The sequence below is a fragment of the Azospirillum sp. 11R-A genome (assembly GCF_049472615.1).
In the GTDB taxonomy this organism is placed as follows: Bacteria; Pseudomonadota; Alphaproteobacteria; order Azospirillales; family Azospirillaceae; genus Azospirillum; species Azospirillum palustre.
This window is the reverse complement of record NZ_JBCEBL010000039.1, coordinates 1-56229: the sequence shown is the minus strand read 5'-3', so window position 1 is coordinate 56229 and position 56229 is coordinate 1. Positions and strand designations below refer to the sequence as shown.

At 70.7% G+C, this 56229-nt stretch carries 54 protein-coding genes, 1 tRNA gene and 1 riboswitch (1 of these 56 only partly in view); of the genes, 27 read left to right on the top strand and 28 right to left on the bottom strand.

Annotated features, from left to right (window positions below; all coding sequences use genetic code 11):
- From qhpR to VH569_RS32390, 3 genes are all read left to right on the top strand, one after another.
- Positions 1 to 761 carry the 3' portion of an AraC-like transcriptional regulator QhpR gene (qhpR, locus tag VH569_RS32400; RefSeq protein WP_423321046.1) on the top strand. Its footprint begins 235 nt before the window's first position, so 761 of the gene's 996 nt are visible here — the last part of the coding sequence; its start codon lies off the left edge, out of view; its stop codon occupies positions 759 to 761.
- 390 nt (positions 762 to 1151) lie between these two features.
- Positions 1152 to 2729 carry a methyl-accepting chemotaxis protein gene (locus VH569_RS32395; protein ID WP_423321044.1) on the top strand — a complete coding sequence of 526 codons (1578 nt, stop codon included), beginning with the start codon at positions 1152 to 1154 and terminating at the stop codon, positions 2727 to 2729.
- Between the two features lie 103 nt (positions 2730 to 2832).
- Positions 2833 to 3231: a DUF6157 family protein gene (locus VH569_RS32390; protein ID WP_423321042.1), complete on the top strand. Its 399-nt coding sequence runs from the start codon at positions 2833 to 2835 to the stop codon at positions 3229 to 3231.
- Positions 3232 to 3254: 23 nt separating this feature from the next.
- Here VH569_RS32390 and VH569_RS32385 read toward each other — a convergent pair whose 3' ends face one another.
- A complete protein-coding gene (locus VH569_RS32385) occupies positions 3255 to 3611 on the bottom strand; it encodes a Lin0512 family protein (RefSeq protein ID WP_423321040.1) in 357 nt (118 codons plus the stop codon).
- A gap of 112 nt (positions 3612 to 3723) precedes the next feature.
- Positions 3724 to 4923 (bottom strand): 4-hydroxybenzoate 3-monooxygenase, encoded by a 1200-nt coding sequence (gene pobA / locus VH569_RS32380; protein WP_423321038.1) that lies wholly within the window; start codon positions 4921 to 4923, stop codon positions 3724 to 3726.
- A 160-nt stretch (positions 4924 to 5083) separates the two neighbouring features.
- On the opposite strand from pobA, the gene VH569_RS32375 reads away from it, so the two are divergent.
- The 3 genes from VH569_RS32375 (at position 5084) to VH569_RS32365 (ending at position 7857) form a co-directional block, all read left to right on the top strand.
- Positions 5084 to 6064: a helix-turn-helix domain-containing protein gene (locus VH569_RS32375; protein ID WP_423321037.1), complete on the top strand. Its 981-nt coding sequence runs from the start codon at positions 5084 to 5086 to the stop codon at positions 6062 to 6064.
- A gap of 74 nt (positions 6065 to 6138) precedes the next feature.
- Positions 6139 to 6975 carry a serine O-acetyltransferase gene (gene cysE / locus VH569_RS32370; protein WP_423321071.1) on the top strand — a complete coding sequence of 279 codons (837 nt, stop codon included), beginning with the start codon at positions 6139 to 6141 and terminating at the stop codon, positions 6973 to 6975.
- A gap of 132 nt (positions 6976 to 7107) precedes the next feature.
- Positions 7108 to 7857, top strand: a complete 750-nt coding sequence (locus VH569_RS32365; protein WP_423321035.1) for a DUF3750 domain-containing protein — start codon at positions 7108 to 7110, stop codon at positions 7855 to 7857.
- Between the two features lie 93 nt (positions 7858 to 7950).
- On the opposite strand, the gene VH569_RS32360 is transcribed toward VH569_RS32365, so the two are convergent.
- From VH569_RS32360 to VH569_RS32330, 7 genes are all read right to left on the bottom strand, one after another.
- Positions 7951 to 8026 (bottom strand) — tRNA-Phe (locus VH569_RS32360).
- Between the two features lie 118 nt (positions 8027 to 8144).
- Entirely contained in the window at positions 8145 to 8384 is a 240-nt protein-coding gene (locus VH569_RS32355; RefSeq protein WP_423321033.1) for a DNA gyrase inhibitor YacG, read from the bottom strand.
- Between the two features lie 30 nt (positions 8385 to 8414).
- Positions 8415 to 9650 (bottom strand): ribonuclease E/G, encoded by a 1236-nt coding sequence (locus VH569_RS32350; protein WP_423321031.1) that lies wholly within the window; start codon positions 9648 to 9650, stop codon positions 8415 to 8417.
- Positions 9637 to 10269: a Maf family protein gene (locus VH569_RS32345; RefSeq protein WP_423321029.1), complete on the bottom strand. Its 633-nt coding sequence runs from the start codon at positions 10267 to 10269 to the stop codon at positions 9637 to 9639. The genes VH569_RS32350 and VH569_RS32345 overlap by 14 nt, the downstream gene beginning before the upstream one ends.
- A gap of 25 nt (positions 10270 to 10294) precedes the next feature.
- The gene (gene infA, locus VH569_RS32340; RefSeq protein WP_012977999.1) at positions 10295 to 10513 is read right to left on the bottom strand and encodes a translation initiation factor IF-1; all 219 of its coding nucleotides are present in this window, start codon (positions 10511 to 10513) and stop codon (positions 10295 to 10297) included.
- Positions 10514 to 10670: 157 nt separating this feature from the next.
- Entirely contained in the window at positions 10671 to 11849 is a 1179-nt protein-coding gene (locus VH569_RS32335; RefSeq protein WP_423321027.1) for a lytic transglycosylase domain-containing protein, read from the bottom strand.
- A gap of 111 nt (positions 11850 to 11960) precedes the next feature.
- A complete protein-coding gene (locus VH569_RS32330; RefSeq protein WP_423321025.1) occupies positions 11961 to 14312 on the bottom strand; it encodes an ATP-binding protein in 2352 nt (783 codons plus the stop codon).
- A 284-nt stretch (positions 14313 to 14596) separates the two neighbouring features.
- On the opposite strand from VH569_RS32330, the gene VH569_RS32325 reads away from it, so the two are divergent.
- On the top strand, positions 14597 to 15829 hold the full coding sequence (locus VH569_RS32325; RefSeq protein ID WP_423321024.1) for a PepSY-associated TM helix domain-containing protein: 1233 nt from the start codon (positions 14597 to 14599) through the stop codon (positions 15827 to 15829).
- 22 nt (positions 15830 to 15851) lie between these two features.
- Here the strand turns inward: VH569_RS32325 and VH569_RS32320 are convergent, their stop codons facing one another.
- From VH569_RS32320 to hisG, 4 genes are read right to left on the bottom strand one after another with little or no spacing between them, the layout of a single operon-like run.
- Complete coding sequence (locus VH569_RS32320) at positions 15852 to 16319, bottom strand: low molecular weight phosphatase family protein (RefSeq protein ID WP_109450592.1); 468 nt, start codon at positions 16317 to 16319, stop codon at positions 15852 to 15854.
- A gap of 16 nt (positions 16320 to 16335) precedes the next feature.
- Entirely contained in the window at positions 16336 to 16821 is a 486-nt protein-coding gene (locus VH569_RS32315) for a UPF0262 family protein (protein WP_098736075.1), read from the bottom strand.
- Positions 16822 to 16867: 46 nt separating this feature from the next.
- On the bottom strand, positions 16868 to 18172 hold the full coding sequence (gene hisD, locus VH569_RS32310; RefSeq protein WP_423321021.1) for a histidinol dehydrogenase: 1305 nt from the start codon (positions 18170 to 18172) through the stop codon (positions 16868 to 16870).
- Positions 18156 to 18866, bottom strand: a complete 711-nt coding sequence (hisG, locus tag VH569_RS32305; protein WP_423321019.1) for an ATP phosphoribosyltransferase — start codon at positions 18864 to 18866, stop codon at positions 18156 to 18158. The genes hisD and hisG overlap by 17 nt, the downstream gene beginning before the upstream one ends.
- A 545-nt stretch (positions 18867 to 19411) precedes the next feature.
- Here hisG and VH569_RS32300 point away from each other — a divergent pair.
- The 5 genes from VH569_RS32300 (at position 19412) to VH569_RS32280 (ending at position 23041) form a co-directional block, all read left to right on the top strand.
- Positions 19412 to 19612 carry a hypothetical protein gene (locus VH569_RS32300; RefSeq protein ID WP_045583820.1) on the top strand — a complete coding sequence of 67 codons (201 nt, stop codon included), beginning with the start codon at positions 19412 to 19414 and terminating at the stop codon, positions 19610 to 19612.
- A 72-nt stretch (positions 19613 to 19684) separates the two neighbouring features.
- Positions 19685 to 20464: a MetQ/NlpA family ABC transporter substrate-binding protein gene (locus VH569_RS32295; protein ID WP_423321018.1), complete on the top strand. Its 780-nt coding sequence runs from the start codon at positions 19685 to 19687 to the stop codon at positions 20462 to 20464.
- 44 nt (positions 20465 to 20508) lie between these two features.
- Positions 20509 to 21561 (top strand): methionine ABC transporter ATP-binding protein, encoded by a 1053-nt coding sequence (locus VH569_RS32290; RefSeq protein WP_423321017.1) that lies wholly within the window; start codon positions 20509 to 20511, stop codon positions 21559 to 21561.
- Complete coding sequence (locus tag VH569_RS32285) at positions 21539 to 22207, top strand: methionine ABC transporter permease (protein ID WP_098736071.1); 669 nt, start codon at positions 21539 to 21541, stop codon at positions 22205 to 22207. The genes VH569_RS32290 and VH569_RS32285 overlap by 23 nt, the downstream gene beginning before the upstream one ends.
- A 42-nt stretch (positions 22208 to 22249) precedes the next feature.
- The gene (locus tag VH569_RS32280; protein ID WP_423321015.1) at positions 22250 to 23041 is read left to right on the top strand and encodes a MetQ/NlpA family ABC transporter substrate-binding protein; all 792 of its coding nucleotides are present in this window, start codon (positions 22250 to 22252) and stop codon (positions 23039 to 23041) included.
- Here VH569_RS32280 and VH569_RS32275 read toward each other — a convergent pair.
- Positions 23038 to 26778: a tetratricopeptide repeat protein gene (locus VH569_RS32275; protein WP_423321013.1), complete on the bottom strand. Its 3741-nt coding sequence runs from the start codon at positions 26776 to 26778 to the stop codon at positions 23038 to 23040. The genes VH569_RS32280 and VH569_RS32275 overlap by 4 nt on opposite strands.
- A gap of 183 nt (positions 26779 to 26961) precedes the next feature.
- On the opposite strand from VH569_RS32275, the gene VH569_RS32270 reads away from it, so the two are divergent.
- Genes VH569_RS32270 through VH569_RS32225 form a run of 10 tightly spaced genes read left to right on the top strand, consistent with a single transcriptional unit; the run spans position 26962 to position 37254 of the window.
- Positions 26962 to 27357, top strand: coding sequence for a response regulator (locus tag VH569_RS32270; RefSeq protein WP_423321011.1), 396 nt, complete (start codon positions 26962 to 26964; stop codon positions 27355 to 27357).
- Between the two features lie 10 nt (positions 27358 to 27367).
- Complete coding sequence (locus VH569_RS32265) at positions 27368 to 28000, top strand: chemotaxis protein CheC (protein WP_395457651.1); 633 nt, start codon at positions 27368 to 27370, stop codon at positions 27998 to 28000.
- Positions 28001 to 28040: 40 nt separating this feature from the next.
- On the top strand, positions 28041 to 30017 hold the full coding sequence (locus VH569_RS32260) for a methyl-accepting chemotaxis protein (protein WP_423321008.1): 1977 nt from the start codon (positions 28041 to 28043) through the stop codon (positions 30015 to 30017).
- Between the two features lie 5 nt (positions 30018 to 30022).
- The gene (locus tag VH569_RS32255; RefSeq protein WP_423321007.1) at positions 30023 to 31699 is read left to right on the top strand and encodes a chemotaxis protein CheW; all 1677 of its coding nucleotides are present in this window, start codon (positions 30023 to 30025) and stop codon (positions 31697 to 31699) included.
- 19 nt (positions 31700 to 31718) lie between these two features.
- Positions 31719 to 32843 (top strand): chemotaxis-specific protein-glutamate methyltransferase CheB, encoded by a 1125-nt coding sequence (cheB, locus tag VH569_RS32250; RefSeq protein WP_423321069.1) that lies wholly within the window; start codon positions 31719 to 31721, stop codon positions 32841 to 32843.
- Between the two features lie 11 nt (positions 32844 to 32854).
- Positions 32855 to 33478 carry a HEAT repeat domain-containing protein gene (locus VH569_RS32245; RefSeq protein WP_423321005.1) on the top strand — a complete coding sequence of 208 codons (624 nt, stop codon included), beginning with the start codon at positions 32855 to 32857 and terminating at the stop codon, positions 33476 to 33478.
- Positions 33479 to 33483: 5 nt separating this feature from the next.
- Complete coding sequence (locus tag VH569_RS32240) at positions 33484 to 34362, top strand: CheR family methyltransferase (protein WP_423321004.1); 879 nt, start codon at positions 33484 to 33486, stop codon at positions 34360 to 34362.
- A complete protein-coding gene (locus VH569_RS32235; protein WP_423321003.1) occupies positions 34359 to 34784 on the top strand; it encodes a response regulator in 426 nt (141 codons plus the stop codon). The genes VH569_RS32240 and VH569_RS32235 overlap by 4 nt, the downstream gene beginning before the upstream one ends.
- Positions 34781 to 37015 (top strand): chemotaxis protein CheA, encoded by a 2235-nt coding sequence (locus tag VH569_RS32230; RefSeq protein WP_423321002.1) that lies wholly within the window; start codon positions 34781 to 34783, stop codon positions 37013 to 37015. Before VH569_RS32235 ends, VH569_RS32230 begins: the two co-directional genes overlap by 4 nt.
- Positions 37015 to 37254 carry a hypothetical protein gene (locus tag VH569_RS32225; protein WP_423321000.1) on the top strand — a complete coding sequence of 80 codons (240 nt, stop codon included), beginning with the start codon at positions 37015 to 37017 and terminating at the stop codon, positions 37252 to 37254. The genes VH569_RS32230 and VH569_RS32225 overlap by 1 nt, the downstream gene beginning before the upstream one ends.
- Here the strand turns inward: VH569_RS32225 and bluB are convergent.
- Genes bluB through cobA form a run of 3 tightly spaced genes read right to left on the bottom strand, consistent with a single transcriptional unit; the run spans position 37226 to position 40006 of the window.
- Positions 37226 to 37882, bottom strand: coding sequence for a 5,6-dimethylbenzimidazole synthase (bluB, locus tag VH569_RS32220; protein WP_423320998.1), 657 nt, complete (start codon positions 37880 to 37882; stop codon positions 37226 to 37228). The genes VH569_RS32225 and bluB overlap by 29 nt on opposite strands.
- A gap of 2 nt (positions 37883 to 37884) precedes the next feature.
- Positions 37885 to 39198 (bottom strand): cobyrinate a,c-diamide synthase, encoded by a 1314-nt coding sequence (locus tag VH569_RS32215; RefSeq protein WP_423320996.1) that lies wholly within the window; start codon positions 39196 to 39198, stop codon positions 37885 to 37887.
- Positions 39191 to 40006 carry a uroporphyrinogen-III C-methyltransferase gene (gene cobA, locus VH569_RS32210; protein ID WP_423320994.1) on the bottom strand — a complete coding sequence of 272 codons (816 nt, stop codon included), beginning with the start codon at positions 40004 to 40006 and terminating at the stop codon, positions 39191 to 39193. Before cobA ends, VH569_RS32215 begins: the two co-directional genes overlap by 8 nt.
- Here cobA and VH569_RS32205 point away from each other — a divergent pair.
- Positions 40005 to 41174 (top strand): cobalt-precorrin-5B (C(1))-methyltransferase, encoded by a 1170-nt coding sequence (locus VH569_RS32205; RefSeq protein WP_423320993.1) that lies wholly within the window; start codon positions 40005 to 40007, stop codon positions 41172 to 41174. The genes cobA and VH569_RS32205 overlap by 2 nt on opposite strands.
- On the opposite strand, the gene cobM is transcribed toward VH569_RS32205, so the two are convergent.
- From cobM to cbiE, 3 genes are read right to left on the bottom strand one after another with little or no spacing between them, the layout of a single operon-like run.
- Positions 41153 to 41914 (bottom strand): precorrin-4 C(11)-methyltransferase, encoded by a 762-nt coding sequence (cobM, locus tag VH569_RS32200; RefSeq protein WP_423320992.1) that lies wholly within the window; start codon positions 41912 to 41914, stop codon positions 41153 to 41155. The two genes, VH569_RS32205 and cobM, sit on opposite strands and share 22 nt — an antisense overlap.
- On the bottom strand, positions 41911 to 42354 hold the full coding sequence (locus VH569_RS32195; RefSeq protein ID WP_377811910.1) for a cobalamin biosynthesis protein: 444 nt from the start codon (positions 42352 to 42354) through the stop codon (positions 41911 to 41913). Before VH569_RS32195 ends, cobM begins: the two co-directional genes overlap by 4 nt.
- Complete coding sequence (gene cbiE, locus VH569_RS32190; protein WP_423321067.1) at positions 42342 to 43595, bottom strand: precorrin-6y C5,15-methyltransferase (decarboxylating) subunit CbiE; 1254 nt, start codon at positions 43593 to 43595, stop codon at positions 42342 to 42344. Before cbiE ends, VH569_RS32195 begins: the two co-directional genes overlap by 13 nt.
- Positions 43596 to 43602: 7 nt before the next feature.
- On the opposite strand from cbiE, the gene VH569_RS32185 reads away from it, so the two are divergent.
- Positions 43603 to 44388 (top strand): cobalt-precorrin-6A reductase, encoded by a 786-nt coding sequence (locus VH569_RS32185; protein ID WP_423321065.1) that lies wholly within the window; start codon positions 43603 to 43605, stop codon positions 44386 to 44388.
- Positions 44389 to 44507: 119 nt separating this feature from the next.
- Here VH569_RS32185 and cobJ read toward each other — a convergent pair whose 3' ends face one another.
- From cobJ to VH569_RS32145, 8 genes are all read right to left on the bottom strand, one after another.
- Positions 44508 to 45281, bottom strand: coding sequence for a precorrin-3B C(17)-methyltransferase (gene cobJ / locus VH569_RS32180; RefSeq protein WP_423320990.1), 774 nt, complete (start codon positions 45279 to 45281; stop codon positions 44508 to 44510).
- Positions 45278 to 46033: a precorrin-2 C(20)-methyltransferase gene (locus VH569_RS32175; RefSeq protein ID WP_423320988.1), complete on the bottom strand. Its 756-nt coding sequence runs from the start codon at positions 46031 to 46033 to the stop codon at positions 45278 to 45280. The genes cobJ and VH569_RS32175 overlap by 4 nt, the downstream gene beginning before the upstream one ends.
- Positions 46030 to 46668, bottom strand: coding sequence for a precorrin-8X methylmutase (locus VH569_RS32170; RefSeq protein ID WP_423320986.1), 639 nt, complete (start codon positions 46666 to 46668; stop codon positions 46030 to 46032). Before VH569_RS32170 ends, VH569_RS32175 begins: the two co-directional genes overlap by 4 nt.
- Complete coding sequence (gene cobG / locus VH569_RS32165) at positions 46661 to 48001, bottom strand: precorrin-3B synthase (protein WP_423320984.1); 1341 nt, start codon at positions 47999 to 48001, stop codon at positions 46661 to 46663. The genes VH569_RS32170 and cobG overlap by 8 nt, the downstream gene beginning before the upstream one ends.
- A complete protein-coding gene (cobN, locus tag VH569_RS32160; protein WP_423320982.1) occupies positions 47998 to 51402 on the bottom strand; it encodes a cobaltochelatase subunit CobN in 3405 nt (1134 codons plus the stop codon). Before cobN ends, cobG begins: the two co-directional genes overlap by 4 nt.
- Before the next feature lie 102 nt (positions 51403 to 51504).
- Positions 51505 to 52566, bottom strand: a complete 1062-nt coding sequence (cobW, locus tag VH569_RS32155) for a cobalamin biosynthesis protein CobW (RefSeq protein WP_423320980.1) — start codon at positions 52564 to 52566, stop codon at positions 51505 to 51507.
- 14 nt (positions 52567 to 52580) lie between these two features.
- On the bottom strand, positions 52581 to 53375 hold the full coding sequence (locus VH569_RS32150; protein WP_423320978.1) for a CbtA family protein: 795 nt from the start codon (positions 53373 to 53375) through the stop codon (positions 52581 to 52583).
- Positions 53376 to 53385: 10 nt separating this feature from the next.
- Positions 53386 to 53577, bottom strand: coding sequence for a CbtB domain-containing protein (locus VH569_RS32145; RefSeq protein WP_423320977.1), 192 nt, complete (start codon positions 53575 to 53577; stop codon positions 53386 to 53388).
- Positions 53578 to 53622: 45 nt separating this feature from the next.
- Positions 53623 to 53853: riboswitch (cobalamin riboswitch) on the bottom strand.
- A 331-nt stretch (positions 53854 to 54184) separates the two neighbouring features.
- Between VH569_RS32145 and VH569_RS32140 the strand changes: the two genes are divergently transcribed.
- The 3 genes from VH569_RS32140 to VH569_RS32130 all read left to right on the top strand — a co-directional run.
- Complete coding sequence (locus tag VH569_RS32140) at positions 54185 to 54961, top strand: ABC transporter ATP-binding protein (RefSeq protein WP_423320975.1); 777 nt, start codon at positions 54185 to 54187, stop codon at positions 54959 to 54961.
- Complete coding sequence (locus VH569_RS32135) at positions 54954 to 55676, top strand: ABC transporter ATP-binding protein (RefSeq protein ID WP_423320973.1); 723 nt, start codon at positions 54954 to 54956, stop codon at positions 55674 to 55676. The genes VH569_RS32140 and VH569_RS32135 overlap by 8 nt, the downstream gene beginning before the upstream one ends.
- An 18-nt stretch (positions 55677 to 55694) precedes the next feature.
- On the top strand, positions 55695 to 56229 hold a 535-nt coding region (locus VH569_RS32130; protein ID WP_423320971.1), incomplete at its 3' end, for a branched-chain amino acid ABC transporter permease.

Sequence of the window (56229 nt, the reverse complement as noted above, 5' to 3'; positions counted from 1 at the left end):
TGGGGCTGATCGGCTCCATCGCGCTGGCCGCCCCGACCTTGGGGGCGGCGCTCGACCATCTGGCCCGGCTGTTCCCCTTCCACCAGCAGGCGACCGAAACCCGCTTCGTCCGCGAGGGCGAACTGCTGCGGCTGGAATACCGCATCCTCGACGGCTGCATCGTCGAGCGTCGGCAGGATGCCGAGCTGACCATGGGCATGTTCGCCAATGTGGTGCGCGCCTGCCTCGGCCCGGCCTGGATGCCGGAGGAGGTGCATTTCGAGCATCCCAAGCCGGAAGGCTGGCGCCAGCATGAAGCGCTGTTCGACGCCCCCGCCCATTTCGGCCAGCGCACCAACGCCATCCTGCTGCGCGACCGCCAGCTCGACCGCCGCATGCCCGGCGGCGACATGGCGCGGCTGACCGGGCTGTGCGGCACGCTGATCGACATCGCCCGCGACACCGGCACGCCGCCGCTGCTCGACCGCGTGAAGGCGGAGGTGCGGGCGCGGCTGCCGGAAGGCCCGACTTACGTCGAGGACATCGCCGACCGGCTGGGCATCGCCCGCTGGACCCTGCAACGCCGGCTGGCCGACGAGGGGCTGAGCTTCTCCGATCTGGTCGAGGGGGTGCGGCGCGATCTGGCGGCGGTCTACATCCGCCAGCGCCATGTCCCGGTCGCCGACATCGGCGCGCTGCTGGGCTATTCGGAAGTCAGCGCCTTCAGCCGCGCCTTCCGCCGCTGGTTCGGCATGTCGCCGGCGAAGATGCGCGGGGCCTGAGGCCCTTCGGAAACCCTGCTCCGCTTCCCGCCGCTGTGCCGTCTCCCTCCCCCGCATCGAAGGACGCTCCTGCCCGGGTCACCCGATCCGTGGCGGGCATAAACGCGTTGGGCGAACAATCTCCCGGTTATTTCCCCGCAAATGCGGGGCTCTGCCATTGACGTATCGTATGGATATTTTTCTTGAACGTCCGTTCAGCTATGCCAAAAGGTCTAATCACGATTCTGGAAACAGCACAGAATGGCGTCCCGTCAGACGCCATGAAGGGAAGGGCGTTCTTTCATGTTGAATAACCTCAGCATCACCAAAAAAATTCTAGCGCTCGTCGCGCTGGCCTTGTTTTGTTCTTTCGCGATTGTTTTTTACAACTTTACAAATTTGAAGCAGTCTATGCTTGAGGATCGCAAGCAGGCGATCCGCAACATTGTGGAAACCGCGGTCAGCGTCGCCGAACATTACAATCGCGAGGCGACGAGCGGCGCGCTTCCGGTTGAAGAGGCCAAGACGCGCGCCCGGAACGTGATCCGCGCCCTGCGCTTCGGCAAGGGCGACTATTTCTTCGTCTACAACACGAACGGCGTCACCGAAGTCCACGGCACGCGCAAGGAACTCGAGGGCCAGATGCGTCTGGAGGAGAAGGACGTCGACGGCTTCCCCTTCCTGCGCCAGCAGATCGCCAATGCGCAGGCCGGCGGCGGCTTCACCACCTACCGCTTCACCAAGCCGAACGGCGGCAGTGAGGTCTATGCGAAGATCTCCTACGACGCCCCCTTCACGCCGTGGAACTGGGTGATCGCGTCGGGCGTCTATGTAGACGACATCGACAACAGCTTCGCCGACAAGCTCTACCGCGCCCTGGCGGTGGTCGCCGGCGTGATCGCGGTGATGCTGATCGCCTCGACCTATCTGGGCAGGGCGATCACCGGGCCCATCGCCGTGCTGGCGGCCGCCATGCGCCGGCTGGCCGACGGCGACCATGGCGTGACCATCTTCGGTGCCGGGCGGCGCGACGAGATCGGCGCCATGGCCCAGGCGGTCCAGGTCTTCAAGGACAACGGCATCGCCATGGAGGCGCTGCGCCGCGATAACGAGCAGGCCGCCGAACAGTCCGTCGCCGACCGGCGCAAGGGCATGATGGATCTGGCGAACGGTTTCGAATCGCAGATCAAGACGATCGTCGACAGCGTCGCCCAGCAGGCGTCGCAGCTGCGCTCGACCTCCGGCGTGCTGACCGACATCGCCCGGAACGCGTCCGACCAGTCCGAACACACCCTGCGTGCCGCCTCCGACGCCGGCAGCGGCGTGCAGATCGTCGCGGCGGCGGCGGAGCAGCTGGCCTCGTCGATCCAGGCGATCAGCGCCGAGGTCAGCCGGTCGACCGGCATGAGCCAGAAGGCGGTGGACGAAACCCAGCGCACCGCCGGGATCGTCGCCGGCCTGACCGCCGCCGCCGGGAAGATCGGCGACGTGGTCAACCTGATCAACGCCATCGCGTCGCAGACCAACCTTCTGGCGCTGAACGCCACCATCGAGGCCGCCCGTGCCGGCGAGGCCGGCAAGGGCTTCGCCGTCGTCGCCGGCGAGGTCAAGAGCCTCGCCAACCAGACGGCGAAGGCCACCGAGGAGATCAGCGCCCAGATCGGCACCATCCAGACCGCCACCCGTTCGGTGGTCGGCGCCATCGACGACATCAGCGGCATCATCACCGGCATCAATGAAACCGCCACCACCATCGCCTCGGCGGTCGAGGAGCAGGGGGCGGCGACCCGCGAGATCGCCCGCAACGTGCAGCAGGCGGCGAACGGGGCGCAGGAGGTGGTCAGCCGGGTCCAGGGCATGCAGAAGATGGCCGGGGAAACCGGCAGCGGCGCCAGCCAGGTGGAGGAGGCCGCCTCGGACCTGCTGATGCAGTCCGAGGAGCTGACCCGTCAGATGGACCGCTTCATCGGCGGCATCCGCGCCGGCTGACCGCCCACGCAGGAATGCAACCTCGCGTGGATGCAATCGGAGTCCGCGCCGTCTACACTGTCCCGGCAGCATCGTCGCTTGGGGACATTTGGGGGGCGCCGGGATGTCTACGAACTACATCGACACCTTCATCACGGTCTCGGCCGATTGCAAGGCGAAGGCGGGCACTGTCCCGCCCAAAGCCGGTACGATCGGCGCGTTGCAGCTCTCCCTGCTGCTGGAGCGGCCCTATGGCCTGACCAGCGAGGAACTGCTGCTGGAAGTCCACATGATCCGCAACGGCATTCCGCCGGCGGATCGCGAGGCGGCGCGGGAGAGTCTCTTCGCGAAGCCGCAGGCCTGCCTGCGGACGTCACCGCTGGTGAAGAGCTATGGCTGGGGCCTGCACCATGACGGCACCGGGCGGGTCGCCGCCCATGCGGTCGAGAGCGGCGCCTACCGCGACCTGAGCACCCGCCCGGACCTGACCGTCGTTGCCGGGATGCGCAACGGCCGCGGCTGACGACCTCCGTTGCCGGCCTCCGCTCAGATGCCGACCTCCACCGCCGCGTTGACGACGTAGATCTGCTCGTTGCGGTCGTTCTTGTCGGCCAGGAAGATGCCGCTCGGCGCCAGCATGCCGCCGCCGGTGACGTGGATGCTGACCGCGCCATAGGGGAAGACGGCCTTCACCGCCTCGTGGTCCAGCCGCTCGGCATCGGCCGGCACGGCGAGGTGGACGCGCACCTGCATTTTGCTGGTGTCGCCATCCACCAGCGCCCGCATGCCCGGCATCGAGTTGCGCTCTATGGCGTTGCGCACGGCGCGGACGGCGGCCTTGGTCACGTCCTGGCCGTGCAGATCCACCCCCATGCCGAGTTCCACGAACATCACCTGCTTCATCGTGCCGGGCTTTCCTGTCGGTGTCGGATGACGGGGATGATGGCGCGGACCCGCGGTAAGAGCCAGGGGGCGGCGGCGGATTTTCGGGGGGTGGAAGGCAATAGGGCCCCGCTCACTCCATCGGCAGCCCCACGTAATTCTCCGCCAGCGCCGTCATGGCGGCGCGGGACTGCACCAGATAGTCCAGTTCCGCCAGATGGACGCGCTGCTCGAAGGGCGACTCCCGCTCGTTCCGGTGCAGCATGGTGGTCATGTACCAGGAGAAGCGCTCCGCCTTCCAGATGCGGCGCAGGCAGGTCGCGCTGTAGCCGTCCAGCCCGTCGGTGCTGCCGGATTTATAGTAGGCGGTCAGGGCGCGCGACAGCACTGCCACGTCGGCGACCGCGAGGTTCAGCCCCTTGGCGCCGGTCGGCGGCACGATGTGGGCGGCGTCGCCGGCGATGAACAGGCGGCCATGCTGCATCGGATCGCAGACGAAGCTGCGCATGGCGATGATGCCCTTCTGGAAGATCGGCCCTTCGGTCAGGGTCCAGCCGCTGTCGTCCTCCAGCCGGCGGTGCAGTTCGGACCAGATGCGGTCGTCCGACCAGTTGGCGATGTCGTCCCTGGGATCGACCTGGATGTAGAGCCGCTGCACCTCCGGCGAGCGGGTGCTGAGCAGGGCGAAGCCGCGCTCGTGGTTGGCGTAGATCAGTTCGGGGTGCGACGGCGGCGCCTCGGTCAGGATGCCGAGCCAGCCGAAGGGATAGACCATCTGGTATTCGCTGCGGGTGGCGGCGGGGATCGCCTGCCGGCTCGGCCCGTGGAAGCCGTCGCAGCCGGCGACGAAGTCGCAGTGCAGCTCCTCTACCGGCCCGTCCGGGCCGCGGCGGTACTGTACGCGCGGCGCCTTGCCGTCGAGGTCGAGGAACTGAACGTCGGATACGCCGAACAGGATGGTGCCGCCATCCTCCAGCCGGGATGAGACGAGGTCGCGGATCACCTCGTGCTGGGCATAGACGGTGACGCGCTTGCCGCCGGTCAGTTCCGCCATATCGATGTGGTGGCTGCGGCGGTCGAAGCGCAGCGTGATGCCGGAATGGAAATGGGCCTCCCGCATCATGCGCTCGCCCAGCCCCATCCCGTTCATCAGGTCGACCACCCACTGCTCCAGCACGCCGGCGCGGATGGTGCCCTCGATCTCCTCGCGGCTGCGGTGTTCGAGGATGATCGACTCGATGCCCTGGCGGTGGAGCAGATGGGACAGGAACAGGCCGGCCGGGCCGGCGCCGACGATGACGACCTGGGTGCGGGTTGGTTTGGTGGGGTGCATGTCTCTCGCCCTCCTTGGGGACCAGGGGCAGGTGTGTTTTGCAAATTGTTGCTCACACCAATCATTGGTGTTCATGCTATTCCCGGGCGGGAGGGCCGGACATAGACGAACCGGCGAAAGGCTTGTACTTTTCAATGCCTGCCCGACGGAGCCCCGTGCGATGTCCGCCCACCTTGTCCACGGTGCCGAACCCATTCCCCGCTATTGGCTGTACGGCGAACCGCCGGCGGTGCCGGAGCTGCGCTTCGTCCATATCGAGACGATTCCGGAACGGATGCGCTTGTACAATTGGGAGGTCCGCCCGCATCGCCATGACGGGCTGAGCCATGCCCTGCTGGTCGGGGAGGGCGGCGGGCGGCTGACCGCCGACGGGGTGGAGGTGGAATTCCGCGCCCCGGCGCTGATCGTCGTGCCGGCGCAGGTGGTGCACGGTTTCCGCTTCGATCCCGGCACCGACGGGCATGTGCTGACCATGTCGGAGGGGTTCCTGGCCGGCGTTCTGGCCGCGGCGCCGGAGGCGGAGCTGCGCGATGCCCCGGCCCTGCCGCAGGCCTGGAACCTCGATGCCGGGTCGGACGAGGCGGCGGCGCTGGACCGCTGCTTCGCCGAGATCAGGCGGGAGTTCCGTGCCCACCACATCGGCCGGGCCAGCGCCATCGCGGCGCAGGTGACGCTGCTGCTGGTCGCCGCCGCGCGGCTGGCGGCCGACCGGCGGCGGGACAGCGCGGACCGCGACGGGCAGGGGGCGTCGCCCGACCTCAGGCTGCTCGCCCGGCTGCGGCCGATGGTCGACGAGCGGTTCAGCCAGCATTGGCCGGTCGAGCGCTATGCCGCGGCACTGGGCGTCACGCCGGGCCGGCTGAACGCCGCCTGCCGCCGGGTCACCGGCCTGTCGACCCTGCAGCTGGTCCATGCCCGGCTGATGCTGGAGGCGCGGCGCTCGCTGATCTACACCGGCCATGGCATGGCGGAGATCGGCTATGCCCTGGGATTCGAGGACCCGGCCTATTTCTCCCGCTTCTTCACCAAGCGCGAGGGGCGGTCGCCGCAGGCCTTCCGCCGCGCCCATGCGGATGGCGGAACGGGAGGCAGCGTTGACTGGAACGGCCTTGACCGGACCGGGGGCGTCTCACCACAGTAACAGCCTTGCGTCCCATGGCGCGGATGCGGACCGATTCAATGCTTGGGCCCGGTTTGCCGGAGAGGGTGGTGGCGATGGACAGCCTGGACGTCACGATGCGCGAGCCGGCCGAAACGGTCGAACAGTCGCTGTGGCGCCGCCTGCGCGCCGATGCCGTCCGGGTGGCGGAGGAGGAGAGCGGCCTCGCCCCCTTCCTCTATGACGCGGTGCTGGCGCGCGACGGCTTCGGCCCGGCGCTGGCCGCCCTGCTGGTGCGCAAGCTGGCCGACCGCGCCATGCCGGAGGACCGGCTGGCCGCCGTGGTGCGCGACGCGATGGAGGCCGACCCGGCCATCGTCGAGGCCGCCGCCGCCGACCTTGCCGCCATCCTGGCGCGCGACCCCGCCGCCGACGGTTGCCTGACGCCCTTCCTCTATTTCAAGGGCTACCATGCCCTGCAATGGCACCGCGTCGCCCACTGGCTGTGGCGGGCCGGCCGCCACGACCTTGCCCATTTCCTGCAAAGCCGGGTGTCGGAAGCCTTCGCCGTCGACATCCACCCGGCGGTGCCGGTCGGGCGCGGCGTGTTCATCGACCATGGCACCGGCGTGGTGATCGGCGAGACGGCGGTGATCGGCAACGACGTGTCGATCCTGCAGAACGTCACGCTGGGCGGCACCGGCAAGGAGCATGGCGACCGCCACCCGAAGGTGCGCGACGGCGTGCTGCTGTCGGCCGGGGCCAAGGTGCTGGGCAACATCACCATCGGCGCCCATGCCAAGGTCGGCGCCGGCAGCGTCGTGCTGAAGGACGTTCCCGGCTGCGCCACCGTCGCCGGCGTGCCGGCCAAGGTGGTCGGCTGGTGCCGCGACGAGCCGGCCCCGGCGCTCACCATGGACCAGAGCCTGCAACAGGGCGACTACAGCATCTGACCGGCCTGTCCGCGTTCCGTCCCTCCGCTGTCACCGGAAATCCGCGGTCATTGTGCCCATATGGGCCGTGCCTATATGCAGCAAGGCGGGCGGCAAGCCCGGAGCTGAGGGCAGGGCGCGAGGGCCGTGAGGGTGTTGCTGGCATTTCTGTTGACGCTGGTCCTGCTGCTGGCCGGGCCGGTGTTCCTGCTCGCCTCCGGTGCGGTGCCGACCGCCGTCGACTGGAGCCGCATCGACCGCAGCCCGGTCGGCCTCGCCCCCGATGCGGCGACGACGCCGGAGGCGGTGGTCCAGGTTTATGCCGCCCGCGTGCTGTCCTGGCGCGGCGCCTTCGGCGTGCATCCCTGGTTCGCCGTGAAGCCGGCCGGCGCCCGCAGCTACACTGTCTATGAGGTGATCGGCTGGCGCGCCTACCGCGGCCTGTCGGTGGTGTCCGTCAGCAACCGCGACCCCGACGGCCGCTGGTTCGGCGCCCAGCCCGCCTTGCTGGCGGAGCTGCGCGGCCCCGCCGCCGAAGCCGCCATTCCCAAGATCGCCAAGGCCGCCGCCGGCTACCCCTATGCCGGCGAGTACCGCGTCTGGCCCGGCCCCAACAGCAACACCTTCGCCGCCTGGGTCGCCCGCGCCGTGCCGGACCTGCGGCTCGACCTGCCGTCGACGGCGCTGGGCAAGGATTATCTGGGCCGCAGCGTGTTCGCGCGGGCGCCGAGCGGCACCGGCTGGCAGATCAGCCTGTTCGGCGTCGCCGGACTGCTGCTGGCTTTGGAGGAGGGTGTGGAGGTTAATTTGCTGGGTCTGACCATCGGCATCGACCCGCTGGACCTTGCAGTGAAACTGCCGGGAATCGGACGGGTGGGATGGTTCGGGTCGAAGCCGCTTTGAAAGTAGCGGAAGAACTCGATTGGAATGGAGAAGAGTAGGGGCGGTTGTCTTGACCGGATAACACAATCCACGCCTTGAACTTCTAAGGGAGGATGGTGCCCAGGGACGGAGTCGAACCGCCGACACGGGGATTTTCAGTCCCCTGCTCTACCAACTGAGCTACCTGGGCATCTCGGCGCCGCTTGGTGGGTGACCGTTTCGGTCGGTGCGGCGCGTCGTGTGGGGCGCTTTTTAGAGAGGTTCGGACGGGCTGTCCAGAGGAAAATTCAAAAAATTTTCGACCCCTCTCACAGCCCCTCGTCAGGGTCGGATCCGCCCGGAACATCGGCGGTTTCCGGGCCTTCGATGCGGTAGACTCCGCCCAGCCAGCGCGACAGGTCGATGTCGGCGCAGCGCTTGGAACAGAAGGGGCGGGTGGCCGGCTCGGTCGGGCGGCCGCAGATCGGGCAGTTGGTGCCCGCCTTGGTGCCGGCCTGGGCATGGGGCTGGGAGCGCTGCGGTGCGCCGGGGGAGCGAGGGTCGGACAAGGGAAGGCCTCCGTAACGAACTGTAAGCAGTCAGGGCCGCAGCAGGACCGCCAGCGGCGTGCCGCGGCGGGTCCGGGTCAGTTCGACCAGGCCCAGTTTGGACATGCCATACACTTGGGTCTGCACCGGGTCGCTTTCCACCGCCTGCGACAAGGCGGCCAGCACACGCTCGGCATCGCCGCGGCTGCGCATGTTGACGAAATCCACCACCACGATGCCGCCGACATTGCGCAGGCGAAGCTGGCGGGCGATCTCCGCCGCGGCGTCGAGATTGACGTCCAAGGGGTTGCCGCGCTCCCCGGCATTCACGTCGACCACCGTCAGCGCCTCCGTCCGCTCGATCACCAGCGAACCGCCGAGCGGCAGCGGCACCCGGACGTCGAGAAGCCCGGCAATCGCGGAGTCGAGGTCGTGCAGGTCGAACAGGCGCTGGGCGTCCGTGTGGCCGGCGAGGCGCGGCAGCAGGTCGGGAGCGTGGTGGCCGCACCAGTCGCACAAGCTCGACAGCAGCGGTCCGTCGCCGATTCTGATCCCGTCTGTGGGCGGCGGGTCGTCGACCAGGATGGCGGCCGGAGCGGCGGCTCCCTGTTCGATCAGGGCGCGGGTGGGGGCGTCGGGGCCGGGATGCAGCAGGCGCGGGGCGGAGCCGGCGCGGGCGTCGTCGCGGATGGCGCGCCATTGCAGGTGCAGCGCTTCCGATTCGGCGGCCAGCAGCGCGTCGGATACCTGGGCGGCGCCGGCGCGCACGATCCAGCCGGCGCCGGTGGCGAGCTGTTCGATGCGGCGGGCCAGCGTGGCACGCTCCGGACCGGAGCCGAGGCGCTTCGACACCGCGATGTCGCGGCCGAGCGGGGCATGCACCAGGAACCGGCCGGGCAGGGTGATGTCCATCGTCAGCGACGGACCCTTGGCTCCGGCGGCATCGGCCTTCACCTGCACCAGCACCGGCTGGCCGGTGCGCAGGAGCGCGCCGATGGGGGCCTGCTTGGCGCCCGGCCGATGGGGACGCGATTGAGGGGAGTCGTCGTCGAGGATGGGACGGCGCACGTCGGCGGCCGGCAGCAGGCCGGACAGGCCGTTCCCGAGGTCGACGAAGGCGCCGTTCAGGCCGGTGGCGATGCGCTCCACCCGGCCGAGGATGATGGCGCCGAGCAGCGACGGGCGGCCGGCATGGTCGATGTGCAGGTCGGTCAGGCGGCCATCGGTCAGCACCGCCGCCCGCGTCAGCGGGCCGTCGCGGTCGACCAGCAGCTCAAGCCTGCTCATCGTTCGGATGGGGGATCGGAGGGTGCGGGAAGCCGGCGCCGTGCAGCATGCCGGCGACCTCGTGCAGCGACAGCCCGACGACATTGCTGTAGGAGCCGCCGATCCAGCGCACCAGCGCCCCCGCCCGGCCCTGGATGGCATAGCCGCCGGCCTTGCCCTTCCATTCGCCGGACGCGATGTAGGCGTCGGTCTCCGACCGGTCGAGCACCTTGAAGGTGACGTCGGTGCGGACCAGCCGGTCGATCCGGCGGTGGCCATCCCCGTCGGGCACCAGCAGCACGATGCCGCCGATCACCCGGTGCCGCCGGCCGGACAGCAGGGACAGGCAGCGTCGCGCCTCCTCCTCCCGTTCGGCCTTGGGCAGGATGCGGCGGCCGCAGGCGACCACGGTGTCGGCGGCGAGAATCCACGAACCGGTATGGCGCGCGGCGACGCACGACGCCTTCTCCGCCGCCAGACGCAGGGCGTGCTGGGGCGGGAGTTCGTCGCGCAGCGGCGTTTCATCGAGATCGGCGGGATCGACCGCGTCGGGCACGATGCCGATCTGGCGCAGCAGGTCGAGCCGGCGGGGCGAGGCCGAAGCCAGCACCAGCCGGGGCGCCTTGGACGGGATCGTCACGGGGAACCGCGATGCAGCAAGGATGCTACTTGAACCGGAAGGTGATGCGGCCCTTGGTCAGGTCGTACGGCGTCATTTCCACATTGACGCGGTCGCCCGCCAGGACGCGAATCCGGTTCTTACGCATCTTGCCGGAGGTGTGCGCCAGAACCTCGTGATCGTTGTCGAGCTTCACCCGGAACATCGCGTTCGGAAGCAATTCGACGACGGTCCCGGAAAACTCGATCAGATCTTCCTTTGCCATAGGCCCTTATGTCCGTCCTAATAGTTTCGCGGCAATAACTGACCTTCCAAGGCCGCCGGGTCAAGGGGGATTCCCACCGCCGATGCGTTCGGCCGCAGCCATTCGCGCGGGGCAGACCCGCGTTGCGTGCCGGAGATGCCCCCTGAGCCGCGTCCCGTCAGACCGACTGGTAGGGGTTGAGTGGCGATGCACCGCCTTCTTCCAGGCGGCGCGGCTGGTCCATCGCCTTGCCGATCGCCGCGAACATCTCGCGCTGGTCGATCTCCATGCGGCGGGTCAGGCGGCCGACGGTTTCCGCCGCACTGAGCGCGCGGCCGCTGGATCTGTCGTGGAACAGGTTGTGATTGGCCTTCGCGGCACTGGGCAACAGGTCGGCGGCGACCGCCCCCGGCGTCGATTCGGCGGCGCGGATCAGCTTCGCCGCCCCGCCGGAGCCCAGAACATAGGCCATGCGGCTTTCCGATTCGCTGGCCGGGCGGCCCAGCCGCTTCTCCAGCGCCTCCCGCCCTTCGGCCAGATAGCGGGCGGCCATGCCGGCCGACAGGTCGACGTCGTGGCGCAGCTCCAGGATCTGGCGGCGGATCGCCGGGTCCTTGACGCTGGACACCCCGTTGCGGACCTGGATGTGCGAGGCCAGTTCGCCCTGGCCATAGGCGGCGCCGTGGCGGCGGAACAGGTCGAGCCAGGTCGATTCGAGGAACTGGAACGGGCCGGCGGCGGAGCTGCGGCTGTTCTTCGCCGCGCTGTCCAGCCCGCTTTCCTGGGTCGCCTGGGCGAGGATGGCGGTGAAGCTGTGGCCCGACAGGCCGGCAACCTGCTGCGAGGCGACCAGCACCCGCGTGGCGGTCGGATCCTCGGCCGCAACGGCCTTCACCGCCTCCGCCACCTTGGCGGAGCTTGGGGGGGGCGTTGTCTGGGCCGGTTGGGCCTGGGCCGGTACCGCCGGCTTCAGTCCCGGCAGGGGCGCGCGCGGCGCTGCGGTCTCCGCGGACACGGAGTCGGAGGCCAGCAGGACCGGCGCGTCGGGCTTGGCGGCGGGAACCGGCACAATGCTGCCGTCGGCGAGGCGGATGGGGGTGACCGGCTTGGCCGCGGGCAGGGGAACCTGGGTCCCGTCGCTCAGCAGGATCGGGGCCGGCGGTTTGGCGGCCGGTAAGGGCGGCGTCTTCTGGCCGTTCGCCGGCCGGCCGACCGGCACGGTTCCGGCGCCGGTCCGGCTGGTCTGGACCAGCGTGTCGCGGAAGGACGGCTCGCCGACGGTGCCGTCGGTGAGCGCGGGGGAAGCGTCGGGCTTGCGCTCCGGAACGGGGGCGAGAGGGGGCTGCGCAACCTTCATGGCACACACTTCGCTACGGACCGGCCGAGCCTGCCGGGAGAAAGCCCCGTCTTTCCATGCCCACGAGCGTGAGCATGGCCGGACGGGTGCAGGCACTATAGCACCGACTCGTCAGCGATGTGCGATCAACTGTGGGCGCGGGGCGTCGTTCCCGGCCTCATCCTCACCCTCGCCGGGGAGCGGATCGTCGGGCAGCGGATCGTCAAGATGCGCGACGCGCGCCCAACGGCCGATGGCGGCCAGCAGCTTGGATTTTTCCAGAGGTTTGGCCAGATGGGCGTTCATGCCGGCCTGCAGGCAGCGCTCGACCTCGATCTGCATCACGCCGGCGGTCAAAGCGAGGATCGGAATGCGGCTCACCGGGCCGGGCAGGGCGCGGATGCGGCGGGTGGCCTCCAGCCCGTCCATCACCGGCATCTGCACATCCATCAGCACGAGGTCGTAGGGCTGTTCCTGCACCGCGGCCACAGCGGCGGCGCCGTCGTCCACCGCATCGACCCGATGGCCGGCCCTGGTCAGCATGGTCACCGCCAGATCGCGGTTCATCGCCAGATCCTCCGCCAGCAGGATGCGGGCGCCGGCACCGCCGGACTCGACAGGGGACAGGATGGCGTTGTCGGGCTGGATCGCGGCGCTGCCGGCGGGCAGCAGAGGCAGCGAGAACCAGAAGGTGCTGCCGGTGCCGAGCTGGCTTTCCATGCCGATCTCGCCGCCCATCAGCTCCACCAGCCGGCGGCAGATGGCCAGCCCCAGCCCGGTGCCGCCGCGTCCGCGCTCCAGCTGGGTGAAGCGCTGGAACAGGTCGCGCTGCCGTTCGGGGGCGATGCCGATCCCGCTGTCGGTGACGGTGAAGGTGCAGATGCGCCCTCCGCTTTTTCCGCTGTCCTCGATCGCCTTCACCGTCAGGCGGACTGAACCGCGGTCGGTGAACTTCACCGCGTTGCTCAGCAGGTTCAGCAGGAGCTGGCGCAGCCGGTCGGGGTCGCCCATGACGAAGCCGCGGGCGGTTGCCGAGATGCTGGTCTGCAACTCCAGCCCCTTCTGTTCCGCGGCCAGCCGGACGATGGCGACGCAGCGGTCGGCCAGATCGTCCAGCCGGAAGGGCACGCTGACCAGATCGAGCCGCCCCGCCTCCAGCTTCGACAGGTCGAGCACGTCGTTGATGACGGTCAGCAGCGACCGCCCGGCATCGCGCACCTGCGAGGCGTAGCGCCGCTGTTCGGCGGTCAGCGGGGTTTCCAGCAGCATTTCCGCGAACCCGATCACGCCGTTCATCGGCGTGCGGATCTCGTGGCTCATGGTGGCGAGGAATTCCTCCTTGGCGCGGCTGCCGGCCCGCGCCTCCTCCATGGCGGAGCGCAGTTCCTGCTCGCGCTGCTTCAGGCGGCGCGACATGTTGTTGAAGGCATGGGAGACGACGCGGAATTCATGGGGCGCGCGGTCCGCCTCGATCACGGTGCCGCCGCCGCCGTCGCCGATGCGGGTGGCCGCGGTGCCGAGTTCCCACACCCAGCGCAGGACCGAGGCGCGCAGCAGCACCCACAGGGCGGTGACGCTGACCAGCGCCGCAATGGCGAGCAGGCCCAGGCTCTGCCACAGATCGCGCCGGGCCTCCGCCATGATCGGCCCGGTCGGCATGCCGACGGCGAAGACGGTGTCGGTCTCGTCCGAATGGCGGAAGGCCCACAGCCGGCCGCGGCCGTCGGCGCTTTCCGCATCCAGCGTGCCGTCCTTCTCCCTCAGCATCTGGCGGATATGCGGCATGTTGCCGATGTTGCGGTTCAGCCAGCCTTCCGGGTCGGGCTGGCGGGCCACGATCACGCCGTGGCGGTCCAGCACCATGACGCGGGCGTCGGGCTGCTTCAGCACCTTCACCAGATCGGTCAGCCAGGTGAGGTCCACCGCCACGCCCATGACGCGGATGATCCGCCCATCCTCGATGATCGGGCTGGCGACGATGATCAGCGGTTTCAGCGAGCGCTTGCCGATGATGAAATCGCTGACCACCCAGCTCTTGGTGTCCAGAACGCGCTGGAAATATTCGCGTTCCCGCAGGGTGATGCCGGCACCGGGGCCGGTGGTGTCGCAGATGATGTTGCCGTCGGCGTCGGTCAGCCAGACGCCGGTGGTCCAGCGGTGCTGGCGCGGCATCGGCGCCAGGGTGGCGACGCAGGCGTCGGTATGGTCCATCGTCGCGTTGCGGATGGCCGGCACCAGCGACAGAACGCCAAGCAGGTTGCGCGCTTCGCCGATCAGGTCGTGCTGGCGCTCCACCCCGTCGTCGGCCAGATGCTGCGCCAGTTCGCGCGCCGCGTCGATGTGGTCGTCGAGCTGCTGGTCGGCGAGATAGAGCGTCCCCCCCAGCGGCAGCGCCAGCGAGGCCAGCACCACGCCCATCAGGCGGGCGCGCAGGCTGCGCGGGCTGAAGGCGCGGAGCAGGCGGTGCATCGGACCTGCGGGCATGGATGACGGCTCTCCGCGGGAATGTTCGTCTACGCCCCCCGAGCCTAAGGCGGCGCGCGGCGCGTTGCGATGACACAGCTCAATAGCACTGGCGGGGATGCGAAGTGAACACGGAGCCGCGCAAAAAGTTGCAAAATACCAAATTTATTACCGACCATCCCGTGTGGTGGGCGGTTCGACAGACCAGAGCCTGTGCGAGCATTTGACGGCCGTCAAGGCCGGTGGGGTGTGCTTCGGGGAGGTTTGCGGCATTGCGCCGACCTGGGGTCAAGGGAACTTCCGCCATGCACACGGAAAGCGAGCATAGGGTCAGGCCGGCACGGACGGGCAGCGTCGCACCGGCCGGCTGGGGGATCGGCCTCCTTTCCGGCGTTTCCCGGCAGCGGGTGCGCCGCTTTCTGCTGACGATGCACCTGACGCTGGGACTGGCGGTGGGGGCGCTGCTGGCGGTGACCGCACTGACCGGCAGCCTGCTGGTCTTCTATGTCGACATCGACCGCATGCTGACGCCGGAACTGGTACTGCCGGCCGGGCAGGAGGCCGGGCGGAATGCTCCGGTCCCGCTCGACAGGGTGGTGCAGGCCCTGCGCGAGGCCCATCCGGCCCGCGGCGGCGGCTGGCGGCTGGAGCTTCCCGACGGGCCGGACCATCCGATCATGGCCCGCTACATGAAGCCGGAGGAGACCGCGGGCAAGTCCTTCGCCCCGCTGATGGTGGCGGTGAACCCCTACAGCGCCGAGGTGCTGTCCTCCCGCTTCTGGGGCCGGACGGCGATGACCTGGGTCTACGACCTGCATTACCTGCTGCTGGCCGGCGAGGGCGGACAGCTGGTGCTGGCGCTGGGCGGGATCGGCAGCCTGCTGATCCTTGCCAGCGGGGTCTATCTGTGGTGGCCGGCGGCGGGAAAATGGGGGCGGGCCCTGCAACCGCGCCTGCGCTCCGGCTTCGTCCGGCAGGTGTTCGACATCCATGTGCTGGCGGGCGTCTATGGCCTCGTCGTCCTGCTGCCGCTGATCGTGACGGGGATCGTCATGGAGCGGCCGGACTGGGTGAAGCCGGTGGTGGAACGGCTGTCGCCGATGACCGCACCGCCCGTTCTCGTATCCGCCCAGGATGGGACGGCAGTGGGAGCCGCAGTGGGGGCCGATGCCGCGCTCGCCGCGGCGCTCGCCCGTTTCCCGCAGGCCGAACCGCGCTGGGTCGAGGTGCCGGGGCAGGGCGGCGGCGCCTACCACATCCGCCTGTTCCAGACCGGCGAACCCGGCTGGCGCTTTCCCAAGACCAGCGTGTGGGTGAATGGCGGCGACGGCACGGTCATGGATGTCCGCGACCCCACCCGCTGGACCTTCGGCGACGCCTTCTTCGGCTGGCAGCATCCGCTGCACAACGGCGAGTGCTTCGGCCTGTGCTGCCGCATCCTGGTGGCGGTGGCCGGTCTGCTGCCGGCAGTGCTGCTGGCGACCGGGGCGGTGCGCTGGCGGCAGAAGAAGCGGACGCGGCCGGCGCGGGCCGTCTGACCGCCGGCAAACCGCCGAACGGTCAGACGGTCGGCCCGCGGGACAGCGGGAAGCGCTGCTTCATCTTGGCCATCAGGCCGTCGCGGACCTGACGGTAGGCTTCCAGCATGGCGTCGCGGGTGCCATCGACCAGGGTGGGGTCGAAGGTGTTCCAGAACTCCACGTCGCAGGCCATGGTGCGCGTCATCTCGATGGCGCGGTGCTGCGCCTCCGGCGACAGCGAGACGATCAGGTCGAAGTTGGTGTCCTCCAGATCCTCGAAGGTGCGGCAGCGGTGCTTGGACAGGTCGATGCCGATCTCCTCCATCACCGCGACGGCGAAGGGATCGACCTCGTCGCCCTCGCGGACACCGACGGAATCCACATAGACACGGGTGCCGTGGTAATGGCGCATCATCGCCGCCGCCATCGGCGAACGGATCATGTTGTAGGTACAGGCGAACAATACGCTCGTGACCGGCAGAGGGGTGAGGACCGGGGTCGCCGCCATGGCCTTGCCCGGTCCGTCAGCCGCGAATGTGCAGGACGCAGATCAGCGTGAACAGCCGGCGCGCGGTCTGCAGGTCCATCTCCACCTTGCCGGCCAGCCGTTCGCGCAGCATCTCGGACCCCTCGTTGTGCAGGCCGCGGCGGCCCATGTCGATGGCTTCGATCTGCGACGGCGTCGACCGCTTGATGGCGGCGTAATAGCTCTCGCAGATCAGGAAATAGTCGCGGACGATCGACCGGAAGCCGGTGATCGGCAGCATCAGCCGGTCGAGTTCGCTGTTGTCCTCGCGCCGGATGTCGAAGACCAGCCGGTTGTCCTCGATCGACAGATGCAGGTGGTACGGCCCGTCCTCTGTGAAGTCGCAGGGGCAGAACTCGTTGTCCTCCAGCAGGTCGAAGATGGCGACGGCGCGCTCATGCTCGACCTCCGGCTTGTGGCGGACGACACTCCGCTCGTCGAGCGTCACATGGGTGATGCGCCGCTTGCCCTTTGCCGTCGTCACGCCCCGCCTCCCCGTTTGCCAGTGGCCGCTTCCCAGAAGCCGCTTCTTAGTCTTTGTAACCCGGCAGCCGCTGGGCGACGGAGCGCGCATGCGCCTCCAGCCCCTCGGCCATCGCCAGCGTCACCGCCGCCGGGCCGATGGCCCGCAGGCTGTCGGCGTCGCAGGCGACGAAGGTCGTCCGCTTCATGAAGTCCAGCACGTTGAGGCCGGAGGAGAAGCGGGCGCTACGCGCCGTCGGCAGCACATGGTTGGGACCTGCGACGTAATCGCCGATGGCCTCCGGCGTGTAGCGGCCGAGGAAGATGGCGCCGGCATTGCGGATCTTCGCCGCCAGCGCGTCGGGATCCTCCACCGCCAGCTCCAGATGCTCCGGCGCCAGCCGGTCGACCAGGGCGGGGGCGTCGGCCATCAGGTCGCCGACCAGCACGATGGCGCCGTGCTCCCGCCAGCTTTCGCCGGCGATTGCCGTGCGCGGCAGCGTCTCCAGATGCTTCTCCACCGCTGCGGCGACTGCATCGGCGAAGGCGGCATCGTCGGTGATCAGGATCGACTGGGCCGAGGTATCGTGCTCGGCCTGCGACAGCAGATCCATGGCGATCCAGGCCGGATCGTTGTGGCCGTCGGCGACCACCAGGATCTCCGAGGGGCCGGCGATGCTGTCGATGCCGACGAGGCCGTAGACCTGCCGCTTGGCGGCGGCGACGAAGGCGTTGCCGGGGCCGACGATCTTGTCGACCGGCCGGATCGTCGCCGTGCCGTGGGCCAGCGCCGCGACCGCCTGGGCGCCGCCGATGCGGTAGATCTCGTCGATGCCGCAGCGCTTGGCGGCGGCCAGCACCAGCGGGTTGATCGCCCCGTCCGGCGTTGGCACCACCATGACGACGCGCTCGACGCCCGCCACCTTGGCCGGCAGGGCGTTCATCAGCACCGAGGACGGGTAGGAGGCGGTGCCGCCCGGCACATAGAGGCCGACGGCGCCGACCGCCGTCCAGCGGGCGCCCAGCCGCACGCCGGCGGCGTCGCGGTAGTCGGTGACCTCCGGGATCTGGCGGCGGTGGAACTCCTCGATCCGCGCGGCGGCGAGGTCGAGCGCCTCCAGCGTTTCCGCCGAGCATTTCGCCGTCGCCGCGTCGATCTCGTCCCGGCCGATGCGCAGGGTGTCGGCGGTCAGGGTCTGGCGGTCCCAGCGGGCGGTGTAGTCGATGAGCGCCGCGTCGCCGCGGCTGCGGACCTGATCGATGACGCCGGCGACCAGCGTCTGGACATCCTCGCTGGCCTCGCGCTTGGCGTGCAGCAGCGCCTCGAACCCGGCGGCGAAGTCCGCGTCGCGAATATCAAGCCTGACGGGCATTCACCGCCTCCCGGAACTTGTCGATCCACTGAGAAATCTCGGTCGTCCGCGTCTTGAAGGCGGCGCGGTTGACGATCAGGCGCGAGGTGACGTCGGCGATATGCTCCACCTCCACCAGCCCGTTGGCCTGCAGCGTCGATCCGGTGGAGACCAGATCGACGATGCGGCGGCACAGGCCCAGCGTCGGCGCCAGCTCCATCGCGCCGTTCAGCTTGACGCATTCGGCCTGGACGCCGCGCGCGGCGAAGTGACGCTTGGTCACCTCCGGGTATTTGGTGGCGACGCGCACATGGCTCCAGCGCGACGGATCGTCGCTCTCCAGCATCTCCGCCGGTTCGGCGACCGACAGCCGGCAGGCGCCGATGCCGAGGTCGAGCGGCGCGTAGATCTCCGGATAGTCGAACTCCATCAGCACATCGTTGCCCGCCACGCCGAGATGGGCGGCGCCGAAGGCGACGAAGGTCGCCACGTCGAAGGAGCGCACGCGGATGATGCTGAGGTTCGGCACGTTGGTGGCGAAGCGAAGAAGCCGGCTCTTGTCGTCGTCGAAGGCCGGCTCCGGATGGATGCCGGCATGGGACAGCAGCGGGCGCAGCTCTTTCAGGATGCGGCCCTTGGGCAGGGCCAGCACGAGCTGGTCGTCGACAGGAACCTCGGCGGCCGGCAAGCCCAGGGCGCTGGTATCGGCGGACAAAACACTCTCCTCGCATCGCTCGCCGGGGCGGTGTGGGGGCCCCGGATGAACCATCGACGCGATAGATAGCACATTCCAGGCGCCCGTCACCTGTCACTGTCGCGCCTGCGAGGTTTAACGAGAAAAATATGCTCAATGAGGAATTTCACACAAAATGAAAAAATGGGTTTGACCAAACTCCATCGAAAGGGTAGATAAAAATCCATGGACGCCCCGCCGGGCATCCCGCGGCAATTTGACTTCTGCAGCTTGCGCCGCGTCACCAAACGCTAAAGCGCCACGATACCGGTCGTGGACCTCTTCAAGAAGGAGAGACCGGAATGACATCGCGAGTTTCCGCTCCCCCATCCGCGCTTCGGACCGCTTTCCCGGCCTGCATGATGCGTTCGGGCCTGTGTTGCCGCTGACCTCGCGGCCCAGAAACACAGCGCCCATCCCGCACATCCGCCGATCCTGACGATCGGGTCCTGAACGCATTTGCGCCGCCGCCCCGCCATGACGAGGGCAGCCGCGCACCCAAACCCATCTGGGGGGAGCATTCCGCCATGTCCCACGCCAACGCCTACGCCATCGAAGTCCAGGGCCGCTCTGCCGGCATCGTCGTCGCCGAACGCGGCGGCTTCACCTTCTTCGTGTCCGATTGGGCTTTCCGCGATCTCGACCGCCGCGTCTTCCGCAATGTCGGACAGGCCCAGCGCGCCGCCCACCAGCATTACAGCCGGCTGCCGGACACACGCCGCCGCTGATCCCCGATCAAAGCCCGCCGCCAAGAAACCCGCCCCAAAAGCCTGCTGCTGAAAATCCTGAGGAAAGTCCCGATGAAGCGTATCCTGATGTCGGTGGCCGTCGCCGCCGGCCTGCTGACCGCCGCCACCTCCGCCTTCGCCGCCCCGCTGAAGCTGGGCGTGTCGGCCGGCCCCTATGGCGAGATCCTGGAATTCACCGCCAAGCTGGCCGCCAAGGAGGGCATCGAGGCGCAGGTGATCGAGTTCACCGACTGGAACATGCCCAATGCGGCGCTCCAGGCCGGCGACATCGACGCCAACAACTTCCAGCACCAGCCCTTCCTCGACAATCAGGTCAAGCAGCGCGGCTACGACATCGTCTCCGTCGCCAAGAGCGTCGTGGTGCCGATGGGCGTCTACAGCAGCAAGGTGAAGGCGCTGGCCGACCTGAAGCCGGGCGCTTCGGTGTCGATCCCCAACGATCCCACCAACGGCGCCCGCGCCCTGTTCCTGCTGGCCAAGGCCGGCGTGATCGGGCTGAAGGAGGGGGCCAGCCTCAACACCACCATCGCCGACGTGGTGAACCCGAAGGGCATCAAGCTGGTGGAACTGGACGCCGCCCAGCTGCCGCGCTCGCTCGACGACGTGGATGCGTCGGTCATCACCCTCAACTATGCCGTGCTGGCCGGGCTGGAGCCGAAGAAGGCCCTGGTGCTGGAGGACGACCAGTCCAAGTGGAACCTGGTGTGGGCGGTCCGCAAGGATCGCATAGAAGACCCGACGATCAAGCGCTTCATTGCGCTGTATCGTTCGCCCGAAGTGCGGCAGTTTATCGAAACGCGCTTCAACGGTTCCATCATTCCGACGTGGTGAGGGAGGCTGGGGGACGCTGGACGTCCCCTTTTGCCGATTAAAAGATGATAACGCTAACAAACATTCACAAGACTTATGCGGCGCGCGGCGGCGGGGCTCCGGTCCATGCGCTGGCCGACATCGACCTTTCCATCGCACGTGGCGAGGTCTTCGGGATTATCGGCCGGTCCGGCGCCGGCAAATCCACGCTGCTGCGCACGGTCAACCTGCTGGAAAGCCCGAGCTCGGGCAGCGTCAAAGTGGACGGGGTGGAGATGACCGCCCTGTCGGCGGCGGAACTGCGCAAGGCCCGCCATTCCATCGGCATGATCTTCCAGCACTTCAACCTGCTGTCCTCGCGCACCGTCTTCGACAATGTGGCGCTGCCGCTGGAACTGGCCGGCATGGCCAGGGCGGAGATCCGCAAGACGGTGGAGCCGCTGCTCGACCTCGTCGGGCTGGCCGACAAGCGCGACCGCTATCCGGCAGAGCTGTCGGGCGGGCAGAAGCAGCGCGTCGGCATCGCCCGCGCGCTCGCCAGCAAGCCGAAGGTGCTGCTGTCGGACGAGGCGACCTCCGCGCTCGACCCGGAGACGACGACGCAGATCCTGCATCTGCTGGGCGACATCAACCGGCGGCTCGGCCTGACCATCGTGCTGATCACCCACGAGATCGCCGTCATCAAGGAGATCTGCCACAAGGTGGCGGTGATGGAAGGCGGCCGGGTGATCGAGCAGGGGCCGGTCTTCGACATCTTCGCCCACCCCAAGCACCCGACCACCCGCAGCTTCGTCGATCCCGTCATCAACCGCGGCATCCCCGACAGCCTGCGCGACCGGCTGTCGCCCCGGCCCGGCCAGGGCAGCAACCCGGTGCTGCGCATCACCTTCACCGGCGCGAAGGCGACCACCCCGGTCATCAGCGCCATCAGCCGCCAGCTGAACCTGGACCTGAACATCTGGCACGGCCAGATCGACGAGATCCAGGGCGCGCCCTTCGGCACGCTGGTGGTGGAGGCGCTGGGCGAGCAGGCCAAGGTTGATGCCGCCATCGCGCTGGTGAAAGAGAACAATCTGGGTGTCGAGGTGTTGGGCCATGCTCTCCCCGCAAATCATTGACCTGCTGATCAAGGGGCTGATCGACACGCTGCAGATGGTGGCGGTGTCGGGCGCCATCGGGACGCTGATCGGCCTGCCCATCGGCGTGATGCTGGCCGTCACCGGCCGGGGCGAGCTGTTGCAGAACTTCGCCTTCAACAAGGTGATGGGGGCGGTGGTCAACATGACCCGCTCCACCCCCTTCATCATCCTAGTGGTGGCGATCATCCCCTTCACCCGGCTGATCGCCGGCACCTCCATCGGCACCAACGCCGCCATCGTGCCGCTGACCGTCGCCGCCGCCCCCTTCATCGCCCGCGTGGTGGAGAATGCGGTGCGCGAGGTCGACCGCGGTCTGGTCGAGGCGGCGCAGGCGATGGGCGCCACGCCGTTCCAGATCATCCGCAAGGTGCTGCTGCCGGAAGCCCTGCCGGGCATCGTCGCCGGCCTGACCCTGTCGGCGGTCAGCCTCGTCGGCTATTCCGCCATGGTCGGCGCCGTCGGCGGCGGCGGCCTGGGCGACCTCGGCATCCGCTACGGCTATCAGCGCTTCCTGCCGGAGGTGATGCTGGCGGTGGTGATCGTGCTGATCGTGCTGGTGCAGATCGTCCAGTCGACGGGCGACCTGATCGCCCGCCGCGTCAACAAACGCAATCTGAAGTCCTGACCCCCCAAAAGACCTGACTCAAGAAACCGAGGAGTGTTCGAGATGCTGCGCTTCCGTTCGCTGGCTTCGCTGCTGGCCGGTGCCGCCACCATGGCCATCGCGCTTGGTGCTTCCGCCGAGACCATCAAGGTCGGCGTCACCGCCGGTCCGCATGCCCAGATCCTGGAAGCGGTGAAGCCCATCGCCGCCAAGGACGGGCTGGACATCCAGATCCTGGAATTCACCGACTACGTCATCCCGAACCAGGCGCTGGCCGGCGGCGATCTCGACGCCAACAGCTTCCAGCACCAGCCCTACCTGGACAACCAGGTGAAGGACCGCGGCTTCGATCTGGTCAGCGTCGGCAAGACGGTGGTCTATCCCATCGGCATCTATTCCAAGAAGGTGAAGAGCCTGGAAGAGCTGCCGGCCGGTGCCAAGTTCGCCATTCCGAACGACCCGACCAACGGCGGCCGCGTCCTGCTGCTGCTCCAGGCCAAGGGCCTGATCAAGCTGAAGGACGGCGGCACCCTGAAGGCCTCGCCCATCGACATCGTCGAGAACCCAAAGAAGCTGGAGATCGTCGAGCTGGACGCCGCCCAGCTGCCGCGTTCGCTGGACGACGTGACCGCCGCCGCCATCAACACCAACTTCGCGCTGGAAGCCGGCATCGACCCGGTCAAGGACGCCATCGCCCGCGAGGCGGCCGACAGCCCCTATGCCAACGTCATCGCCGTCCGCAAGGCCGACAAGGACAAGCCCTGGGTCGCCAAGTTGGTGAAGGCCTACAACAGCCCCGAGGCGAAGGAGTTCATCCTCACCAAGTTCAAGAACGCCGTGGTTCCCGCTTTCTAAAGAACCCGCGTTCCGAGGCTGGCGAGGGCACGCCCGGCGGCGCCGAGCGCGTCGCCGAGCGTGCCGCCCTGTTCCGGGCAGACCAGCCGCATCGACGGATACCAGGGCCGGCAGCCGGTGCCGAGCGCCGTCCAGTCCCCCGCCGGCCCGATCCGCCAGACCGGCACGCCCAGCGCGCCGGCCATCTCCGCCACCGAGGTTCCGGCGGAGATCACCAGATCCAACGCCGCGGTCAGGGCGGCGGCGCCGTCGAGGTCGTTTTTCAGGTCGAGCGGCGGGCGGTGGATGGCGATGCCGAACCGCCGCTCGGCGTCGGCCAGTTCGGCCTCGCACTCGTCATATTGCAGAGTGATCAGCCGCAGGCCGGGCAGGGTCAGGATCGGCGCCCAGTCGGTCAGCGGGGCGTAGTTGGCGTCGCGCAACGCGCCGCGCAGGCCGCTGCGCCAGCACAGGCCTACGGTCAGGGCGGAGCCGGTGCCACCCAACCAGCCCCGCCACCGCTCCACCGCCGCCTCGTCGGCGCGCAGCCATCCGCCCTGCGTCGCAAAGCTCTCCAGCCCCCAGCCCAGTTGCAATGGCAGCGACCCGGCCGGGACGTGACAGTCGGCATCCGCCGGATCCTCCGTCGCCGCGCGCACCGTCGCCTGCGGGAAGGAGCGCGCGAACAGCGCCGCCAGACGCGGCTCGCATTCCACGATGACCCGGCCTGCGCCTGAGAGAGTGCGTGCGATCAGGTCTGGGTAGCAGGCGCTGTGCATCAGCTCGTCGCCCACCCCCTGTTCGCGCCAGACCAGCAGCGTCTTTCCCGTCAGCTCGCCGCCCTCCCAGGCGGGCATGCGGAAGCGGCGGTCGGGCAGTGCCTGTCCGGCGGCGAAGCGCGCCTCCAGACCGGTCCAGCCGGCGGCGAGGTCGCCCTGCGCCAGCGCCGCATAGCCGCGGTTGAAGGCGGCGAGCGTCAGGGCCGGGTCGTCCTCCACCGCCTGCCGGTAGGCCGCATCGGCCTCGACCGGGCGTCCGGCGGCATGCAGGGCGTTGCCCTGGTTGTAGCGCCACTCCGCCCGTCCGGGCTCCAGCGCCAGGGCGCGGCCCCAGCCCTTCAGCGCGGCGTCTAGCCGGCCCTGCCGCTGCCGCAGATCGGCCAGCCCGGCCCAGCCGGCGCCGGTTCCGGGTGCGAACAGGATCACCCGCCACCAGGCCAGCCCGGCGGCGGCGCCATCGCCCGCCCGCTCCAGCGCCAGGGCGAGGTTGCCCAGCGTGGCGAGATCGCCGGGGCGGCCCTGGAGCGCCAGACGCAGATGGGCGACTGCCTCCGCCGGCCGGTCGAGCGCCAGGGCGGCCAACCCCAGATTGCTGACCGCCGCCGGGTCGCCGGGCCGCAGGTGCAGGGTCCGGCGGGCGGTACGCTCCGCTTCGGCGGCACGGTCGGGGTTGCGCAGGGCCTCGGCCGACAGGGCGGTCCAGGCCTCCGCGACCGCGGGGTCGAGGGCGAGCGCCCGCATGAGGAAGGGCCGGCCCGCCCCGCCCATCGCCTGCCGTGCCAGCCCTGCATTGATCCACAGCCCGGCATGGAAGGGGGCGAGGCGCCGCGCCGCGTCGGTCGCCTCCATCGCTTCGGCAGCCGCCCCGCGGGACAGCCGCAGGGCACCGAGATTGCCGAGCGCCTCGACATCCTCGGGCGCGAGCGCGGCGGCGGCCTGCCAGTCGGCTTCGGCGTCGGCAAGGGCGCCCATCTCCTGCCGGGCCAGGGCGCGGCGCTTGTGGCGGTCGGCGCTCGGCTCCGCCGCGATGGCGCGGGTCAGCAGGGTGTCGGCGATGTCGGGGCGGCCGGCCTGCTGGCCGAGCAGGGCGTAGCCCTCCAGGGCCGCCGGCACCTCGCCGCCCCGGTCGAGGATGCGCTGATAGGCCTTCTCCGCCTCCGGCCAGCGGCCGGATCCATGGAGGTCGCGCGCTTCGGCCAGCCACTCCTCGATCTGCAGAGCTGGCGGCAGGGCAGGAGGCGGGGCCAGCCGGCGCAATTCCGCCGCCATGCGCGCCAGCACGTCCGGCAGCCCCTCGCCGGGGCGGGCGCTCCACAGCCGCATCGACGGGAACCAGGGGCGCACCCCGGTGCCGAGCGCGGTCCAGTCGCCGGCCGGGCCGAAGCGCCAGACCGGCACGCCCAGGGCGCCCGCCATCTCGCCGACCGAACTCGCCACCGTCACCACGAGGTCGAGGCCGGCGATCAGCGCCGCCACGCCTTCCAGATCGTTCTTCAGGTCGGTGCCGGGCCAGCGCCGGATGCGCAGGCCCAGTTGCGCCTCGACGGCGGCGATCTCCGCCTCGCGCCCGTCATATTGCAGGGTGACCGGGATCAGGCCGGGCAAGGTCAGCAGCGGCGCCCAGCCGGCGAGCGTGGTGTAGGAGGCCTTGCGCTCCCCCAGCATATTCTGGCTGCCCCAGCAGAGGCCGACGCGCAGGCCTGGCCCCAACGCCGCCAGCCGGTCGCGCCACTCCGCCAGCCGCAGCGGATCGGGCGCCAGCCAGGAGGGCCGGGCGGGAAAGTCGGCGAGGCCGGAGCGCAGCAGCTGGGGCAGCGATCCCATCGGCAGATGCGCATCTGCATCGGCGGGGGCAGGGGCGGGGGCAGGGGCGGGGGCAGGGGCAGGATCCGCCGTCTGCGCCCGCACGGTGGCGCCGGGCAGGGCGCGGCCGACCAGCCCGGTCAGGCGGGCATCGACCTCGACGACCAGCATTTCCGGCCCGAACCGCTCCGCAAGGTCGGGCAGCGCGGTGCCGAACATCAGCTCGTCGCCCAGCCCCTGTTCGCGCCAGACCAGCAGGCGCCGGCCGGGAGCGCCATCCCAAGTCCACTCGGAGAAGGCCGGCAGGGAAAAGCTGCGCCCGGCCGACACGCGGCGGGAGGCGAAGCGTGCCTCGTACTCCTCCCAGCCGTCGGCCAGCCGGCCGCGGCCGAGCAGCCGCAGGGCGAGGTTCCAGCGGGCCAGGGCGAAGCCGGGGGCATGGATCAGGGCCTGGGCGTAGAGCGCCTCCGCCTCGTCGCCGCGGCCCTGGGCCTCGCGCAGCAGGGCGAGGTTCACCATGGTCTCGGCATCGCCGGGGGCGAGCCGCAGGGCGCCCAGATGCGCCGCCTCGGCCTCGGCGGGGCGGCCGGTCTCCTTCAGCACGACGCCGAGGTTGGTGAGGGCGGTGGCATGGCCGGGGTCGAGCCGCAGGGCATGGCGCAGCGCCGTTTCGGCCTCTGCATAATCGTCCTGCGCCCGCAGCAGCGTGCCGAGATTGGCCCAGGCCTCGGCATAGCGGGCATTCAGGTCGAGCGCGCGGCGGTAATGCACGCCGGCCTCCGCCAGCCGGTCCTGGTCCTGGAGTGCGCTGCCCAGGCTGTTGTGCGCCTCCGCATAGGCGTCGCGGAGCGCGAGCGCCCGGCGGTATTCCGCCTCCGCCTCCGCCAGCCGGCCCAGCGCGTGGAGGGCGAGGCCGAGGTTGGCGTGCTGGTCGGCGACGCCGGGGCGCCGCGCGACGGCCTGCCCGATCAGGCGGACGGCGTCGGCATCCTGGCCGCGCTGGTGGTGCAGCACGCCCAGCAGATGCAGCGCGTCGGCGTTCCGCCCGTCGGCAGCCAGCATGGCGCGATAGGTGCGCTCCGCCCCGTCCAGATCGCCGGCGCGGTGGTGGGCCAGCGCCTCGCGCAGGAGGGCGGCCAGTCTGGCCGAGAGTCTGGAGGCGGCGGAGGGCGGCATGGGGCGGCGGCCGGATCGGAAAAGAGGTGCCGTTTCGATAGCATGAGTCGGCCGGATGGCGCGCAGGCAAAATCCCAAGAACATTTAAGGGGACTGGCGCAGCACATTTCATTCTGTATACTTGCGCTCAATTCGGTCCAGGTCAGGCTTCCTCGACTGATATCCATCCAAAAGGCGTATATCTTGAGTAAGACTGCAATTATTGTCGATGACAGCAAGCTTTCGCGCATGCATGTGCGGGCCATGGTCTTGCGCAACAAGCCGGACTGGACGGTGGTCGAGGCTGCGAACGGCGACGAACTCTTCAAGACGTTGCAGGACACGCCGGTCGATGTTGCGATCATCGATTACAACATGCCCGGCGACAACGGCGTGGAGACCGCGGCCAAGCTGCGCCGGAGCCATCCGGCCGTCCACATCGCCATCATCACCGCCAATGCCCAGGACGCGGTGGTGTCCGGCATCCGCGGCGTCGGCGCCGCCTTCATGCCCAAGCCGCTGGAGGAGGAGCAGGTCGTCCGCTTCCTGAACTCCACCGCCCTGCCGCTGCGCCGCCCCACACAGCCGCAGCAGGAGTGACCGCATCCCCATGCTGAGCGATCTGGAGCGCGACGCGCTGGCCGAACTGGGCAACATCGGCATCGGCCGCGCATCGACGGCGCTCGGCCGCATGCTGGGCGGGCTGGTGACCCTGTCGGTCCCGACGGTGGACATGGTGCCGCCGGACACGGTGGCCGGGCTGCTGGACCGGGTGCTGACGCCGCCGCTGGTGGGCATTTCGGAAACGCTGGACGGCCTGTTCGCGGGCTGCGCCCTGCTGGTCTTCCCCCAGGCCGGCAGCATGGCCCTGGTGCGCGCCGCCCTGCCGCCCGACGTTCCTGCCGAGGACGTGCCGGAACTGGAGGACGAGGTGCTGGCGGAGCTCGGCAACGTCGTTCTGAACAGTGCGCTGGCCCTGGTCGCCAACCTGCTGGGCGAACCGGTGGAGACCGGCCTGCCGGCGGTGTTTCGCGGCGATGCGGCCGAGGTGCTGCGGGGCTGTTCGGGAACGGTTCCGACGGCGGAGGGGGCCGCGGTGCTGTTCCACATCGATCTGCGCACCAGCCTGCCGGGCGGCGAAGGCGTCGTGGTCGGCGGGCGGGTGGTCCTGCTGCTCGACGCCGGCTCGGCAGGCGCGCTCCAGGCGACGCTTGGCCGCTATATCGGGCGGCTCGTGGCGTGACGGAAACGAGAACAACCGGCCGGAAAGACGGGTAAGGACGATGGCACTCATCAAGAAGACCAAGATCGACACGGCGCGCACCGCCCGGACCAAGCCCGGCGCCGATGCCGCCGACGAAGGTCCGGACCGCTCCGTCGCCGTCTCCGCTGCCGAGTCTGCGCCGGCCGCCGCCACTGCGAGCGTGCCGCAGCGCCGCCGGGCGCGCGCCGATTCGCGCCGTCGGCAGGCCGCCGCCGGCATCGCCGCCGCCTCGACCGAGCTGGCCAGCGGCATCGCCCAGGCGGCGTCGGCGGCGGAGGAACTGCGCCGGGCGATGGAGCAGATCGCCGCCGGAGCCGAGCAGTCGGCCGGCGCCACCCAGCAGTCGCAGCGCATGATCGGCCGCGCGTCGGAACTCCTGACCCGCTCGCGCAGCACGGCGGAACAGGCGGTGCTGCGGGTCGAGGCGTTGCAGGCGACGCTGAAAGACGTCAGCGGCCAGATCCTGTCCTCCATCGAGGGCATCGTCCGCGCCGCCGAACGGCAGGAAGCCTCGGTACGTCTGGTCCGCGACCTGGAGGCCCAGGCCCGCGAGATCGGCACCATCGTGCAGAGCGTCGCCGCCATCGCCGACCAGACCAACCTGCTGGCGCTGAACGCCGCCATCGAGGCGGCCCGCGCCGGGGAGGCCGGCAAGGGCTTCGCCGTCGTCGCCGACGAGGTGCAGGCGCTGGCCGAACGGTCGGAGCGCAGCGCCAACGGCATCCAGGCGATGGTCGGGGAAATCCAGGATGCGGTGGCCGCCATCGCCGCCGGCATCGTCGCCTCGTCGGACGCGGCCAAGGCGGAAGTGGAGCGTGGCCGCCGGATCGTCGAGCAGCTGGAAGGCGTGCGGTCGGACATGTCGACCCTGGTCCAGGGCGCGCAGGAGACGATCCGCGCCGCGGTCGAGGCCGATCAGGCGGCGCGCGAGGCCCTGCGTGGGGCGGAGACCATCGCCGCCAGTGCCGAGGAACAGTCCGCCGCCGCCGAGGAGGCGCTGAGGACCGCGGGCGAGCAGGCGCTCGCCCTCAACCAGAGCCAGCGCGCCGCCGGCCAGCTGTCGGAAATTGCCGAGGATCTGGAGGGCACCGCCGACCTCGCCGCCACCGCCGACGAGCTGGCGTCGGCCGCCGAGGAACTGTCGGCCGCCATCGAGGAGATCAACCGGGGGGCGGCCCAGATCATGACCGCCATCGGCCAGATCTCCGGCGGAGCGCAGTCGCAGAGCGCGGCCACCCACCAGCTGGCTTCGGCGATTTCGGAGATCGACGCCGCGGCAACGCTGGCCGCCGGCCGGGCCGGCGAGTCGGTGGAACGCTGCGGTTCGATGGAAGCGCTGCTGGGCGAAACGCGGGATACCATCGGCCGGCTGGCCGACGGCATGCTGGAGGCGGTGGAGTCCTCCCGCCGGGCGGGGGACCGGCTGGACGCGCTGGACCGGATCGGCCGGCGCATCGACAAGGTGGTGGACGCCATCGCCACCGTCGCCATCCAGACCGGCATGCTGGCGGTCAGCGGCTCCATCGAGGCGGCGCGGGCGGGCGAGTTCGGCCGCGGCTTCACCGTGGTCAGCGGCGATATCCGCAAGCTGGCCGGCGACAGCGCCGACAGTGCGGAGCGGGTGAAGGACATCGTCCGCGACATCCAGGACCAGATGCTGCGGGTTCGCCGCGACGTGGAGGAGGTGTCGGCCACCGCGGTGACGGAGATCGCGCGCCATCGCGCCTTCGGCGTCACCCTGACCGCCAGCGCGCAGGAGCTGCGGGTGGTCACCGCCGGCAGCCGTGAAATCCTGGAAGCCGCCACCGAGACGACCGGCGCGCTCCGCGAGACCCGCGTGGGGGTGGAGCAGGTGGCCACCGCCGCCGCCGCCGCGAACCTCGCCGGCACTGAGGCGGCCAAGGCAGCGCGCGAGCAGGCGAAGGGAGCCGAGGAACTGGCGTCGGCGATCGAGGAGATCGCGGCGATGGCCGACAGCCTGCTGGGCGCGGCTTGACCGCCGTGGCCGGGAAGGTGCCCCGGGAGGCGGACGGGCGCGCGGGCGGGGAGACGGACGGCGTTCTCGACTTCGTCACGGTGACGGTCGCCGACCTGCGCCTCGCCCTGCCGCTGTCGGCGGTCCGTGCGGTGATCCGGCTGCCGGAGCTGGTGCGCATCCCGTTGGGGCCGCCCAGCCTGGACGGGCTGGCGCACTGGCATGGCGACGCGGTGCCGGTGCTGGACCTCGCCGGGGCGCTGGGCAGGCCGGGTGGCGCGGCGCCGACGCGGGAGACGCGGGTGGTGCTGGTTGGGCATCGCGGTCAGCCGGTGGGGTTGCGGGTGGATGCGATGGCCGGCATCCTGCGCAGCGAGCCCGACCGCATCGATCCGGTGACGCAGGAGGAAGGCGGGCTCGACCCCGCCATGCTGGACGGCCTGCTGCGCGACGGCCCGGCCACCATCCTGAAGCTGGATGCGCTGATCGACCGCCAGTTCGGCGATCCGGCGGAGACGGAGCGGACGGACCGGGGCTCGGCCTCGGCAACTGCCGGCTTCGGTCCCGTGCCGGCCGGCGGAACCGGTGCCGCGGGCGGTGCCAAGGGCGGTATCGACCGGCAGGCCCTGCTGGTCTTCGAGGTCGCCGGACAGGAATTCGCGCTGCCGGTGGACCGGGTGCGCGAGGTTCTGCCGGCCCCGCGCGAGGTCACCCGCATGGCGCGGTCGAAGGCGCATCTGCTGGGTGTGATGGCGGTGCGCGACCGGCTGCTGCCGTTGGTGGGATTGCGCGCCCTGTTTGGGCTGGAGGAGGCCGGCGGGCACGAACCCAGCGGATTGGCGGCCGGGCGCCGCGTCGTCGTGGTGCGCTCCGGGAGCGGGCAGGCGCCGGTCGGCGTGCTGGTGGACGAGGTGCGCGAGATCCTGCGGATCGACCCGGCGCTGATCGACCCGGTGCCGCCGCTGCTCGCCCGCGAGCCGGAATTCGAGGATCTGGACGGCATCGCCCGGGCGGATGGTGGGGCCGGTGGCGGGCGGCGGCTGGTGTCGGTGCTGTCGGCGGAGCGGCTGTTCCGCCACGGCGCGGCAATCGGCGCAGAGGGCGGCGCTGCGGAAGCGGGCGGACAGGGGGACGGGATGGAACCGGCGCAGCCTGCGGATGGTCCCGATGGGATCGGCGGTGCGGCGGAACGCTTCGTCGTCTTCCGCCTTGCCGGGGCGGAGTATGGCCTGCCGGTCTCCGCCGTGCGCGAGGTGCTGCGCCGGCCCGACAGCATCACACCGCTGCCCAATGCGCCCGATTTCGTCGCTGGGGTGCTGACCCTGCGCGGCGAGGTGCTGCCGCTGATCGACCAGCGCCGGCTGCTCAACCTGCCGGCTGCCGACTCCAAGAGTGGGCTTTCCACGAGTGGACCTGCCGGGCTGGAGCGCGGGCGGGTGGTGGTGGTCGGGCGCGACGGGCTGCTGGTCGGGCTACTGGTCGACGGGCTGTCCGGCCTGCTGACCGTCCCGGCGGAGCGGATCGGTCCGGCCCCGGCGGTGTCGGCGGCGCAGCGCCGGCTGATCCGCCGGGTGGCGTCGCTGGATGCGGCGGGGGATATGGCCGGGGATGCGGCCGGCGCCGCCCGCCTGATCCTGCTGATGGATGCGGACAGCCTGCTCGACATGGACCGACTGGCGGAGCTGCCCGTTACCCCGCGGTGACGGACGGATGGGGGACGGCGTGCTGACGGTTCTGGTGGTGGACGATTCCGCGCTGATGCGCCGGCGCATCGCGGATCTGCTGGTCGAGGCCGGTTTCCGGGTGGAGACCGCGGCGACGGGGGAGGAGGCGCTGGCGCGCCTGCCGGAGGTCGATCCGGATGTGGTGACGCTGGACATCACCATGCCCGGCATGGACGGGCTGACCTGCCTTGCCCGCATCATGGTGGAGCATCCCAAGCCGGTCGTCATGGTCTCCGCCCTGACCGGGGCGGGGGCGGGGGAGACGCTGGAGGCGCTGCGGCTGGGCGCGGTGGAGGCGGTGCAGAAGCCGGCCGCCGGCTCTATCGGCCGCATCGGTGAGGAGCTGGTGGAGACGGTGCGCGCCGCCGCATCCTCCCGCCCGCGCCGGGTGCACGGCCTGCGCGAACGGCTGCGGCTGGCCCGTGCCCGCATCGCCGGAGAGGATTTCGTGGCGCCGGCAACGCCGCCGCCCTCCGTGGCGGTGGTGACGGCGGTGGCGGAGGGGGAGGTCGAGGGCGTGGTCCTGGTCGGCGTGTCCACCGGCGGGCCCAGCACGCTGGAGGACATCCTGCCGCTGCTGCCGGCCGGCTTTCCCTGGCCGGTGGTGGTGGCGCAGCATATGCCGGTCGCCTTCACCGCGACGCTGGCGCGGCGGCTGGACGAGATGTGCGCGCTGAGCGTGGTGGAGGTGGAGCGGGCGACGGTGCTGGAACCGGGCACGATCTGCATCGCCCGCGGCGGCGCCGACGTGGAACTGGCGCGGCGCGGCGGGCGGTTGCAGGCGGTCTGCGTGCCGTCCTCGCCCGACCGGCCCTGGCACCCCAACGCCGACCGGCTGGTGACCAGCGCCATGCGGCTGCTGCCGCCGGACCGGCTGGTCGGGGTGCTGTTGACCGGCATGGGCAATGACGGGGCGGCGTCCATGACCGAGCTTCACGCCCGCGGCGGCCGCACCATCGCGGAGTCGGAGGACAGCGCCGTGGTCTTCGGCATGCCGCAGGAGCTGATCCGGCGCGGCGGTGCCGGCGTCGTCCTGCCGTCGGACCGGATCGCCGGCCAGCTGACCCGCTGGCTGTCGCCTGCCGCGCGGCGGGCCGGACCCGCGCCGGGCAGGAAGGATTAGGGAGTGACGCCATGGGACTTGTGAAGAAGAAGGCCGCTCCGCAGGTTTCCCCGGCCGACACCGGGGTTGCGCGCGATCCGCTGGCCGCGCTGGAGGATGCCGACGCCGCGGTCCGCCGCGATGCCGCCCATGGGCTGGGCCACAGCCCGCCGCCGGGTGCCGAAGCGGCGCTCGCCCACCGGCTTCAGGCGGAGGGCGATGCCGGCGTGCGCGAGGCCATCCTGACGGCGCTGGCCCGCATCGCCACGCCCGCGGCGGCGGCGGCCATCGTCCCGTTCCTCGACCGCGAGGATGCGGCCTTGCGCAACGCGGCGCTGGAAAGCCTGCAGCAGATGCCGGCGGAGATCGCCGCCCCGGCGCTGCTGCCGCTGCTCGACCATGCCGACGCCGATCTGCGCATCTTCGCGGTACAGGGGCTGGGCATCCTCGCCCATCCGGACCGCGCCGATTGGCTGGCACGGGTCATGGAGCGCGATTGCGACGTGAATGTCGGCCTCGCCGCGGTGGAGGCGCTGGCCGAGGCCGGCAGCCCGGAAGCGCTGTCCAGCCTGGAGATTCTGGCCCGTCGCTTCCCCGACGACGCCTTCGTCGCCTTCGCCGTCGATGCCGCGCGTTCCAGCTTCCGCGGACGGTGAACGGAGTGACCGACACCGACCCGCAAGGCCTGTCGCCGGAGGATTATGCCACCCTGTGCGGATTCCTGCGGGAGCGCACCGGCCTGTCCTTCACCGAGGCCAAGCGCTATTACGTCGACCGCCGCGTCGCCACCCGCATGCAGGCGGTCGGGGCGACGGATCTGCGCGCCTACATGAACCTGCTGCGCTTCCAGGCGTCGGGGGAGGAGCTTCAGCGGCTCGTCAACCTGATGACGGTGAACGAGACCTATTTCTTCCGCGAGAAGTACCAGTTCGACTGTCTGGTGAATTCCGTCCTCGACGAGCTGGTGCGGGGGCGGCCGAAGGGCTCGCGGCTGCGCATCTGGTCGGCCGGCTGCGCCACCGGGGAGGAGCCCTATTCCATCGCCATCATGCTGCTGGAGAGCTGGAGCCGGGTGGACGATTACGAGATCGAGCTGCTGGCCTCGGACATCGACAGCGCGGTGCTGGAACGCGCGCGCGCGGGCATCTATGACGAGCGCGCCCTGCAAGGGCTGCCGGCGCATCTGCGCGCCAAATATTTCCAGCCCCTGCGCGGGGCGGCCGCGGATTGGGGACCACGCTGGCAGATCGTCGAGGATTTGCGGGACTCGGTCGATTTCTCGTTGGTCAACCTCACCGACCCGCAGCAGGTGCGGGATTTTCGCGGGATCGACGTGATCTTTTGCCGAAACCTGCTGATCTATTTCGACGATCTTGGCCGACGGGAGACGGCGAGCATGTTCCACGATGCCCTGGCGCCGGGCGGCTTCGTCTGTCTCGGCCATTCGGAAAGCATGAGCCGCATGTCCTCGCTGTTCGTGCCGCGCCGCTTCCCCGACGCCATCCTCTACCAGAAGCCGGTCGACGGAGGTGGCGCATGAGCGGGCAGGATACCGGCGGGCCGCGCGTTCTGGTGCCGCGCGTTCTGGTGGTGGACGACGCCGTGACCGTCCGCGCCTTCAGCCGCCGCGTGCTGGAGGGCGCCGGCTTCGTGGTGGACGAGGCGGTGAACGGCATCGAGGGGCTGGAGCGCGCCATGGCCGTCCCGCCCGATCTGGTGATCGTCGACGTCAACATGCGCAAGATGGACGGCTACACCATGCTGCGCGTCCTGCGCCGCGATCCGGCGCTGCGCGACGTGCCGGCCATCATGATCAGCACCGAATCGAAGGACAGCGACCGCGAGCAGGCCCTGCTGGCCGGCGCCAACTGGTACATCGTCAAGCCGCCGCGGCCGGAGGTGCTGGCGGAGGCGGCGCGGCTGCTGACCGGGCAACCTCTCACCACGGAGGGCGCGCCATGAGCGAGCTGTTCGACCAGTTCGTCGTCGAGGCACAGGAGCTGCTGGAGACGGCCGGCGGCGCGCTTCTGGCGCTGGAGCGCGATCCCGCCGACCGCGCGTCGGTGGACGAGCTGTTCCGCGCCTTCCACACGCTGAAGGGGGCGAGCGGCCTGTTCGACATGGCGGCCTTCACCCGGCTGGTCCATGCCGGGGAGGACACGCTGTCGCTGTTGCGCGACGGCCGGCGCAGCATGACGCCGGAACTGGCCGACCGGCTGTTCCGCGCGCTCGACCAATGCGCCCGCTGGGTGGCAGTGCTGGAGGACACCGGCGCGCTGCCCGCCGACGCGGCACAGGCGGCGGACACCCTGGTCAGCGGGCTGTCCGCGGAGGGGGTGGCCGGTGGCGGAGAGGCCGCCGGGGAGGCGGACGCCTTCCCCTGGGTGGCGACGCTGGCCGGTGAGGACCGGGATGCGGTGGGGATGGCCGGCGGCATGCTGACCGCCATCGACTACAGGCCCGATCCGGAGTGCTTCTTCACCGGCGACGATCCGCTGGCCCTGTTCCGGCGGGTTCCCGATCTGCGGTGGCTCCGGATCGAGCCGGCGGACCCGCTGCCGCCGCTGGCGCAGATGGACCCCTACCGCTGCCTGCTGCGCTTCCGCGCGTTGAGCGGCGCTGGGGTGGAGGCGGTGACGCCGGCCTTCCGCAGCGTTCCCGATCAGGTGCGGATCGGCAGCGTCACGCTGGCCCCTGTTGCGGCGCCTGCCACGGCACAGCCCCCCGCCAAGCCGATTGCCATGGCGCCGCCGGGCTCGCTGGCAGCGGCGATGCTGGAGGAGCAGGCGCGCATTCTCGACCTGCCCGGCAGTTCCGCCGAACGCGGGTCGCGCAGCGCCGCGGTGGCGCGTGCGGTCGCCGCGATCCTGGCGGCGCTGGGCCGGCCGGCCGACCGGGGCTTCGTGGCGGCCGCCTGCGCCGATGCCGGGACGTTGCGCCGCTTCCTGGCCGACGAGCCTCAGGAAAACGGTCCTCCGGAAAAGCCCGCCGCGGCCGAGGCTCGGTCTGCCTCCCCGCGCCGTGCCCTGCGGGTCGAGCCTGAGCGGATGGATGCGCTGATGGCGCTGGTCGGCGAGCTGTCGGTGGTGAAGGGGCAGTTGGGGCCGCTGGTCCGCCGCGTCGGGGACGGCGAGCTGACGCGCGACATGAAGGCGTTCTCCGCCCGGCTGGACAGTCTGGTCGACGACCTGCGCCATGCGGCGCTGCGTCTGCGGCTGCTGCCGCTTGCCCGCGTGTTCGATCCGCTGCCCCGGCTGGTGCGCGACACCGCCCGCCGGCTGGACAAGACGGTCGAGCTGGTGCTGGACGGGGCGGAGACGGAGGCCGACAAGGACATCCTCGACGTGCTGGGCGAGCCGTTGCTGCATCTGGTGCGCAACGCAATCGACCATGGCATCGAGGCGCCGGAGCGCCGGGCCGCCGCGGGCAAGCCGCCGGGCGGCACCTTGCGGGTCCGTGGCTTCCAGGACAAGGGCGGGGTGGTGGTGGAGGTGTCGGACGACGGCGCCGGCATCGACCCGGCGGCGATGCGCAAGGCCGCCGTCGCCAAGGGGCTGCTCGCCCCGGATGCCGCCGCGGCGCTCGACGACGCCGACGCCGTGCGGCTGGTCTTCGCTCCGGGCTTCAGCACCGCCGGCAGCGTGTCCGACCTGTCGGGCCGCGGGGTCGGCATGGATGCGGTGCGCGCGGCGGTGGAACGGGCCGGCGGCCGGGTGGAGATCGCCTCGACCCCCGGCAGCGGCACGCGGGTGCGGCTGGCACTGCCGCTGACGCTCAGCATCACCCGGGTCGTGGTGGTGGAGGCGGCGGGATCCTTCTATGGCATCCCGGTGGCGGTGGTCGGTGGCGTCCAGCGGATCCCGCGGTCCGAGATCCGCGGGGTGAAGCGGGCGGAAAGCATCGTGCTGCGCGACCGGGTGGTGCCGCTGGTCCGCCTGCGCCGCCTGCTGGGCCAGCCCCCCGATGACGGGGGCGGGCACGGGCACGGGCATGGGGGCGGGGCCGACTGTGTCGTGCTTGCCGAACTGAGCGACGGGCCGGTCGCCGTGGCGGTGGACGATGTCGGCGAGCGCGCCGACGTGGTGCTGCGTCCGATGACCGGTGTTCTGCGGGGGCTGCGCGGCTATGCCGGCACGGCGGTGCTGGGCGACGGCCGGCTGATCCTGGTGCTCGATCTGCGGGAGCTGTTGTGATGCCGATCCGTTATGACGCCGACCTCGCCCGCTTCGAGGCCGCCTGCACCGTCGAGGATGCCCTGCCGCTCGCCGAATGGCTGGAGGCGACGGCGGCGCCGCGCGTCGATCTGTCGGCCTGCACCGATCTGCACACCGCACTGCTGCAACTGCTGCTGGCGGCGCGGCCGACGATGACGGCGGGGCCGGAGGACGCGTTTCTGGCGCGCGTCATCTCCCTCCCTGCCAGCGGTCCCTGAACACCAGATCCTCCAGCGGCAGGCGCTTGCGCCAGCCCTTGGTTTCCAACTCCGGCGTCGCTTCGAAATGGGTGACGTGGCCGAGGCAGAGATAGGCGATCGGCACGATCCGCTCCGGGATGCCGAGTGCCTGCTTCAGCGCGTCTTCGTGCAGGATGCTGACCCAGCCGACCCCGAGCCCTTCCGCCCTGGCGGCCAGCCACAGATTCTGCACGGCGCAGACGCAGCTGTAGAGGTCCATCGCCGGCATGTGGGTGCGGCCCAGCACCACCGGGCCGGAGCGTTCGCGGTCGCAGGTGATGCACAGGTTGACCGGGGCCTCGCGGATGCCCTCCAGCTTCAGGCGGCTGTAGAGGCTGCGCCGCTCGCCGTCGAACATCGCTTCCGCCTCTTCGTTGGCGCGGGCGAAATCGGCGTGGATGCGGGACTTCACCTGCGGATCGGTGATGACGATGAAGTTCCAGGGCTGCATGAAGCCGACCGACGGCGCATGGTGGGCGGCCAGCAGGATGCGGGTCAGCACCTCGTCCGGAACCGGGTCGGGGCGGAACTGCCCGCGCACGTCGCGGCGGGAAAAGATCGCCTTGTAGAGCGCGTCACGCTCCGCCGCGGTGAAATCCTCCTCCATCGTCAGCCCCGTGCGATCAGATGGACGAAGGAGCCCAGTGCCAGCCCGCGCCGGCTGCCGAGCGCGCCCAGGTCGCTGCCGTCCGCCGCGGTCGCCTGCAGCAGCGGGGCGTCGTCGCCGCGGGACAGGGTGGAGGCGTAATGGAACTCGTGTCCCATCAGCGGAGTTCCTGCGGCTCCCAGCGGCCCGTCGGCCAGCAGCGATGCCCGGCGATAGCCCAGATGCAGCCGCCGCTTGGCGAAGGAGGTGCGCACCCCCAGCAGCCCGGTCATCTTGTGGGTGACGCCGTCGGCATCCTCCAGCGTCTCGCCCATCACCATGTAGCCGCCGCATTCGCCATAGACCGGCACCCGTTCCGCCGCCGCGCGCAGGCCGTCGCGGAAGACGTGGTTGGCGGCGAGGCGGCCGGCATGCAGCTCCGGATAGCCGCCGGGCAGATAGACGGCGTCCGAGTCCAGCGGCGGCGCCTCGTCGGCCAGGGGGGAGAAGAAGCGCAACTCCGCGCCCGCCGCCTGCCAGCCGGCGGTCAGGTGGGGATAGACGAAGGTGAAGGCGGCATCCTGCGCGATGGCGATGCGTTGGCCCGGCGGTGGCAGGGCGGGGGCATCGCTGCCGCGCCCGGCCTGCGACGGCTTGGCCAAGGCGACGACGCGGTCGAGGTCGACATGCCCGGCGATGAAGCGGCCGAGGGCGGCCAGCCGGTCGGACAGCCCCTCCGTCTCGTCGGCCTGGACGAGGCCGAGATGGCGTTCGGGCAGGCTGAGATCCGGCGCGCGCGGCAGGGCGCCCAGCAGCGGGATGCCCAGCGCCTCGATGGCGGTGCCGGCCAGGGACGTGTGGCGCAGGCTGCCGACATTGTTCAGCACGACGCCGCCGATGGTCACGTCGTCGCGGTAGGTGGCGAAGCCCTTCACCAAGGCGGCGGCCGATTGCGACTGGCCCTTGGCGTTCACCACCAGCAGGACCGGCCAGCCGGTGCGGGCCGCGATTTCCGCCGTCGACCCGGTGCCGGTGGCCCCGACGCCGGCAACGCCGTCGAACAGGCCCATCAGCGCTTCGCAGACCAGCAGATCGGCGCCCTCGGCGGCGCGGGCGGCCAGCCCGTCCAGCAGATCCGGCCCCATTGCCCAGGTGTCGAGATTGACGCTGGGCCGGCCGGTGGCGGCGCGGTGGAAGGCCGGGTCGATGTAGTCCGGCCCCGACTTCACCGCCCCCACCGCCACGCCGCGGGCGCGCAGCGCCGCCAGCAGGCCGAGCGTCAGCGTCGTCTTGCCGGTGCCGGAGGCCGGCGCCGCGATGATGATCCCCTTAGTCATTTGTCCCTCGGGCATGCTGAAGCGCCGTCTGGGCCGGCAGCCACTCCAGCGCCGGGCGCAGCCGCACCACCTCGCCGATCACGATGATGGCCGGCGGCTCCAGCCCGCTCGCCGCCAGATCGGCGACGCAGGTGCCGAGGCTGGTGACGAGGCTCTTCTGGTTGGCGGTCGTCGCCTCCGTCACCACGCCGACGGGGGTGTCGGCGGACAGGCCGCCGGCCATCAGCTCCGCCGCGATGGTCGGCAGCGCCTTCCACCCCATATAGAGGATCAGCGGCGCCTTGGTGGCGGCCAGCGCCCGCCAGTCCGGCCCGCCGCCCAGCGAATGGCCGGTCGCCAGGATCACCGCCTGGTTGGTGTCGCGGTGGGTCGCCGGGATGCCGGCATAGGCCGGGCCGGCGATGCCCGACGTGATGCCGGGCACGATGCGGAAGGGGATGCCCTCCGCCGCCAGTGCCTGCGCCTCCTCGCCGCCGCGGCCGAAGACGAAGGGGTCGCCGCCCTTCAGCCGCAGGACGCGGTGCCCCTCCTTCGCCAGCTCGATCAGGCGGCTGGTGATGTCGTCCTGATGGGCGGAGGGGCGGCCGCCGCGCTTTCCGGCGAACTCCAGCCTTGCCGACGGGCTGGCGAGCGCCATGATCCGTTCGTTGACGAGCGCGTCATGGACGATGACGTCGGCTTGCCTTAGACCTTGCAGCGCCAGCAGGGTGAGCAGGCCGGGGTCGCCGGGGCCGGACCCGGCCAGCCAGACGCTGCCGGGGGCGAAGGGAACCAGGACGCTTTCGGGAATGGACGACTCAAACGACATGAACGCGGACTCTGGCTCGGAGAAGACGGAAGGCGGTGCGGAGGATGCTACACCCTTGCGCCGCGGCTGGACGACGGGAACCTGCGCCACCGCCGCGGCGCGTGCGGCGGCGGATGCCCTGTTCGGCGGGGAGTTCCCCGACCCAGTGACGGTGACCCTGCCCGGCGGCCAGACCCCGGCCTTCGCCCTGGCGGTGACCGAACGGGGCGAGAGGGCGGACGGCTCGCCGGGCGAACTCCTGGGCGGACCCTGGGCCATGGCCGGCATAATCAAGGATGCCGGCGACGATCCCGACGTGACCCATGGCGCGCTGGTGCGGGCGCGGGTGTGGCGCGGTGCGCCCGGCAGCGGCGTGACTTTCCGTGCCGGTCCCGGCGTCGGCACCGTGACCCTGCCCGGCCTGCCTCTGCCGGTCGGCGAGCCGGCGATCAACCCGGTGCCGCGCCGCATGATCGCGCAGGCGGTGGGGGAGGCCGCCGCCGCCGCCGGCCAGCCGGCCGATCTGGTGGTCGAGGTCGGGGTGGAAAACGGCGAACTGCTCGCCAAGCGCACCATGAACGGGCGGCTCGGCATCCTCGGCGGGCTGTCGATCCTGGGAACGACGGGGATCGTCGTGCCCTATTCCTGCGCTGCCTGGATCGCCTCGATCCAGCGCGGAGTCGACGTGGCGCGGGCGGCCGGGCTGGGCCATGTCGCCGCCTGCACCGGCGATCTGTCGGAAAAGGCGGTGATGGCGCGCTATGGCCTGTCGGAACAGGCTCTGCTTGACATGGGTGATTTCGTCGGCGGCACGCTGAAATACCTGCGTCGGCACCCGATCTCGCGCCTGACGCTGTGTGGCGGCTTCGCCAAGTTCGGCAAGCTGGCGCGTGGGCTGATGGACTTGCACAGCAAGCGCAACAGTGTGGACTTCGAGTGGCTCGCGGAGCGGCTGGCCGATCTCGGCGCCGGGCCGGAGCTGGTCGCCCAGGCGCGCGGCGCCAACACCGCGGCGCAGGTGCTGGGCATGGCGGACGCCGCCGGCTTGGCCCTGGCCGACCATGTGGCGGAACTGGCGCGCCGCGCCGCGCAGGAGGTGCTGGAGGATGCGCCGGTCGCGGTCGAGGTGCTGGTCACCGACCGCCAGGGGCTCATCGTCGGCGAGGCTCACTCCCCCAGCCCCCGGTAGCGCCGCACATGGCTGCCGTCATAGAGCGCGCTGCACCGGAATTCCTCATGGCCCAGCGCCGGGCCGACCAGGATCAGCGCGGTCCGTTCCATCGGTGAGGCCGCGACCTGTGCCGCGATGTCGGCCAGCGTGCCGCGCAACACCCGCTCGTCCGGCCAGGTGGCGCGGTAGACCACCGCCGCCGGGCAGTCGGCGCCGTAGAGCGGGGTCAGCCGCTCCACCACCCGGTCGATGACGTGGATCGACAGGTGGACCGCCAGCGTCGCGCGCGAGGCGCCCAGCACCTCCAGCGTCTCGTTGGCCGGCATCGCCGAGGCGCGCCCCTCGGTGCGGGTCAGGATCAGCGTCTGGCTGACCTCCGGCAGGGTCAGTTCCCGCCCCAGCGCGGCCGACGCGGCGGCGAAGGCCGGCACGCCGGGGGTGATGGTGTAGGGGATGCCCAGCTCCCGCAGCGCGCGGGTCTGCTCGCCCAAGGCGCTGTAGACCGACAGGTCGCCGGAATGCAGCCGGGCGACATCCTGGCCGGCGGCATGGGCGGACTGGAACTCGGCGACGATCTCCTCCAGCGTCAGCGGCGCGGTGTCGACGATCCGCGCGCCGGCCGGCGCATGGGCGATGATCTCCTTCGGCACCAGCGAGCCGGCATAGAGACAGACCGGGCAGCGTGCGATCAGGTCACGGCCGCGCAGGGTCAGCAGGTCGGGAGCGCCCGGTCCGGCACCGATGAAATGGACGGTCATGAACGGGTCTCCAGCAGAGCGACGGCAGGCAAGGCGAGCGCCACGGTGGCGCGGGGGGTGGAGCGGCGCGGCAGCAGCAGGCGCGATCCCGGCCCGGCGGCGGCCAGTGCGGCCGCTTCCGCGACGGAGGCCAGCCCGACCGCGGCCAGCACGGTGGCAGAGCGGGTGTGGACGCGGTCCTGCGCCGCCAGCATCGCCTCCTCCTCGATGAAGCGCAGCGGCAGGCCGAGTGCGCGGGCGGCTTCGGCCAACCCCGCCTCGTCGGCCTTCATCGCCGGGGCGGCCAGCGCCGCCAGCTGGCGCGCGGCATCGGGCAGGGCCGCCTCGTCGAAAGCGGCGGCGACCAGATTGGCGATCTCCTCCCAACCGCAGCCGCGGCGGCAGCCCAGCCCGACAAAGACCGGGCCGAACAGCAGGGCATCAGGGGTCAGGCGGTCCATGTGCCCTCCCGATACGGCATTTCCGCATAAGGCTTTTCGGCCCGCCACAGCGTGACCGGCATCGACGCGCGCCAGCCGCGGAAGCCGCCGACCGCCGAGGCGCGGGCCACCGAAATCTGGGTCAGCTCGCCGCCCAGCCGCTTGTGCGCGTCGAACAGCACGGCCTCGCTTTCCAGCGTCACCGCATTTGCGGCGATCCGGCCGCCGGGGGGCAGGGCGTCCCAGCAGGCGGCCAGCAGGCCATCCGCGGTCAGCCCGCCGCCGATGAAGATGGCGTCCGGCCGCTCCAGACCCTCCAGTGCGGCCGGCGCCTTGCCGCGCGCCAGCGTCAGGCCGGGCACGCCGAAGGCGGCGACGTTGGTCAGGATGCGGGCGATGCGCTCCGGGTGATGCTCGACGGCGATGGCACGGTTGGCCGGATCGCGCAGCATCCATTCGATGCCGATGGAGCCCGACCCGGCGCCGACATCCCACAGCAGTTCCCCGCGGCGCGGCGCCAGGAAGGACAGGGTGACGGCGCGCACCTCGCGCTTGGTGATCTGGCCGTCATGCTCGAACCAGTCGTCGGGCAGGCCGGGCGCCAGCGGCAGGATGCGGGCGCCGGGCGCGGCAACGCAGTCGAGCGCTATGGTGTTGAGGTCGGCTGTGCGTTCGGCCGTCCAGGCGTCGGCGGTGGCTTCCAGCCGGGCCTCACGCGGGCCGCCCATCGCCTCCAGCACCGTCAGGCGCGAGGCGCCGAAGCCGCGGGCGCGCAGCAGGGCGGCCAGCTTGGCCGGGGTCGTTCCGTCCCAGGAAAGAAGCAGCAGTTTGGCATTGGGTTGCAGATGCGGAACGATCTGCTCCAGCGGGCGGCCGTGAACGGTCAGGCAGCGGCAGTCCTGCAACGGCCAGCCCTGCCGGGATGCGGCGAGGCTGAAGGCGGAAGCCGCCGGAATCACCATCGTTTCCCCAGCCGGAACGAGTCGCGACAGGGTAGCGCCCACCCCGTACCAGGACGGGTCGCCGCTCGCCAGCACGCAGACCCGCTGGCCGCGCATGCTGAGCAGGCTGGGGAAGGCGTCGGTCATCGGCGACGGCCAGGGCAGCCGTTCCTGCCCCGCAACGACCGGCACGAGATCGAGATGGCGGCTGCCGCCATGGAGGATGGCCGCGCTTTCCACCGCCGCGCGGGCCGCGGGCGACAAACCGTCCCAGCCATCTTCGCCGATGCCGACGATGCTGAGCCAGCGGGCCGTTCCCATGCTATCCATGGCGCCGATCCTGACGGGTGGGGAGGGGGAGTTGGTCAAGGCGCTGACGGTCAAGGTACTGATCCTGGGCGGCACGACGGAGGCGACGGCGCTGGCCAAGCGGCTGGCCGGCCACCCGCGCATCGACGCCCGCGTTTCGCTGGCCGGCCGCACGAAGAACCCGGTGCTGCCGCCGCTGCCGACACGCATCGGCGGCTTCGGCGGGGTGGAGGGGCTGGCCGAATACCTGCGTGCCGAGGGCATCGGGGCGGTGATCGATGCCACGCATCCCTTCGCCGACCAGATCTCCGCCAATGCCGCCGCGGCCTGTGCGCGGGGCGGTGTGCCGCTGCGTCTCCTGACCCGGCCGGCCTGGGCGGCGGGGGCGGGCGACCGCTGGATCGGCGTGCCGGACATGGCGGCTGCGGCGCTGGCCTTGCGCGGCCTGGGCGACACCGTGTTCCTGACCGTCGGCCGGCAGGAGGTCGCGGCCTTCGAGGCGGTGCCGGACAAGCGCTACCTGATCCGCGCCGTCGACCCGCCGGAGCCGATGCCGGCCCTGCCGCGCATGAGCCTGATCCTCGACCGCGGGCCGTTCACCGTCGAGGGCGAACTGGCGCTGATGCGGGGGGAGGGGGTGGAGGTGGTCGTCAGCAAGAACAGCGGCGGACGCGCCACCGACGCGAAGCTGGAGGCTGCACGTGCGTTGGGCGTGCCGGTGGTGATGGTCGAGCGGCCGTCCGGCAACGGCGTGGCGGAGCTGCACGACGTGGAGGACGCGGTGGGGTGGCTGGAAGGCATGTAAGGCGTGACTTTCCGAGAATCTACGCCGCGCGTCCCCCTCACCCAGCCCTCTCCCCGGGGGGGAGAGGGTTACTCGTGGTGGGTTGATCATTCGCTGCGGGTTGGTCGTCACACCCATCCTCACCCCCGGTAATGCCGGGGGGTGTAGACCCAGCGCCCGCCGTCCGCCCGCGCCACGAACCGCGTGTGCGAGGCGCCGATGATGACCAGCGTGCGCATGTCGGCCTGCTCCGCCCGCACCTCGCCCAGCGTCGTCACCGTCAGTTCCTCGTCGGGGCGGCCGACGGCGCGGCCCAGCACGATGGGCGTCTCGGGCGCGCGGATGTCGCGCAGGGCGTCGAAGGCGGCGCCCAGCTGCCAGGGCCGGGCCTTGGAGATCGGGTTGTAGAGCGCGATGACGAAATCCGCCTCCGCCGCCAGACGCAGGCGCCGCAGCACGACCTCCCACGGCTTCAGATTGTCGGACAGCGAGATGGCGCAGAAATCATGACCCAGCGGCGCGCCGGCCCGCGCGGCGGCGGCCTGCATGGCGGAAACCCCAGGATCGACCGAGAGATGCACCGCTCGCCACGCTTCGGGCGCGTCCGGATCGTCCAGCGCCTCGAAGATGGCGGCGGCCATGGCGAAGATGCCGGGATCGCCGCCCGACACCACGGCCACCCGCCGGCCCTGCGCCGCGAGATCGAGCGCGAAGCGGGCGCGGTCCAGCTCCACCCGGTTGTCGGAGGCGTGGCGCACCTGATCGCCCGGCGGCACGCGCTCGACATAGGGGAAATAGCCGACGAGATCGGTTGCCTCGGCCAGATCGCGCCGGGCCTGCGGCGTCAGCCAATCCTCGGGGCCGGGACCCAACCCCACCATTTTCAACCAGCCATTGCTCTCGGGGCCGCTCATCCGCGCTTGCCCTCGCCCGGAATGACGATCTGCGAGAAGTAGGGGGCGACGTCCGGCGCCTCCAGGAAGGGCATGAAGCGCTGCTCGTCCATGCTGGCGCGCTCGACATACCATGCCCGTTCGGCCAGCCCGGCGGCGGCGATGGCGCGGCGGACCTTCGGCAGGTTCTGGCCCAGCTTCATCACCACGCAGGCATCGGCGGCGGTCAACGCGCGGACCAGCGCCGCCTCGTCCAGCGTGCCGGGGATCACCGACAGCACGTCGTCGCGCAGCATCAGCGGGCGCGGCAGCAGCGAGGCGCTGCACACCATGCTGGTGACGCCGGGAATGACCTCCGCCTTGAAATGGCCGGACAGCCGCAGGAACAGGTGCATGAAGGAGCCGTAGAAGAACGGATCCCCTTCGTTCAGCGCCGCGACCGAACGGCCAGCGGCGAGATGCTCCGCGATGCGGTCTGCGGACTCGTCGAAGAAGGCCTCGATCTGGCGGCCATAGTCCGGGTGGGTCGGCGGCAGTTCCACCGTCACCGGATAGACCATCGGCAGCTCGATCTGGTCGGGCCTGATCGCCTGATCGGCGATGCGGCGGGCCTGCCCCCGCGTGCCGCGCTTGCAGAAATAGGCGACGACCGGGCAGGCGCCGATGGTGCGCACCGCTTTCAGCGTCATCAGCTCCGGATCGCCGGGGCCGACGCCGACACCGAACAGGGTGCCCGGAGTGGACGGATTGGGAATGGAAATATCGCCGCTCATTCGACGTCGCTCGCCAGCGCGTTGACGGCGGCGGCGGCCATGGCGCTGCCGCCGCGCCGGCCGCGGATCGCCAGATAAGGCACGCCGAAGGGATTTTCCGCCAGCGCCTCCTTGCTCTCCATCGCCCCGACGAAGCCGACGGGGAAGCCGAGGATCGCTGCCGGCTTCGGCGCGCCGGCCGCCAGCATTTCCAGCAGGTAGAACAGGGCGGTCGGCGCGTTGCCGATGGCGACCACCGAGCCGCCGAGCCGGTCGCCCCACAGGTCGAGCGCCGCGGCGGAACGGGTGTTGCCGATGGACTTCGCCAGATCGGGCACGGCGGCGTCGCGGAGCGTGCAGACCACGGCGTTGCCGGCCGGCAGGCGGGCGCGGGTCACGCCATGGGCGACCATTTCGCTGTCGCAAAGGATGGGCGCGCCGGCGCGCAGGGCCGTGCGGGCGGCGCTGCCGACATCTGAGGAGAACAGCAGATCCTGGGCCGCATCGACCATGCCGCAGGCGTGAATGACGCGCACCGCCACCGGCTTCAGGTCGTCCGGGATGGCGGTCAGGTCGGCCTCCGCCCGGATGGTGGCGAAGGACTGGCGGTAGATGGCCGCTCCGTCGCGGATATAGTCGTAGAGCGGCTCAGGCACCGGTGGACTCCTCGGTCAACAGATCCGCGACGCGGGCCACGGCGTCGGCGGGGGACAGGCCGGTGTACGGGGAAGCGTCACCGGGTTTTGCGTTCAGGGCGACGTCATACACCCCGTCGCGGGCGGTCAGGGTGACATCGGCGATGGCGGGATGGGCGCAGCCCTTGGCGCAGCCCGACACATGCACCATTCGCACCGGGTCCAGCAAGGGGCCTGCGCGCTCGGCGATGGCGAGCGCCGTCGCATGGGTGTCGGTGGTGCCGACGTCGCAGCCGCCCGCTCCGCTGCACGCCGTCAGCTTCAACCGGCGGTCGGTGTGGGACAGGATGGCGCCGTGCGCTTCGGCGATGCGTTCGGCGTCGGCGGAGGGGGCGACGAGGATGAGGGCGCGCCAGGGGGTGATGCGGATCTCGGCGCAGGCGGAGGCGAGGCCGGCGAGGGTGGTGGCGGTGAGGCGGCCGAAGGGGAAGGCGGTGGTGAGGAAGGCTGGCGCCCCCCCAACGCGGGATTCCTTCTCCCCCCCGGGGAGAAGGGTGGGATGAGGGGGTTCGGCGGAGCCGAAGACATCCATGAGGTGCGTCCCCCTCACCTTGATCCTCTCCCCGGGGGGGAGAGGAGAAATCAGCGGGGAGAAGCGCGTTACGAATGGCTCAGTACCGATTGCTCCCACCAACCCTGCCATGCGGCGTGGCGGTTCCGGCAACTCGGTGCGCAACTCCAGAAAGGCCCGCCCCAGCGCCGACGCCACATCCGCAACGTCCTTCGCCCGGCAAAGCCCCAGGGCTGCTGCCGTCGCCAGCGTCCCGCCCAAGCACACCCGGAAGCGTTCGCCATCCACCGCGTCGAAGCGTACGTCCGTACTGCTGTCCGCCAGATGACCGATGCCGCCGCCGCAGACCAGCCAGCCGAACTTCGGCGGCAGGCGGTGCAGAGCCGCATCCACCGCCAGCCGCGCATCCAGCGTACGCGCCACCCCCTGTACGTCCATCGGCGCGGTGCGGTCCAGCCCCGCGGTGGGGGAACACAGCACATTGCGGACCGCTTCGCTCGCAGCATCGCCGGAGACGTACCCCATGCCGCGTAGGGCTTCGGTCATCGGCTCCAGCCCGTCGGCAGCGATGCCGCGCAGTTGCAGGTTGCCGCGCTGGCTGAGGTCGATCAGGCCGTTGCCGTAACGACTTCCCATCTCCGCGATACGGCGTGCGTGATCGGCAGGCAGCACACCGGCTGGAACGCGGACGCGCAGCAAAAAGCCGTCGCCGACCTGCATCGGCGCCAGCACGCCGGGGCAGGCGCCGCGGCGGCGCGGCCGGGTGGCGACGGGCGTGGTCATGCGGCGCTCTCCCGGAGCTGGCGCAGATCCTCCGCGGTGGAGTTGCGGCGGGGATGCCACAGGCCGCGGTCGAGCGCCTCGCTCATGCGCGCCAGAATGTGCCGGGCAGCGGCAGGGTTGTCCTGCGACAGGAAGTCCCAGACCTCCGCATCCTCGACGTACGCGTCGAACAACTGGTCGAAATGGGCGGGACGTACGGCGTCGGTGGTGGCGGCGAAGGCGAACAGCGTGTCGACGCTTGCCGCCAGTTCCGCCGCCCCGCGATAACCATGGCGCATCATGCCCTGGATCCAGCGCGGGTTGGCCGCCCGGCCGCGCAGGGTGCGGGCGATCTCCTCCGCCAGGGTACGGACGGCGAGCCTGTCCGGATCGGCGCTGTCGAGATGGTAGAGCGCCGGTTCGGAGTCCTCCAGCGCGGCGGCCGCGGCGAAGCCGCCCTCGAACTGCATGAAGCCGTCGGTGGACAGCACGTCGTGCTCGCGCTGGTCCTGATGGTGGACCAGGGCGTCGGCACCGCCGACCCGGCGGCGGAACAGGGCCGGCAGCGGAACCCCCTCCAGCCCGGCGCCATAGGCGTGGCAGCCGCCCTCCAGATAGGCGGCGCCGAAATCGGCCCGTGCGGTCCAGTCGCCGCGCGCGATCATGCCGGACAGCGCCGTGCCGTAGATGCCGGGGGCGGCGCCGAAGATGCGGGCGGTGGCCCAGCGGCGGGCGTCCGCCGCCTCGGTGCCGGCTGCGGCGAGGCGCTGCTCCTCGGCCCGTGCGGTAGCGGCCAGCGGGTTGGTGTCGTCGGGCTCGTCCAGCCCGGCGACGGCGCGCACCGCCTGATCGAACAGGGCGATCTGCTGCGGGAAGACGTCGCGGAACAGGCCGGAGATGCGCAGCGTCACATCGACCCGCGGACGGCCCAGCACGCCGGCCGGCATGATCTCGTAGCCGGTGACGCGGCCGGAGCCGTGCTCCCAGATCGGGCGGACGCCGAGCAGGGCCAGCGCCTGGGCCAGCTCGTCGCCGCCGGTGCGCATGGCGGGGGTGCCCCAGCAATCGACCACCAGCCGGCGCGGCCAGTCGCCATGGTCCTGGAGATAGCGGGTGATCAACGCGTCGGTCGCCTGCCAGCCGAGAGTCCAGGCGGTCGGCGTCGGCACGCCGCGCGGGTCGAGCGCATAGAGGTTGCGGCCGGTCGGCAGCGTGTCGGCCCGGCCGCGCGCCGGCGACCCGCCGGGACCGGGGCGGACGAAGCGGCCGTCCAGCCCGTCGAGCAGCGCCTGCATCTCCGCCTCGCCGCAGGCATCGACGGCTTTGGCGACCGTCGCGGGATCGGCGGTGCGGGCAACGGCGGCGGTCAGCCGGTCGCGGCGCTCACCGGCCGGGCTGTGGCCGAAGACATGCAGGCCGTCGCGGATCTGCATCTCCTTGACGTCGCAGAGATGGGCGTCCAGCCGCGACAGGATGGCGTCGGGATCGTCATCGGGCCGCAAATTGCAGTCGGCGGCGACGCCGGACTTCCAGGCGAGGTCGAGGATGGTCTCGCGCAGCATGCCCAGCCGGCGCGGGTCGAGCCCGGTCGCCTGCGAATATTCGTCGATGGCGGTTTCCAGCGAAGCGAGATCGCCGTGGAGACCGGCCTCCACCGGCGGCGGGGTCAGATGGCCGATCAGCACGGCCCCCAGCCGGCGGCGAGCCTGCACCCCCTCGCCGGGGTTGTTGACGATGAAGGGATAGATCGTCGGCAGGGCGCCGCCGACGATCTCCGGCCAGCATTCCGCCGACAACGCGACCGCCTTGCCGGGCAGCCATTCCAGCGTGCCATGGGCGCCGATCTGTACCAGGGCGTGGATGCCGATGGCATGGCGAAGCCACAAATGGAAGGCGAGATAGCCATGGCTGGGCGGGGTGTCGGGGTCGTGGTGCTGGGCGGTGGTCAGGGGACCGTGGCCGCGGCTGGGCTGCACCGCCACGATGGCATTGCCGCAGGGCAGGGTGCGGAAAGCGAAGGCGCCGTCGCGGCAGGCCGGGTCGGCGGCGGGCTCGCCCCAGGTCTCGGCGATGCGGGCGCGCAAGCTCGGCGGGGCCAAGCGCAGATAGTCGGCGAGCGGCAGAGTCGCGGTGGGGGCGCCAGTGAGGGACTCCATAAGGCCGGCGCTGCCGTCCGGAATGGCGGACAGGCTGTAGCCCTCGGCGGACAGGCGCTGGAGCATCGCCACGGTGCTGGCCGGGCTGTCGAGGCCGACGGCATGGCCGATTCCGCCGCCGGGGCCGGGATAGTCGGACAGCACCAGCGCGACCCGCCGCTCCGCCCGCGGGGTGCGGGACAGGCGGACCCAGCTCGCCGCGAGGTCGGCGGTGAAGGCGACGCGGTCGGGGATCGGGCGCAGGGCCGGGGCGGCGAATTGCAGGTCGGGGTCGGGCTTCCCCGCCGTCTTGAAGGCGATGGCGCGGGCGATGATGCGGCCGTCCATCTCCGGCAGCACGACATTCATCGCGAGGTCGGACGGCGCCAGCCCGCGCGAGGACGCCTGCCAGCCGGCTTCCGGCGTGGTGGCGAGGATGGCTTGCAGAACCGGGCTGCCATTGGCCTCCAGCGGCGAACCGTCCTCGCGCGCCGCAGAGAAGGCGGTGGTGTTGACGACGACGACGGCGTTCTGCGCAATCACGCTGGCGCGCATCCAGGAGGCGCAGTCCGGCTCCTTCAGGCTGGCGACGAACAGCGGCCGGGGGGCGAGGCCGCGCGCGGCCAGTGCGTTGCACAGGGCATGAACCGGGGCGAGGTCGCCGGCCAGCAGGTGGGAGCGGTAGAACACCACCGCCGCGACCGGGGAGTCGGCGGCTATGGGGGCAGCGGCAGGGCCGGTCCAGCCGTCGTAAGCGCCGAAGCGCGGGACGGGAGCCGGGTCTTCATAGGACAGCGGCGTGCCGGCGAGCGTCGCGGCGCAGGCCAGCAGATGGCCGATGTTGGCCGGGCCGCCCTCGGTGAAATAGCGCCACAGCCGGTCGGCGGTGCCCGGCGGAACGGTGCCGTAGGCGGTCAGGTTCGGGTCGGGCTGTGCCTCTCCCGACAGGACGGCGAGCGGGATGCCGCGCTCGCGGCAGAGGGCGGACAGGCGGTCGAGGCCATAGCGCCAGTAACCGCTGCCGCCAAGCAGGCGCAGGACGACCAGCTTGGCCTTGGCGACGACGGTGTCGGCGTAGAGATCGACCGACAGCGGATGGCCGAGCCGGTTGAGGTTGGCGAGGCGCAGGCCGGGCAAGTGCTCACGTCCTGCCCGCCATGCGGCGGCGAGCGCGGTCAGGTCGCTGTCGGAAAAGGACAGCATGACGAGGTCGGCCGGCGTCTGCCCCAGATCTTCCGCCTGGGGGCCGGCGTCCAGTTCGTCCTGGCGGGCGGCAAGCAGGTGCATGATTTGATGTCCAGGGGCGTTTGCCCCCTCCCCCCCCCTCGAAAACGGCGGAGGTCAAGGAGGGGGCGGACGCCGCACTACTCTAGCTCTTACCCGAAACTCTTACCCGACAACCGCCCGCGTCACCGCATCGCGGTCCAGCCCGGTCTCGCCGATCACCACCAGACGGCTGCGGCGCTCTTCGCCCGGCTTCCACAGCCGGTCGTAGTGGGTCTGGATGCGGGTGCCCACACCCTGGACCAGCAGGCGCATCGGCTTGCCGGGCACGTCGATGAAGCCCTTCAGGCGCAGAACGCCATGCAGGCCGGCGACCTTTTCCAGCGTCATCGCCAGGGCGGCCGGATCGGGCTGCGCCGGCAGTTCCACCACGAAGCTGGTGAAGTCGTCGTGGTCGTGGCCCTCTTCGTCGTCATGGTGGCTGGGACGGTTGGCGAGATCGTCCTCCACCGCCGCACCGACACCGAGCAGGACCAGCGGGTCGACCGCACCCTGGGAGGCGCGGACCAGCTTGGCGTCGCGGCCGACCGTGTGCGCAAGGGCGCCGCGGATCAGCTCCTCGACACGGGCGAGGTCGCCGTCGGCCAGCAGATCGGTCTTGTTGACGACGATCAGGTCGGCGCAGAGCAGCTGGTCCTCGAACACCTCCTCGATCGGCGTCTCGTGATCGACGGTGCCGGCGGCGTCGCGCTGGGCCTCCAGCGCTGCGGGATCGGGGGCGAAGCGGCCCTCCGCGGCGGCCGAGGCGTCCACCACGGCGATGACGCCGTCGACCGTGACCCGGGTCTTGATCGCCGGCCAATTGAAAGCCTGGACCAGCGGCTTGGGCAAGGCGAGGCCGCTGGTCTCGATCACGATGTGCTCGGGCGGATCCGGGCGGGCCAGCAGCTTTTCGATGGCCGGGACGAAGTCGTCGGCGACGGTGCAGCACAGGCAGCCGTTCGCCAGTTCGATCACGTCGTCTTCGGTGCAGGTCGGGCTGCCGCAGGCGCGCAGGATGTCGCCGTCGATGCCGACATCGCCGAACTCGTTGATGATCAGCGCCAGCCGGCGGCCGTCGGCCTTTTCAAGCAGGCCGCGGATCAGCGTGGTCTTGCCGGCGCCGAGGAAACCGGTGATGACGGTCGCCGGAACCTTGCCGGCGGCCGTTTTCGCAAGAGCGGACATGGGACTGAGCCTCCTTAACGCGCGCCGGGCTGAACCCGCAGGGCCGGGCGCGATTCGGCCGGTTCGACCACGCCGCTCATCAACCAGCCGCAGACGGAGCCCAGGATCGCCCAGAACAGGGCGGCGGACCCGAGCGAGGCGGTGACGAAGCGGGCGGCCAGTTCCGGGGGAACGGCACCCTCGGCGCTTTCCGGATGGGGGGCGCCGATCAGATGGGGCAGCGCTGCGGCCAGAATGGCGACGGCGATGACCAGACGGTTGCGGGCGAAGGCGAGGGCGGCGATGCCGACGCCGGCACCGGCCGCGGCGGACAGCCACCAAAGCTGACGCAGCTCCAGCTCCGCCCCGGCCATGCCCGGCAGCTCCGGGGCCAGACCGAAGGAGGGGGCCAGCGAGACGGCGACGAAGCCGCCCATGCCCCAGACCAGCCCGCGGCGGGCATCGACCGGCCGTCCGGCCAGCAGGATCGCGGCCGCCAGCAGCAGCGCATAGGCGACGCCGGCGATCAGGTTGGCGGCGATGGTCAGGCCGATGCGCTGCATCGCCTCGTCCAGCGTGACCGGCACGCCTTCACCGACCTCGCGCACGGGGCCATGCTGGTGGCCTTCCGCGTGGCTGGCGGCCGGAGCTCCGGCCGGGGCGGCAGTCGTAGGAGCGGCGGCAGTTGCGGGAGGCGGGGTCACCACCTCGTATTTCTCGGCTTCGAGGATCAGCGGGACGGTGGTCGCCTGCTGAACGACGGAAGCGGCCGTGCCGGAGAGCACGCCCGCGACCAGAGCGGCTGTGAACAGCCGCCGGATCAGATCCATAACCCGCTGCTTAGTGGCAGGGGAACGCGAAGGAGTGGCGGGCGTCGTGCGCCGCGTCGTGGATCTGCTGCGGCTGGGCGAAGCCGACGCCGTACAGCAGGAAGCTGCCCAGCAGGATCGCGGCAAAGGCGGCGACCGCGGTCTGGGCGGCGCTGCGGGCCGCGGAGCCGGCGGCAGTGGTGTTGATCGAACGGGCGGTCATCGAAGGCATCCTTGTTCTCCCGCCACACCCGGCGGGGTTGGAAAAGGTCGGTCAAGTCCGCCGGCAGGTTTCCTGGCTCGCGGGTCGTCGCATCGCCGTCCGCCTTCCCGGCCGCGGAGGGCCAGTGGCATGATGGACGGGATGCTCGCCGCTTACAGTTGCGGGGGCAGCCGCGGCATTGGCGCTTCCGGGGATCCCGAAAAGCTCCGCACCGCATTCCCTATTATCCCCGCCGCCCGTCAGGACGGGCAGGGCACCGTTGGACGGCCACCATCGCAGTGCCGCGCCCGTTTGGCAAGCCCGCAATAAGGCGTCTGCCACACGGACGATCTTGCATGCCGACACTTTGGATGCTGTCATGTTTTGCAGACAGAGTGTCCAGGGATCCGACACTTTCCGGCGCTAAGCAGGGGGAGGGCAGGACGGGAGGGGCAGCGAACGCCTGAGAGAAACCCGCGGAGAAACAATGGGGCCGGCGGCCCGGCCGAAGCGGACCCGCATGTGGCACGCTTCGTGCGTACAACAATCGGTGAAACGTCCCGCCGCATGGCGGCCGCCGGGCATATGCTCGGAACATAAGGACGAACGGGAGGAGAATTCGCGACCGATGAACGCCGCACCGAACGACGACATCATCCTGGAAGCGCGCAATCTGACAAAGGAGTTCAAGGGCTTCGTGGCGGTGAAGGAGGTGAACCTTCAGGTTCGCCGCGGCACCATCCACGCGCTGATCGGCCCGAACGGCGCCGGCAAGAGCACGGTGTTCAACCTGCTGACCAAGTTCCTGACGCCGACGCGCGGCCAGATCCTCTACAAGGGCCGCGACATCACCCGCACCAAGCCGGCCGACATCGCGCTGATGGGKCTGGTCCGCTCCTTCCAGATCTCGGCCGTCTTCCCGCATCTGAGCGTGCTGGAGAATGTCCGCGTCGCGCTCCAGCGGCCGCTTGGCACCAGCTTCCATTTCTGGAAGTCCGAAKCGTCGCTCCACGACCTGCACGRCCGGGCKYTGGAACTGATCGAGGCGGTCAACCTSACCCCCTGGGCCGGCCATCTGGCGGCCGAGCTGCCCTATGGCCGCAAGCGCGCGCTGGAGATCGCCACCACGCTGGCGCTCGACCCGGAGGTGATGCTGCTCGACGAGCCGCTGGCCGGCATGGGCCATGAGGACATCGAGGGCACCGCAGCSCTGATCAAGCGCGTCGCCGCCGACCGCACCGTGCTGATGGTGGAGCACAACCTGTCGGTCGTCGCCCACCTGTCGGACACCATCACCGTGCTCCGCCGCGGCGAGATCCTGGCGGAGGGACCCTACGAGGTCGTCTCGAAGAACCCGCAGGTGATGGAAGCATATATGGGCACGGGGGGGACCGGACATGCCTGACGGCGCGATGACGAAAACAGCGATGCTGGAGATCGCCGACCTGCACGGCTTCTACGGCGAGAGCCATGTGCTGCACGGCGTCAGCCTGGAGGTGCGGCAGGGCGAGGTGGTGACGCTGCTGGGCCGCAACGGCGCCGGCAAGACCTCGACCATGCGCGCCATCATGGGCATCATGGGCAAGCGCACCGGCTCGATCCGCTTCCAGGGSMMSSAGYTGATCGGCATGGCGCAGCAYAARATCCCGCGSCTCGGCATCGGCTATGTGCCGGAGGAGCGCGGCATCTTCTCCTCSCTCAGCGTGGAYGAGAACCTGACGCTGCCGCCGGTGGTSAAGGAGGGCGGSATGACCGTCCCGCAGATCCAYGACCTGTTCCCCAACCTGAAGGGCCGYGGSWSSACYCAGGGCACGCGGCTGTCGGGCGGCGAGCAGCAGATGCTGGCCATCGCCCGCATCCTGCGCACCGGCGCCRCMCTGATCCTGCTGGACGAGCCGACCGAGGGGCTGGCTCCGGTCATCATCGAGCAGATCGGCGTCGCGGTGCGSGCSCTGAAACAGCGCGGCTTCACCATCGTGCTGGTGGAGCAGAACTTCCGCTTCGCCGCCACCATCGCCGACCGCCATTACGTGATGGAGGAAGGCCATGTGGTGGACATGATCCCCAACGACCAACTCCACGCCAACATGGACAAGCTGCACACCTATCTCGGCGTGTGAGCGGGAGAGGACCGTCCGATGTCGCACCTGTTCGGCATTCCGCCGCAAGCCCTGTTCGGCCAGCTTCTGCTCGGCCTGATCAACGGCTCCTTCTATGCGCTGCTCAGCCTGGGGCTGGCGGTGATCTTCGGGATGCTCAATGTCGTCAACATGGCGCATGGCGCCCTGTACATGGTCGGCGCCTTCGTGGCGTGGCTGCTGCTGACCTATCTCGGCGTCGGCTATTGGGGCGCGCTGGTGCTGGCGCCGCTGGCGGTCGGGGCGGTCGGGCTGGTGCTGGAGCGCACCATGCTGCGCCGGCTCTACAAGGTCGACCATCTCTATGGGCTGCTGCTGACCTTCGGGCTGGCGCTGATCTTCGAGGGCGCCTTCCGCCACCAGTATGGCGTGTCGGGCCAGCCCTATCCCATCCCCGACCTGCTGAAGGGCGGCACCAATCTGGGCTTCATGTATCTGCCGACCTACCGGGGCTGGGTGGTGGCGGCGTCGCTGCTGGTGTGCCTGGGCACCTGGTTCGCCATCGAGCGGACCAAGCTGGGCGCCTATCTGCGGG

Coding starts and splice junctions, on each gene's coding strand:
- VH569_RS32395 (WP_423321044.1), top strand. CDS start 1,152: ATGCTTGAGGATCGCAAGCAGGCGATCCGCAACATTGTGGAAACCGCG.
- VH569_RS32390 (WP_423321042.1), top strand. CDS start 2,833: ATGTCTACGAACTACATCGACACCTTCATCACGGTCTCGGCCGATTGC.
- VH569_RS32385 (WP_423321040.1), bottom strand. CDS start 3,611: ATGAAGCAGGTGATGTTCGTGGAACTCGGCATGGGGGTGGATCTGCAC.
- pobA (WP_423321038.1), bottom strand. CDS start 4,923: ATGCACCCCACCAAACCAACCCGCACCCAGGTCGTCATCGTCGGCGCC.
- VH569_RS32375 (WP_423321037.1), top strand. CDS start 5,084: ATGTCCGCCCACCTTGTCCACGGTGCCGAACCCATTCCCCGCTATTGG.
- cysE (WP_423321071.1), top strand. CDS start 6,139: ATGGACAGCCTGGACGTCACGATGCGCGAGCCGGCCGAAACGGTCGAA.
- VH569_RS32350 (WP_423321031.1), bottom strand. CDS start 9,650: ATGAGCAGGCTTGAGCTGCTGGTCGACCGCGACGGCCCGCTGACGCGG.
- infA (WP_012977999.1), bottom strand. CDS start 10,513: ATGGCAAAGGAAGATCTGATCGAGTTTTCCGGGACCGTCGTCGAATTG.
- VH569_RS32335 (WP_423321027.1), bottom strand. CDS start 11,849: ATGAAGGTTGCGCAGCCCCCTCTCGCCCCCGTTCCGGAGCGCAAGCCC.
- VH569_RS32330 (WP_423321025.1), bottom strand. CDS start 14,312: ATGCCCGCAGGTCCGATGCACCGCCTGCTCCGCGCCTTCAGCCCGCGC.
- VH569_RS32325 (WP_423321024.1), top strand. CDS start 14,597: ATGCACACGGAAAGCGAGCATAGGGTCAGGCCGGCACGGACGGGCAGC.
- VH569_RS32320 (WP_109450592.1), bottom strand. CDS start 16,319: ATGGCGGCGACCCCGGTCCTCACCCCTCTGCCGGTCACGAGCGTATTG.
- hisD (WP_423321021.1), bottom strand. CDS start 18,172: ATGCCCGTCAGGCTTGATATTCGCGACGCGGACTTCGCCGCCGGGTTC.
- VH569_RS32300 (WP_045583820.1), top strand. CDS start 19,412: ATGTCCCACGCCAACGCCTACGCCATCGAAGTCCAGGGCCGCTCTGCC.
- VH569_RS32295 (WP_423321018.1), top strand. CDS start 19,685: ATGAAGCGTATCCTGATGTCGGTGGCCGTCGCCGCCGGCCTGCTGACC.
- VH569_RS32290 (WP_423321017.1), top strand. CDS start 20,509: ATGATAACGCTAACAAACATTCACAAGACTTATGCGGCGCGCGGCGGC.
- VH569_RS32285 (WP_098736071.1), top strand. CDS start 21,539: ATGCTCTCCCCGCAAATCATTGACCTGCTGATCAAGGGGCTGATCGAC.
- VH569_RS32280 (WP_423321015.1), top strand. CDS start 22,250: ATGCTGCGCTTCCGTTCGCTGGCTTCGCTGCTGGCCGGTGCCGCCACC.
- VH569_RS32275 (WP_423321013.1), bottom strand. CDS start 26,778: ATGCCGCCCTCCGCCGCCTCCAGACTCTCGGCCAGACTGGCCGCCCTC.
- VH569_RS32265 (WP_395457651.1), top strand. CDS start 27,368: ATGCTGAGCGATCTGGAGCGCGACGCGCTGGCCGAACTGGGCAACATC.
- VH569_RS32260 (WP_423321008.1), top strand. CDS start 28,041: ATGGCACTCATCAAGAAGACCAAGATCGACACGGCGCGCACCGCCCGG.
- VH569_RS32245 (WP_423321005.1), top strand. CDS start 32,855: ATGGGACTTGTGAAGAAGAAGGCCGCTCCGCAGGTTTCCCCGGCCGAC.
- VH569_RS32235 (WP_423321003.1), top strand. CDS start 34,359: ATGAGCGGGCAGGATACCGGCGGGCCGCGCGTTCTGGTGCCGCGCGTT.
- VH569_RS32230 (WP_423321002.1), top strand. CDS start 34,781: ATGAGCGAGCTGTTCGACCAGTTCGTCGTCGAGGCACAGGAGCTGCTG.
- VH569_RS32225 (WP_423321000.1), top strand. CDS start 37,015: ATGCCGATCCGTTATGACGCCGACCTCGCCCGCTTCGAGGCCGCCTGC.
- bluB (WP_423320998.1), bottom strand. CDS start 37,882: ATGGAGGAGGATTTCACCGCGGCGGAGCGTGACGCGCTCTACAAGGCG.
- VH569_RS32215 (WP_423320996.1), bottom strand. CDS start 39,198: ATGACTAAGGGGATCATCATCGCGGCGCCGGCCTCCGGCACCGGCAAG.
- VH569_RS32205 (WP_423320993.1), top strand. CDS start 40,005: ATGAACGCGGACTCTGGCTCGGAGAAGACGGAAGGCGGTGCGGAGGAT.
- cobA (WP_423320994.1), bottom strand. CDS start 40,006: ATGTCGTTTGAGTCGTCCATTCCCGAAAGCGTCCTGGTTCCCTTCGCC.
- cobM (WP_423320992.1), bottom strand. CDS start 41,914: ATGACCGTCCATTTCATCGGTGCCGGACCGGGCGCTCCCGACCTGCTG.
- VH569_RS32195 (WP_377811910.1), bottom strand. CDS start 42,354: ATGGACCGCCTGACCCCTGATGCCCTGCTGTTCGGCCCGGTCTTTGTC.
- cbiE (WP_423321067.1), bottom strand. CDS start 43,595: ATGGGAACGGCCCGCTGGCTCAGCATCGTCGGCATCGGCGAAGATGGC.
- VH569_RS32185 (WP_423321065.1), top strand. CDS start 43,603: ATGGCGCCGATCCTGACGGGTGGGGAGGGGGAGTTGGTCAAGGCGCTG.
- cobJ (WP_423320990.1), bottom strand. CDS start 45,281: ATGAGCGGCCCCGAGAGCAATGGCTGGTTGAAAATGGTGGGGTTGGGT.
- VH569_RS32175 (WP_423320988.1), bottom strand. CDS start 46,033: ATGAGCGGCGATATTTCCATTCCCAATCCGTCCACTCCGGGCACCCTG.
- cobG (WP_423320984.1), bottom strand. CDS start 48,001: ATGACCACGCCCGTCGCCACCCGGCCGCGCCGCCGCGGCGCCTGCCCC.
- cobN (WP_423320982.1), bottom strand. CDS start 51,402: ATGCACCTGCTTGCCGCCCGCCAGGACGAACTGGACGCCGGCCCCCAG.
- cobW (WP_423320980.1), bottom strand. CDS start 52,566: ATGTCCGCTCTTGCGAAAACGGCCGCCGGCAAGGTTCCGGCGACCGTC.
- VH569_RS32150 (WP_423320978.1), bottom strand. CDS start 53,375: ATGGATCTGATCCGGCGGCTGTTCACAGCCGCTCTGGTCGCGGGCGTG.
- VH569_RS32145 (WP_423320977.1), bottom strand. CDS start 53,577: ATGACCGCCCGTTCGATCAACACCACTGCCGCCGGCTCCGCGGCCCGC.